Raw genomic sequence first — 54,917 nt, 5'->3', positions numbered from 1 at the left:
CAGTTCGCAGCGGGCCTACACCGCCGGGGGCACGCAGGTCGATAATCTGCGCCTCATCGACAAGGGCGGGGCGATCGTCACCACCAGCAACGCCACCGACCTCGCGGTCGACGGCCTGGGCATGTTGCCGGTGGTCTCCGCCTCGGAATACGAGGCCACGGGCGAGCCCGATCTTCTGCTCACCTCCACCGGGTCGTTCCGCTTGGACGAGAATGGCTTTCTGGCGACCGAATCCGGCTATTACCTGATGGGCTGGCCGGCCAATCTCGACGGCTCCATTCCCTCTTACCCGCGCGACACGATCGACGGGCTCGAGCCGGTGCAGTTCAGCCTCAGCCTGACCGGCGACCCGACAACGTCCGTCTCGGTGGCGCTCAACCTGCCCGCGACGGATACGGAGGCGGGCTCCTCGGGAGAGGTTCACAACCTGTCGGTGGAATATTTCGACAATCTCGGGGTGTCGCAGAGCATTTCCATGACCTTCACCCCGACGGTTCCGGCCGACGGCATGTCGAACGAATGGACCATCGTCCTGACCGACTCGGCGCAGGACGGGGCGGTGATCGGCGAATATGTCGTCACCTTCGACGACAGCCGCGCGGCGGGCGGCACCATCTCCGCGGTGACCGTGGTTTCGGGCGGCGCCTATGATCCGGTGACAGGTCTGCTGAGTGTCGATGTCGCGGGCGGCCCGATCGAATTCGACATCGGCGCGGTCGGGGAAAACGGCGGGTTGTCGCAACTCTCCGACAGCTTCGCGCCGATCTCGATCACCAAGGACGGGTCGTCGGTCGGCAATATGGTCTCGGTCGCGGTCGACGAGAACGGCTATGTCAGCGCGCTTTACGACACCGGCGAAAGCCGCGTTCTCTATCAGGTGCCGCTGGCGGATCTGCCGAATTACAACGGCATGGTCGCGGTGGATGGCTCGACCTTCAAACCCTCGCCCGAAAGCGGCTCCTACTTCCTGTGGAACGCGGGCGACGGCCCGACCGGCGCCGTGAAATCCTTTGCACGGCAGGAATCGGCGACGGATATCGCGCAGGAGCTGACCGACATGATCCGGACGCAGCGCGCCTATTCCTCGAACGCCAAGGTCATCCAGACCGTGGACGAGATGCTGCAGGAAACCACCAATATCAAGCGCTGATCCCGCCCGGGATCGGCCCCTGACGGGAGGCCGCTGAATGTCACTTTCCGGAGCTTTGTCCAACGCCCTGAGCGGCCTCACCGCCAACAGCCGCGCTGCCGCGCTGGTGGCCTCGAACATCGCCAATGCGACGACGGAAAGCTACGGGCGGCGTTCGCTCGATCTCTCCTCCCGGCCCGCGGGCACCTCCGGCGGCGTCAGCATCGACAGGGTCAGCCGCAATGTCGATCTTGCGGTGCTTTCCGACCGGCGGCTCTCTGACGCGCAGGCGGGGTTTGCCGGGGATATGCAGACCTTTGCCAGCCGGATCGAGGATCTGCTGGGGACAAGCGATGCGGCCGGATCGCTGACCGGTCGCTTCTCGGCCTTCGAGAACGCGCTGCTGTCGGCGGCCTCCGATCCCTCTTCGACGCAGCGGCTGCAATCCGTGGCGCTGGCGGCCGAGGATTTCACCGGCACGCTGAACCGGATCAGCGATGAGATCCAGCTTGCCCGGGGCGATGCGGACCGCGCCATCGCTGGGCAGGTCGCGACGCTGAACACTGCGCTGGGCCGGGTGAAGGCGCTGAACGCCGCGATTGCTGACCGAACGCTGCGCGACGGCGACCCCTCGCCGCTGCTGGACGAACGTCAGCGGGTGATCGACGGGATCTCGGCGATTGTCCCGCTGCGGACGGTGGCGCGCGACGATGGCGCGTTGGCGCTCTATGCGGCCTCGGGCACCGTGCTGCTCGATCCGACGATTCACAGCGAGCCGGTCGAGATCGGATTCACCGCGCAGGACCCTGTGACTGCCTGGATGACGCTGGACAACGCGCTGCTGTCGGGGCTCACCCTCGGGGGGGTGCCGGTCAACAGCAGCAACGAGGGCCCGCTTGGCGGCGGGACCCTTGGCGCGCAGTTCCAGATCCGCGACACGGTCGCCCCCGATATGCAGGCGGCGCTGGACGGGATCGCCCGCGATCTCATCGAACGTTTTGCCCCGGGTGGGCCCGACAGCACGCTGGCGGCGACCGACTCGGGGCTGTTCACCGATGGCGGTGCGGCGTTCGATGCGCTGGATGAAACCGGTCTCGCCGGCCGGATCTCGCTCAACCCGCTTGTCGATCCCGGCGGCACCGGCACCTGGCGGCTGCGCGACGGGCTGGGGGCCGCCAGCCAGGGCGATGTGGGCGATGCGCGGCTGTTGCAGGCCTATTCCGATGCGCTGGAAAGCCTGGAGGTGCCCGGCTCGACCAGCCTTGGCACCGGGGCCAGCAGCTTCGGTCAGCATGTGGCGGATTTCTATTCCGCGATCTCGGCCGCTCGCCTTCGCGCCGATGGCGAGCAGAGCTTCGGCGCCGCCCAGAATACCGCGCTGAGAGAGCTGGAACTTTCCAAGGGCGTCGATACCGACGCCGAATTGCAGGATCTGATGCGCATCGAACAGCAATACGCCGCAAACGCCCGGGTCATCAGCACGGTGGACGAGCTGATGCAGACCCTTCTGACTATCTGAGGAGGCCCTCATGGACACTGTTGGCGATCTAGCCCGAACGTTGGTGCTGCGAACGCATCAGACCCGGCTGAACCGCGATCTCGACCGGCTCGGCACCGAGATCGCCACCGGTTTCGTGAGCGATCCGGCGGCGCATCTGGGCGGCGATGTCACCGCGCTTGTGGCCATCGACCGCAGCCTGGCGCAGCTTGAAACCTATCGCGTGAACACGACCGAGGCAGCCTTTCTGACCGGTACGATGCAAACCACGCTCGAAGAGATCCAGGACCGGTCCGAACAATTGTCGCAAGTTCTGCTCTCGGTCGAGCTGACCCCGAATGAAGAGATGTTCCAGACCCTCTCGGGCGCTGCGGAAAACGCGCTGGGCCAGATGGTGAACGGGCTGAACCGGTCGGTCGCGGGGCGGTTCCTGTTTTCCGGCACCGCCACCGACAGCCCGTCGGTGATCGACAGCGATGCTCTGATAGCGGAATTGAGTGTCGCTCTCGCCGGCCAGACCACGGTTGCCGGGATCGAGGCGGAGTTGGACATCTGGTTCGACAGCGCTGGCGGCGGGTTCGAAACCGATGGCTATCTCGGGTCCGACACCGCGCTGGCGCCGTTGCAGCTCAGCCGGACCGACAGCACAAACGTCGATATTCGTGCCAACGACCCGGTCTTCCGGGACATGCTCAAGGCGGTCGCCAAGGCGGCGCTGGCGAGCGATCAAAGCCTTGCCCTGTCCGATGACGTCAAAACCGGGCTGATTTCCAACGCGGCGCTGGATCTGCAGACCGCGCAGGCCAGCATGGTCGAGCTGCGTGCCGGGCTCGGGGCGCTGGAACAGCGGATCGAAGAGACCGCCACGCGCAATTCCGCCGAGCGCACGGCGACCAGCCTGGCGCGGCTCGAGCTGGTGGGCACGGACGAGTTCGAAACCGCCACCCGATACGAGAACACCCGCGCCCAGCTCGAGACGCTTTATGCCATTACCGTCCGATCCTCGCGGCTGTCCCTGGTGGAGTTCCTCAGATGATCCGCGCCCTCATGGTCCTGGCGCTGCTTCTTGCGGTGTCACCGGTGCAGGCGCAATCGGTCCGGATCAAGGATCTGGTCGAGGTCGATGGCGTCCGCTCGAACGATCTGGTCGGCTACGGGCTGGTGGTGGGGTTAAACGGTACCGGAGACGGGTTGCGCAACGCGCCCTTTACTGAAGAGATCATGCAGAACATTCTCGAGCGGCTCGGGGTGAATGTCACCGGCGAACAGTTTCGGCCACGCAATGTCGCGGCGGTTTTTGTGACGGGCCGCCTGCCGCCGTTTTCCCGTGCGGGCAGTCAGATCGACGTGACCGTGTCGGCGATCGGCGATGCCAAGAGTCTTCTGGGCGGCACGCTGATCATGACCCCGCTGAACGCGGCGGACGGTCAGATCTATGCGGTGGCGCAGGGTACAATCATCGCAGGTGGGGTCGAGGCCCAGGGCGATGCGGCCCGCGTGGTTCAGGGGGTGCCGACCTCGGGGGTCATTCCCGCGGGCGCGCGGATCGAGCGTGAGGTGGAATTTGACTTCACCCAATTGTCGAGTCTGCGCCTGGCGCTGCGCGAGCCCGACTTCACCACTGCGGCGCGCATCGAGAATGCCATCAACCGGCGCATCGGAAACCGCGCCGCGCAGATGCTCGACGCGGGCACGGTGTCGGTCGATCTGCGCCGCACCGGGCTGGGAACCCCGGCACGGACCGTTGTGGCCATCGAGAATCTGCCGGTCGAGCCGGAACGGCGCGCGCGCGTGGTGGTCGATCAACGCTCGGGAACCATCGTGATGGGCGAGGATGTGCGTATTTCACGGGTGGCGGTGTCTCAGGGCAATCTGACGCTGCGGATTCAGGAAACGCCCATTGCGGTGCAGCCCAATCCCTTTGCCGAGGGGCAGACGGTGGTGGTGCCGCGCAGCACCGCCGGCATCATCGAGGAACCCGGTATCGGCCTGGCCGAAATTCCGGAGGGCACCACGCTGTCCGAGGTGATCGCCGGGCTGAACGCGCTGGGTGTGTCGCCGCGCGACATGATCGACATCCTCAAGAGCATCAAGGCGGCGGGGGCGCTGCACGCGGAATTTGTCGTGATGTAGCGCGGGTTCGCGCGGAAGCAGCCGGCGCAGACCCTTTCTTAACCGCTGGCGGGATACTGTCCTCTCGAATTTGGTGAAGGAGTCGCCCCAATGCTGGGACTCATCGGGATCGTTGTGATTTTCGCCATGGTGTTCGGCGGATACATCCTGGCCGGCGGGAAGATGGCGATCATTCTCAAGGCGCTGCCCTTCGAGATGATGATCATCGGTGGCGCGGCGCTGGGCACCTTTCTGATCGGCAATGACATAGGGGTGGTGAAACACACGGTCGCCGATATCGGCAAGGTGTTCAAAGGCGCGAAGTGGAAGCCCGGCGATTACAAGGATCTGCTTTGCCTGCTCTTCGAACTGATCCGCCTGGCGCGGCAGAGTCCCGTCGCGATTGAGGAACATGTTGAATCGCCAGGAGAATCGGTGATTTTCTCCAAATACCCCAAGATCCAGGGCGACAAGATCGCGGTGGAACTGATCTGCGACACGATGCGCTCGATGTCGATGAACTACGACGACCCGCATCAGGTCGAAGAGGTGCTCGACAAGCGCCTCGAGGCGCTGGAGCATCATCGGTTGCATTCCAGCCACGCGCTGCAAAGCCTCGCCGACGGGCTGCCCGCGCTGGGCATCGTGGCCGCTGTGCTGGGGGTGATCAAGACCATGGGCTCGATCGACCAGCCGCCGGAAGTGCTGGGCAAGCTGATCGGCGGCGCGCTGGTCGGCACTTTTCTGGGTGTCTTCATGGCCTATGGCTTTGCCGGGCCCTTCGCGGTCAAGGTGAAGGCTGTGGTCGAGGACGATCTGCATTTCTACCAGCTGATCCGCGAGGTTCTGGTGGCGAACCTGCACAATCATGCCACCAATATCTGCATCGAGGTCGGGCGTCAGAACACGCCCGCGCATTTCCGGCCAAGCTTTGTGGATCTCGAGGAAGCCTTGAAATCGGTCAAGCAGGCGGCGGCATGATCCGGATCTGTGCCAGCCTGCTGCTCTTCTGGATTTCGGCCTGGCCGGCGACTGCGCAGGAGATCCCGGTGCGCTCGGGCGAACACGGGGATTTCACCCGGCTGGTGCTGGATGTGCCCGCGGGCACGGCCTGGGAGCTGGACCAGACCGAAGCCGGGAAGGTGCAAATCCGGTTCGGGCGGGCGGGCTACCGGTTCGACCTGTCTCGAGCCTTCGACCGGATCGACCGGGCACGGGTCGCCGGGTTGAGCGCTTTGCCGGACGGGCAAGGCATGACCATCGACCTCGGCTGTGCCTGCGATGCCGAGGCCTTTCTGCTGCGGGATCGAATGCTGGTGGTCGATCTTCGCCCCGCCGATCCATCTGCACCATCCGCGCTTTCAGGGCTGCGGATCGGTGCCAATCCCGGCATCGGGCCGGCTCGGGCGGAGAATGTTCTGTTGCCGAAATTTTCCCTGCAAACGCCACCCGACGCGCAGCTCCGGAACGATGACAAGGTGGCGCCGTCTCTCGAACCCGGGGTGTTCGAGCGGATGCTGGCGGAACAATTGGCCACCGCCGCCACCGAGGGTCTGCTGGACCCGGCCTTGCAGGAGATCTCCCGTCCCCCACCGGCGGACGAGCAGTCGGGAGCAGAAGCAGGCCCGGCGCCGGACCGCAGTATTGTTCCTACCGCACAGGACAGCATCGCAGCTGCGATCACAGAGGCCGACCTTCATGACCCGCAGGCCCGCATCCGGATCGGAGGCAGCTCCTGCCTGTCCGACGATTTGTTCGACGTTGCCTCCTGGGGCGGCACGGAGCCATTGACCGAAACCGTTCCCGATCTGCGTGCCCGGCTTTATGGGGAGTTTGACAAGCTCGATCCGGAGGCGCTGACCGCGCTGGTCCGGGCCTATATTTCGGTCGGCTTCGGCGCGGAGGCGCGCGCGCTGCTCGATCTTTCTCCCGATCCGCCCGACCCGGTGTTGATGGCGCTTGCGGGGATTGTCGACGGGCACCCCGACCGCGCCGGGGTCTTTGCCGGTCAGACCGGTTGCGACGGTGCGGCGGCGCTCTGGGCACTGGCCGGGTCGGTGGAATTGCCGAAGGATGCGCCGGTCAACGACAAGGCGATCCGCCGAAGTTTCGAGGCGCTGCCGCTGCCGCTGCGTGCCTTGCTGGGTCCACGTCTGTCGACGCGGCTGGCCGAGGAAGGGGCTGCCGAGGCGGCGCGGAATCTGCTGTCGCGCTTGGCGCGGGCCACCGGCGGACACAGCGAGGATATGGCTTATAGCGGTGCACAGATCGACCGGCTGGAGGGCGCGGTGGATCAGGCGCAGGCGGTCCTGAAGGAGGTTGCCCACGGCCCCGGGCCGTATGCGCCCGACGCGGTTGCCGAAGTGATCGAAATTGCAACGGAACAGGGCCGTCCGGTCGATGAGACGATGACGGCGCTTTCCGGGACCTATGCGACCGAACTGCGCCAGACCGAGAAGGGCCCCGAGCTGTGGTTGGCACATCTGCGGGCGTTGGCCGCCAACGGGGAGTTCGATGCGGCCGCCCGGGCCTTCCGGGAAAAACGCGACTATCCGGACCGGATCCGCACCAAGGCCGCGTCCGAGATGCTGGCGTTGATGGCAGAGCAGGCGCCGGATACGGAATTTCTGAAACAGGCCGTAGCACAGGCGGATCGGTTCGACAGGTTTGTGATGCCGGAGGCGGCGCTGGCGGTGGCCGGCCGTCTCCTCGATCTCGGATTTTCGGGCGCGGCGGCGCGCTGGGTGGCACTCGAGGGGGTAGATCCTGCGGCGCGTGCGACCCGTCTGATGGCGGCGCGGATTCACCTTGCAGGTTCCGAACCAGAGGCGGCGGAAATTGCGCTGATCGGGCTGCAGGGTGACGATGTGCTGCGTTTGCGGGCCGAGGCGCGGCGGATGATGGGCGATTTCGACTATGCCCGAACCGCCTATGCGACACTGGGAGACAGTGGAGAGTCGCGCGCGGCCGCCTGGCTCGCCGGCGATTGGCCGGCGCTGGACGGGCAGGCGGATTCGCTCGCGGCCACTGCCGAACTGGTCCAGTCGGATCTGCCCGACCCCACCGGCGGCGCGCCCAGCCTCGCCCTGGCCGAAAGCCTTGTGGGATCGGGGGAAAAGACACGCGACACCCTGCGTGCGTTGCTTGAAGACACCCGGATGTCCGGCGATTGACCCGGGTCGCGCTTACGAAAATTAAACCGCTGCCCTGTAGCGATAACGACGATGATCTCAGAAGGATGGTGGATCAGAATGATCTTCCCCGATAGCGACAGGGCCATTGGCTTGGTCAGGCGCGCTGGTTGCCGCTGGATGGTATCGGGTGCCTGGTTGCTCTGGCTTGTGGCAGCGCTCGCCGGGCCGGCGGGGGCAATCCCCTCCACGGCCTGCGACACGGCTGCGGCCGAGGCGGCACGCCGGACGGGCGTACCGAAAGAGGTGCTGATGGCGATCACGCGCTCCGAAACCGGCCGCAGCGTCGATGGTGCCGTCCAACCCTGGCCGTGGACCGTCAACGCGGCGGGGACAGGCCATTGGTTCGCAACGCGCCGGGAGGCAGAGCGCTTTGCAGCGGAGCAGCTTGCCAGGGGAGAGCAGAGCTTTGATCTCGGCTGTTTCCAGATCAACCATCGCTGGCACGGCGGGGCCTTCGCCTCCGTCTCCGACATGCTGGATCCGGAGAAGAATGCGCTTTATGCCGCGCGGTTCCTGCAAAGGCTTTATGCCGAAACCGGTGGCTGGACGGATGCGGCAGGAGCCTTTCACAGCCGGACGCCGAAACATGCGGAACGCTACAAGCGCCGCTATCGCGAGATGCGTGCCGCGCTTCGTTCGAGACCGGCCATAACCCTGGCCAAGGTGCCGCCCACGCCTCGGAAAAACGCCTTCCCGCTGCTGAGACAAGACGGTGCCGCCGCGCCCGGGTCGCTGGCACCGCTGGCGGCGACCAGCCGCGCCTTCATTCCCGGTTTGGGGAGCTGAGCATGACGCAAAAGGCGCCCCGGCTCTTCAAACCCACGGTGCTTCTGGCGGTTGCGCTGATGGCGGTCATCGTGATGATGATCCTGCCGGTGCCGTCCTGGGTGCTGGATGTGGGACTTGCCGCCTCTTTCGGCCTCGCGATCCTGATCTTCACGGTCACGCTCTTCATCGAGCGCCCGCTCGATTTCTCGGCCTTTCCGACCATTCTGCTCGCCTCGCTCATGCTGCGCCTGTCGCTCAACGTCAGCTCGACCAAGCTGATCATCGGCGAAGGTCATACCGGCACCTCGGCGGCGGGCGACGTGATCGAGGGTTTCGCCAATTTCGTTATGGGCGGCAGCGTGTTCTTGGGTCTCGTTGTCTTTGGCGTGTTGATGATCGTCAATTTCGCGGTCATCACCAAAGGTGCCGCGCGCATGGCCGAGGTCGGTGCGCGTTTCGCCCTCGACGGGATGCCCGGCAAGCAGCTCGCCATCGACAGCGATATGTCCGCCGGCGCCATCGACCACGCCGAGGCGAAGCTGCGCCGCGAGCGCGAGCAGCAGGAAACCACCTTTTTCGGCTCGCTCGACGGCGCCTCGAAATTCGTCAAGGGAGATGCGGTGGCGGGGCTTCTGATCACGCTGCTGAATCTGGTCATGGGGATGGTGATGGGGATCTTCGGCCACGGGATGGCCCTGTCCCATGCGTTCGAGACCTATGCCATCCTGACCGTCGGTGATGGGCTGGTAACGCAGATCCCAGCGGTGATCATCTCGATTGCCTCGGGCCTGTTGCTGGCGCGGGGCGGGGCCACCGGCGCAACCGATGTCGCCATGGCCGGACAGCTTGCGCGCCATCCGGCGGCGCTGGGCACGGTGGGGGTGCTCATGGCGCTTTTCGCGCTGGTGCCCGGCCTGCCCTTTTTGCCCTTTATCCTTGGCGCCGGAGTGCTGGGCGGGTTGGCGGTCTATATGGTGCGGAAGCAGGCCGCCGAGTCGGTCGCGCCCGAGATGCCGGAGGTCGAGGAAACGCCGCGCGACCGGCCCATCGGCGATGTTCTGGATGTGGATGAAATTCATGTCGAGTTTGCACCGGATCTGGTGAACATGGTGCTTGACCCCGGCACCGGGCTGGATGTGCGCATCGCCAATATGCGCACCCATATCGCGTCGGGTTTCGGGCTCATCCTGCCCGAGATCCGGCTGACCGATTCCGCCGCGCTCGAGACGGGCAGCTATGTCATCCGCATCCACGGGGTCGAGATCGCACGTGGCGAGCTCAACCCCGATCTGGTGCTGGCGCTGATGCCCGAAGATCAGGGTCGCCTGCCCGACGGTCGCGATGTGACCGAACCTGTCTACGGCGCCCCCGCCCGCTGGATCCGCCCCGAAGATCAGGACCGGGCGGCGATCACCGGCGCCACCATCGTCACCCCAACCGAGGTTCTCGCCACCCATCTGCTCGAGGTGATCAAACGCAATTTCGGGCGGCTGCTGACCCTGAAATCGCTGCGCCGTCTGCTCGACGAGATGGTGTCGCTCAGCAATCCCGCGCGGGCCGAGGCGAACCGCCGTCTGCTCGATGAGCTGATCCCGGACAAGGTCCAGATCGACACGCTGCACCAGGTGCTGCGCCTGCTGCTCGAGGAACAGGTGAGCATTCGCAACCTGCCGCTGATCCTCGAGGCGATCGCGGAACTGCGCGGCCAGCAGACAAGCGCCGAGACAATCTGCGAACATGTGCGCCAGCGCCTGGGTTTCCAGCTTGTTGCCGGGATGCGCCGCAAGGACGGAACGATCCCGCTGATCCAGCTTGCGCCGGAATGGGAAGACATGTTTTCCACCTATCAGGTCGAGGGTGCGCGCGGCGGACTCGATGTGGCGCTGCCGCCCGAGATGTTCGATTCGCTCACCTCGGGCGTTGCCGCCGAGATCAATCAGGCCGGCACGCGCGGTATTTTCCCGGCGCTTGTCACAAGCGCGCGGCGCCGCCGCTTCCTGCGCACGATCCTGTCGGCGAAGGGCATCGGCAACCCGGTGCTATCCTTCGAGGAAATCGGTGTCGAGGCGCGGCCGTCGCTTGTCGGCGTGGTGGCGGCATGACTCTGCCCGAAGGCGTCGTCACGCTGTTTTCGGGCTGGCTTTGGGCCGGGCTGATCGTGTTTCTGCGCGTGGCGGCGATGATGGCCACCCTGCCCGGCCTGGGCGAGCAAAGCCTCTCGCTGCGCATCCGGCTGGTGCTGAGCTTGTTGCTCAGTGCGGCGATCCTGCCCGCGGCGCTGGCGCAGATCGCTCTGCCCGCCCCCGGTCTCGCCGCCCTTGCGCGCGCGGTGCTGACCGAAAGCGTGAACGGCCTTCTGCTCGGCCTCTGGCTGCGGCTCTTCATCCATGCGTTGCAGACCGCCGGCAGCATCGCCGCGCAATCGACCTCGCTTGCACAGCTTCTGGGCAACAGCGCCGCCGATCCGATGCCCGCCATCGGCCATATCCTGACCGTTTCGGCGCTGGCATTGCTGATGACCACCGGTTTTCACGTCAAGGCAGCCGCCTTCCTGATCCTCTCCTACGACATGTTGCCGGCGCTGCACCTCCCCGACCCGGGCGCCATCGCCGAGGCAGGCCGCGACCGGATCGCCCGCAGCTTTTCCCTCGCCTTTGCGCTTGCCGCCCCCTTCGTCATCCTCTCGGCGCTCTACAATCTGACCCTCGGCTTCATCAACAAGGCGATGCCGCAGCTCATGGTGGCCTTCGTCGGCGCGCCGGTCATCACCTTCGGCTCGATCGCGCTCTTGCTGCTCACCGCGCCGATCATGCTTTCGGTCTGGCTGAGCGCGGTCGACGGCTTCCTGTCGGCCCCGTTCCGGTAGGTCGCCATGGCAGAAGAGGACGGCGGCGACAAAACCCACGAACCCTCTCAGCGCAAGCTCGACGAGGCGCGCAAGAAGGGTGAGATTCCGCGCTCGCCCGACATGCTCACCGCGGCCGCCTATCTTGGCGTACTGATGACGGGGCTGGCGCTGGGCGGCGGATCGGTCATGCGCTTCGGCGACGCGCTGCTGCCGCTGATCGAACGGCCCGACCGGCTTGCGCCGCTGTTTTTCGACCGCATGGCGACCGCCCCTGTCGGCGGGCTTTTGGGGCAGGTGCTGACGCCGGTTCTGCCCTGGCTGGCAGTCCCCGCGCTCATGGTGCTGCTGACGCTTTTTGCCAGCCGGGGGCTGGTGGTCGCGCCCTCGCGGCTTGCGTTCAAACTCAGCCGGTTGTCGCCGGTGGAGAATGCGAAGAACAAGTTCGGCCGCCGGGGCCTCTTCGAATTTGCCAAGAGCTTTTCCAAGCTCGTGCTCTACTCCGTCCTTCTTGGCCTGTTCCTGGCGTCGCGGCTCGACGAGATCGCCGGAATCGGCCGGGCCTCCGCGCGCGAGGCGGTGGCGCTGATGGCCGAGCTGATGCTTCGGTTGCTCGGCATCGCAACGCTGGTGGCGGTGGCGCTGGGCGCGCTCGATTACCTGTGGCAGCGGGCGGACCATCTGCGGCGCAATCGGATGTCGCAGAAAGAGTTGCGCGACGAATACAAGGAGGCCGAAGGCGATCCGATGTTCAAGCAGCACCGCCGCGCCCGGGCACAGGAGATCGCGATGAACCGGATGATGGCGGATGTGCCGGAGGCCGATGTGGTGATCGTCAACCCGACTCATTACGCGGTGGCGCTGCGCTGGAGCCGCTTGCCCGGAGAGGCGCCGGTCTGTGTGGCCAAGGGGGTGGACGAAATCGCACATAAGATCCGCGAGATCGCCGAAGAGGCCGGGGTGCCGATCCATTCCGATCCGCCCACGGCGCGGGCGCTGCACGCGACCACGGCCATCGGCGACCAGATCGCTCCCGAGCAGTTCCGCCCGGTGGCGGCGGCGATCCGCTTTGCCGAAGACATGCGCCGCCACATGCGCCGGCGCGGCGGAGGGCGGCCATGACCGATGACATCGGTGCGCTTCTGCGTGTGACCGCGCTGCTGCGCGAGCGGGCGCTGGAAAGCTATCGTCGCGATCTGATGGAAGAGCTGCGGCTGCAGGACGAACAGCGCCGGATCGACGCCATGCGCCACGGCGCCTTCGCCGACCGGGAGTCGCTCGATGCGCGCCGGCTGATCGGCGCGGACACGCTTTGGCAGGGGTGGCTGGCGCGGCGGCGGGGCGAGATCAACCGCGACATTGCCCTGTCGCGCGCCCGTCAGGCCCATAGCATCGCCCATGCGCGGCGGGCTTTTGCCCGTGACGAGGCCGCCAGAGAGGTCGCACAGCGCGAGGCGCTGGCGCGGCGGCAGGCGCGATTGGCGGAGGAAGAGGCGCGGCTCGAGGACCTGTCGCGGCTGGCGGGTTACGACGCAGGGCAGGAAGAGCCGTGACGGCCGCCCCGCTGACAGCCCGCTTCAGTTATCCTGACGCGCGATCTCGGTGATCAGCACATCGACGACCACCGCGCCCATCACGTTCCGCGCGGCCTCGAAAAGCGCGCGGCGCAGCAGTTCGAGCCGCCGGGTTTCGGTGAAATTTCCTTCGAACCCGCCGACATTCGCGTGATCGAACAGCACCCGCAGGAAGGTGTCGCGCAGTTTCGGTTCCTGGTCATAGACCTGCTCGGTGCCGCCGCTCGTGACTTCGAGGCTGAGCGACAGCACGACCAGCGACTGCACCCGCGCGTCGCCGACGATGGGGATGACGAACTGATTGTTCATCTTGGCGTATTCGTTTCCGCCATCATCGCCATGGCCGCCATCCGCGGCCGGAACGGCATGGGCATCGCCGCCGCCATGGGCGTCATCCGCGGCGCCATGTGCGGGTGCCGCCTCTACCGGAGCGGGATCGTGCGCGGGGGCGAGGAAGATCCCCGCACCGGTGCCGGCGGCGGTGCCGATCAGGGCGAGAAGAATGGGCAGGAGTTTCTTCATGAGACCCTCGTCAGAACGGCAGGATCACGTCGAGCACCTGTTGCCCGATCCGTGGCTGCTGCACATCGGTGATCTGCCCGCGCCCGCCATAGGAGATGCGCGCCGAGGCAATCTTGTCGTAGGTGATTTCGTTCTTGCGGGTGATGTCCTCGGGCCGGACATAGCCCGAGACCAGCAGCTCGCGCAGTTCGAAATTCACCCGCACCTCCTGCGCGCCCTGAATGGCAAGCACCCCGTTGGGCAGCACATCGGTGATCGTTGCGGCGACCCGCAGCGTCAGTTGTTCCGTGCGGCGCACCTGCCCGTCGCCGCCCGAGGCGGCCTGGCTGTTGAGATCGACCGCATTTGCCATGCTCGCGCCCGGGGGCAGGTTTTCGTCCTGCCGCTGCGGGATGCCGAAAAGCTGCGGAATGGCGAGGTTCTCGGATCCCGAGCGCGAGCGCGAAGTGCTGTTGGAGATATTCGCCTGCTCGTCGATCTCGACCACCACGGTGAGGATGTCGCCCTTTTTCATCGCGCGGCGGTCTCCGAGCAGAGAGCTTTTCTCGCGGCTCCAGAGCGAGGCGTGATCGGTGGGGCGTTCGGGCAGAAGCACCGTCGGCATCCCGGAATAGGCCATGGCGACGCGTTCGGGGCTGTCCTGCTGCGGGGTGAAGCTGGGCGGCTTGCCGATATGGTCGAGCCGGCTGCAGGCGAGCAGCGGCAAGAGGCAGAGAAGGCAGAGGGATCGGGGTGTCATGCGGTCACTCATTGGAAACGGTCACGGTGCCGTCGCCGGTCACGGTGCCGAAGAGGGTGCTGCGGGAGGCCATGTTCATGACGCGGATCCGCTCGCCGGCGCTGCCACGCGCCAGGGCGCGGCCCTCGGTGACGATGCGCAGACCACCCCGGACAAAGACCAACTCGACGATCTGGTTGCGGTCGATCAGCGCCGGTTCGCCCACCGCACCCAACATCACCGGCCGGCCGGGATAAAGCGTTATCCGTGCCTCCTGCCCGATGACGTCGCCAAGCGCCGCATAGGCCCCGGGGATCGGCGCGGGATCGAGCCGCACCGCATCGGCGGTGACGATGTCCTGCGCGCGGATGGTCTTTGTGACCACCACCGTTTCGGCCAGTGCCGGAAGCGCGCCGTATAGCCCGAGGAGAAGTGCCAGCCATCGCATCAGCGCACCTGAACCGTGGCGCCCAGCATCTGGTCGGCGGCGGAGATGACCTTGGAGTTCAGCTCATAGCCGCGCTGGGCCTCGATCAGTTCGGTGATCTCGTAGACCGGATCGACGGAGCTGTCCTCGAGATAGCCTTGCCGGAAGGTGCCCAGCCCCTCCTGCCCCGCGGTGGTCTGCACCGGCGGGCCCGAGGCTTCGGTCTCGGTGAAGAGATTGCTGCCGATCGCCTCCAGCCCCTTGGGGTTGGTAAAGCCCACCAGGGTGAACTGCCCCAGAAGCTGCGCGGGCACCGTGCCGTCGAAATAGGCATAGACCTCGCCTTCGGCATTGATCGAGATGCTCTTGGCGTCCTCGGGGATGACGATCTCGGGCGAGACCGGCAGCCCGTCGGAGGTGACGATCAGCCCGTCGCCATTGCGTTTCAGCGCGCCGTCGCGGGTATAGGCGGCATCGCCCGAGGGCAACGTCACCTCGAGATAGCCCCGCCCCTCGATGGCGAGGTCGAGATCGCCGCCGGTTTGCGACGACGCCCCCTGCGCCAGCTTCATCGTCACCGCGGCGGGGCGCACCCCCATGCCCAACTGCACGCCGGTGGGCAGCATGGTGCCATCGGCGGCGTTGATCGTGCCGGCGCGGGCGATCTGCTGATAGTGCAGATCGGCGAATTCCGCCCGGCGGGCATTGTAGCCCGTGGTGCTCATGTTCGAGAGGTTGTGCGAGATCACCTCGACCCGCATCTGCTGGGCACTCATGCCGGTGGCGGCGATTTTCAGGGCGCGCATGGTCTGCTCTCCTTACTTGATGAAAGCCTTGATGGCGGTGCGGACGCGCTCGTCCTCGCGCTGCAGGAAGTTCTGCCCCATCTCATAGGCGCGCTGGACTTCGATCATTCGGGCGACCTGCAAGATCGGATCGACATTCGAGCTTTCCACGAAGCCCTGCAGAACCCTGGGTGTCTCGGCCGGTTCGATGCCTGCGTCGGCGCGGAACATCACGCCGCCCTCGCGCACCATCGCGCCCGGATCGAGCGGTTGCACGATCCCCACCTGCCCCAGCGGCCGGCCATTGCTGCTGAGCGTGCCGTCCTGGGCGATGGCCAGATCGGTGGCGTCGGGCGGGATGAAGACCGGGGCGCCGCCCGAATCCAGCACGGGATAGCCGTCCTGCGTGACCAGATCGCCCGCGGCGCTTTGCGCAAAGGCGCCGTCGCGGGTCAGCCGTTCGCCCTGCGGTGTCTGGATCAGGAAGAACCCGTCGCCCTCGATGGCGAGATCAAGCTGCCCGCCGGTCCGCGTCAGAACCCCCTGGGCAAAGGAGGTGTTGCGCACATGCGCGGCGGACATCGAGACGCTTCCCGCCGCATCCGTTGTGCGGATGTATTCGGAAAACACCAGCCCCTGCTGGCGATAGCCGGTGGTGGCCGCGTTGGCGATGTTGTTGGCGATCATCTGCATCTCGCGCAGGAGCCCTTGCTGACGCGAGAGCGTGGTGTAATCGGTGATGCCCATCTCAGCCTCCGGTGATCATGGGAAGGATGCGGCCCTGAAAGAAGCCGACCAGGGTTTCGGTCATGAAGCTCATCGACATCCAGAAGACGGCCACGATGGCGAGCAGCTTGGGCACGAAGGTGAGCGTCATCTCCTGTATCGAGGTCAGCGCCTGGAAAAGCCCCACACCCACCCCCGCCACCAGCGCGGCGGTGAGGATCGGCACCGAGGTGATCGTGGCGATCCAGAGCCCCTGGCGCAGCGTGTCGTAGAAGACGGCCTCGGTCAGCATCGGCTCAGACCGGCATCCGCAGGATTTCCTGATAGGCCTCGACGACCTTGTTGCGCACCGCGACCACGGTCTCCACCGCAAGCTCGGACTGCGCTAGTGCCTGCACCAGCGCGTGCGGATCGGCATCGCCGGTCATCGCGGTCTTGGCGGTGGTCTCGGCCTCTTTCAGCGTCGCGGCGAAATCCTCTGCCGCCTTGATGAATTTCTCCTGCACACCGCCGGTGCCGGGCTGCGGTTCGGTGGCGGGGCGCTGGGCCGCATATTTCTGGGCGGCAAAAAGCGATCGGACGTCCATTCTGGTCTCCTGTCACGCAAGGTTAGGGTCGATTATCGGCGCAGAAGCTCCATCAGGCTGGAGGACATCTGCCGCGTCTGCTCGAACATTTTCAGATTGGCCTCGTAGCTGCGCTGCGCCTCGCGGGCGTCGGCCAGCTCGATGATCAGCTCGACATTCGAGCCTTCGTAGAACCCCGAGCCATCCGCGAGCGGATGCGCCGGGTCGTAGATCTTTTCCAGATCGCTGCGGTCGAGATCGACACGACCGGTCCTGACCTGCTGCACCCCGGTTTCGGCGCGGCCCGTCAGCTCAAAGGGGATGGTTTTGCGGTGATAGCCGGGCGTGTCCACATTGGCGATGTTCTCGGACAGGATCTGTAGCCGCGTGGCCTGCGCGCGCAGCCCGCTCGACGAGACGGCAAGGGCATCGGAAAAGGCACTCATGGATGTGTTCCCTTCGGGTCAGCGGCCGAGACTGGCGCGTAGCAGGGTGAGATTCGACCGGTAGATGGAGAGCGCGCGATTATGCGCACGGGCGGCATCCACGGCGGTGACCATTTCGGCCTCGATCGAGACGGTGTTGCCGTTTGGATCGACGCTGCCGCGCCGTTCGAACGCCTCGGGCAGTGCACCGGCGCCGCGCCCGTTCAGATGCGTCTCTCGTGTGGCGCGCTGGCCCAGAAGCGGATCGCGTAGCGTGGCCGCGAAGTCGGGAATTTCCAGCGCGCGATAGCCGGGCGTATCCGCATTCGCGATATTCTGCGCGCTCAGCGCCTGCTGCATGCCGGCATGACGGGCCATCGCCATGGCGGTTCTGAAAACGTCCAGGTTCTGGAACATCGGGGCTTCTCCCTCGATTGGCTTCAATCAAGGCTTAACGGTGATTCCTTTAGAAATGGTTTGAACCGGATGAAGGGTACGGACGCATGGATGAGGGAGAGATTGCCGGGCTGCGCGCGCGCATCGCGCAGGTGCAGCCGGTGCGCGCGGTGGGGCGCGTGCGCTCGGTCGATGGCACGGTGATTTGGGTGCGCGGGCTGGCGCATGTCGCCTGTATCGGCGACCGTATGCGGCTCTATCGTGGCGAAGAACCGCTTGACGGCGAGGTGCTGCGTATCCGCGAGGATCTGGTCGCGATGCTGCCGGACGAAGGGGCCGACGGTGTGTCTCAGGGGGATCGTGTGGCGGTGATGGGGGCGCCGACGCTGGCGCCGTCCGATGGCTGGATCGGGCGGGTGATCGACCCGTATGGGCTGCCGCTGGACGAGATGCCGCTCAGCCCGGGGCCGCGTCGGCGCCCCTTTCGTGCCAGCCCGCCGCCCGCCGCGCAGCGGCGCGGGCTGGGCGCGCGGCTGCCCACCGGGCTGGCCGCTTTCGACACGCTTCTGCCCGTCGTGCGGGGCCAGCGCGTGGGGCTTTTCGCCGGCTCCGGCGTGGGCAAATCCCGGCTGCTGGCGGCGCTGGCGCGGGGCATGTCGGCGGATGTGGTGGTGCTGGCACTCGTGGGGGAACGCGGGCGCGAGGTGCATGATTTTGTGCACACTGTTCTGGGGCCCGAAGGGATGGCGCGCAGCGTTGTCGTGGCGGCCACCTCCGACCGCTCGCCGCTCGAGCGCCGCCGCTGTCCGCTGGCGGCGATGACGATTGCCGAGCATTTCCGCGACCAGGGCCATCATGTCCTGTATCTTGCCGATTCGATCACGCGCTTCGCCGAGGCGCATCGCGAGGTGGCGGTGGCGGCGGGCGAGATGCCGGCGCTGCGGGGGTTTCCGCCTTCGACCGCGCATCAGATCATGCGTCTTGCGGAGCGTGCGGGGCCGGGCCTGCCGGGGTCGGGCGACATCACCGCCGTGTTCAGTGTGCTGGTTGCCGGATCGGATATGGAGGAACCGGTGGCGGATATTCTGCGCGGCGTGTTGGATGGTCACGTTGTATTGAGCCGCGAGATTGCCGAACGCGGTCGGTTTCCGGCGATCGACGTGTTGCGCTCGGTTTCGCGCAGCCTGCCCGAAGCGGCAACCGATGAGGAAAACGCCGTTCTGCTTCAGGCGCGCCATCTGCTTGGGGCCTATGCGCGATCCGAAACCATGATCCGCGCGGGGCTTTACCGGGAGGGCGAAGATCCGGTGCTGGATCAGGCGATCCGGGCCTGGCCCGATCTCGATGGGTTTGTGGGAGAGGTGTCGCCACATGGGGTGGATGCGGCCTTTACCCGGTTGCGTCTGATCCTGCGCCGCTCGGGGGTGAAGCCGCCTGCGGCGCAAAAGGCGAAAACCTCGCGCATGCGTTAGCGCTGGCCTAGATGAGAGGCCACCGACGCCGGCTCATGTCGACGGATATCGGATTGTGCTGAGCAGCGTCAGGGCGATCTGCTGCGAGCCGATGCCGCTGCTCTGCGAAATCTGCTCCTGAAGCAGATACCCGTGAATCACCTTATTGAGAATTGTTTCGTCTTCCAGATCGCTGAAGCTCCTGATTCCGAAACGGGATTCGACCTTGTCCCGCAGCGTCTCGACCTGCTTGTCGATGTCGATCTGGCTGAATCCGTTTGGCAGGTTCAGCGCGGTTTCGAACACGCCGCGCATCATGGTGCTGCCCAGCACGTTGTACCATTTGGCGGTGTCGCTGATATCACTCGCCGACAGGTCGGGGATCGCGCGCTGGAATTGCAGCGCCTTGCCGATGGCGGGATCGACCTCGGCCACCGCATCTTCGAACTGCTGCCAACGGTATTGCGTCGCAATATTGCTGGCAAAGGCCTCTGTCTGGAGAACCGTCCTCGTCTCCGCCTCGTCGAAACCAAAGGCATCCGACAGCGCAACCAGCTTGTCATCCCGCAGCACATTGGCAAGCGCGGTGGGGTCGCTGGTGCCTTCCTCCAGCACCCGGCGCAAGAGCGTTGTACTGCCCTGCCGGTCCTGACTATCGAAGGCGGTGAGGACGACTTGCATGAGTTCAGGATCGGCGAGCAGGTCCTCGGCCGAGGTGATGCTTGGAATCGTTTCGCGAAAATAGGTGCGCGAAATTTCGAGATTTTCCTCCACCTGCGCCTTGAACAGGGCCGCATAGTCGGGATCGTTTACATAGGCCGGTTCTGCGAGCGTCGCGTCGAGATTGGCGCGCACCCGTTCCTCGTAAGCGGCAAGGATCGGATCGGCGAAACCTTCGCTTTGGGTTTTGTAGGTCGTGACCTTTTCGAAATCGAAGGCGTTCGCCAGCGCAACATATCGGCTGTCATTCAGCCTGTTGGCCAACGCGTCATCGGCTTCGGTGCCCTCTTCGATGATCCGCCGGATCAGGTATTTGCTGTCGATCTCGTCATCCATGCCAAAGGCGGATAACGCGACGCTGAGCAGGCGCCGGTCCGCAACAAGCTCTTCAGCCGAGCCCACGGATCCGATTTTTTCCTGGAAATAGGCCGATTCGCGGCTGATTTCGGCGCTTTTGTCGAAAGCGGTGCGCTGTGTTTCCAGCGTGGCCTGCAACATTTGCCAGCCGACAAGCCCGTTGCCGGCAATCATCGGTGTGAAGCTCATTGTCTTGCCGCGGCCAGAAGCCGGTCCTCCCGTGGGATGAGCGCGCGCAGGGCCTTGAGGCATTGATAGAACTGTCTGTCGAGCAGGGCCTCTGTGGCGGTGGTGAGAAGTTTGCGGCTGTCCGGATCGGTCAGGATCCGGCTCAGCTCTTCGATGTGGCGCAAGAGTTGCGGTTGCGCCTCGTCCGCATCGGTGTCGCCGGTCAGGACAAGCTGGGTGGTATAGCAGAGCCTACGCACCGGCGTGCGCGCCTCCTCGGGATGGATTGCATCGCGCAGACGCAGGATGTTCGCGTTGGGCGTCATGACAGAGAGACGACTGCGGCGGTCGCCATTCTCGATGACGGCGCCGTTGATGAGCACCCGCTCCCTTGGGCCGAGTTTCAGCACAAGACCGCTCATCTCTTTGCCCTCCGTCCGCTGAGGCCGCGCATGATGGCGGCGTTGACTTCGAGAATCGGTGCAAGCCGCGCCTTGCGCGCAAGGACCTTGCCGGTGTGGGTCTGTACGAATTCCGAAAGATAGAAGATTTGCGCCCGCAGCTCCGTGGGCAACTTGTTCTTGGGATCGGCCACATCCACAGCCAGGGCGGTCCAGAGATTGCGATTGTCATACAGCGCCTGGACGAGTTGCGGATAAGCCTTAGGGCCGGCTTCGGCGGCGGCCTTGATGCGATGGGTGACCCGCGCGAACAGGTCGTATTCGATGGCCCTGTCGGTGCGTGTGCTGGTGGTACTCTGGGCGTAGGCGCGCTGCGCCATGATCTGGGCGTTCACGGCAGAACCTTCTGACTCTGTTTCATCTGAAAATCGGCTCTAGAAGCATCGGAGGCCGGGAAACCCGGCCTCCGACGATCTGTCTTACCGGAAGAGCGACAGAAGCGACTGCGGCGCCTGGTTGGCGATCGACAGGGCCTGAACGCCGAGCTGCTGCTGCACCTGAAGGGCCTGCAGCCGTGCCGACGCCTCTTCCATATCGGCGTCGACCAGCGTGCCGATGCCCGATTTCAGCGAGTCGGTCAGGCTCGTGATAAAATCGGTCTGGGTTTCGATGCGGCCTTGCACCGAACCGAAGGCCGAAGCCGAGTCGATGGCGGTCTGGAGCAGCCCCTCGATATTGGTGAGGGCGGTGTCCACACCGGTCTGGGTCGTGACGTCGATATCGCTCAGCGCTTCGAGACGTCCGCCGATGGTGTTGCCGGCATCGTCATTCACCGAGGTCAGATTCACCTGGATCGTGTCGGTGCCATCTGTCACCGCCGAGCTGATGGTCAGCGTATCACCCGAGGCGGTGACGTTCAGCACATCGGTATCGAGGCTGTTTTCGGCCATATAGGTCTGGAAGGCCGCAGCCAGGCCACGGGCCACGTCGGTCGCGGTATCGCCTTCGCGCGCGACATAGATGATGTCGCTGGCCTCGATATCGGCCGCGGTGGCCGCGGCCGCGGTCGAGGTGCGGTAATCGGCCTGGGTGAAGGTCGAATCGTCGGCGTCGGTGCCGAAGATGTTCAGCGAATAGCCCGTCCCGGCGGTGAAGCCGTTGTTGGTCGTGCCGATGTCGATCGTGTCCGACTGGGTGGCGTTAAGCGTGACCGTGTCCACTGCCGCATCGATATCGGTCGCGGCGAGGCCGGTGCCGAAGGCAGCCGCGTCGGTGCCGAGGTCCTGCTTGGTGACCGAGATATCGCTGGCGGCCACGCCGGTGCCGGAACGGTCGAGCGAGGCCAGCACGTTGATGCTGCCCGAGCCGGCGGTCGAATCGGTATTCGACAGCAGGTTCAGACCGTTGAATTGTGCCGCGCCCACCACCGCGTCGATCTGGTCGCGCAGCGCGTCGATATCCGTCTGGATCTTGGCGCGGTCGACGTTTTCCTCCTGGGCGGCGACGATCTTGCCCTTGATGTCGGTCAGCAGGTCGGTGACCGTTTCCGAGGCCGAGCGTGCAACGGCGACGGTGGACTGGCCGAGGTTGAGGCTGTCGGAGATGCCCTTGAAGCCCTTCACATCGGCTTCCATCACCTTGGAAATGGCCCAGACGGCGGCATTGTCCTTGGCGTCGGCGACGCGCTTGCCGGTCGAGATTTCGCTTTGCGTGGTCGCGAGGCTGGAGTTGATGGATTTCAGGGTCTGCAGCGCCACCATGGCGCCATTGTTCGTCAGGATGCTAGACATGGATGTTTCGTCCTTACAGTCGTGCGGCGCTTTGCGCCGATTTTTGTGATGTGCCGGAACCGGCGTCCTGAACGTCTTTCTGACGAAAGCAGACCGGGCCTTGCGCCCGCTGCGCCATCCGCTTGGGATGCGGGGCGCACCATGGCCCCGGAATCCTAACGGACCGCTAAAGTCGCCCGGGTCGTTTCCCCGGATTTGAGGCAAATCCCGTCAAGCACGCCGTTCCAGCCGCGTCTCGCCGGCTGCGCCGATCGTCGCGCGCTGGCCCTGCGCGTCGTAGACTTGCATCGACTTCCGGATCTGCCGCAGCGCGCCAAGCCTGTCCGCCACGTTGCGGATGCCGGCCAGCGCCTGGTCGAACAACTGCTGATTGCGCCGCAGCTTGAGATGCAGCGGCCGGATCGCCTCGGGATCGTCCGGGGGCCTCTCCGTCAGTTGCGCGATGAGCGTCGCCTTTTCGTCGGTCAGCGGCCCGATCCGGTCGAGCGCGCCCTCGAGAAGCGCCGCGCGCTCGCGGTCGAGCAGCGAGTCGAGCGCAGCGATCAGAAGCTCATGGCTTTGGCCGGTGTCAGTCATCCAGGCGCTCCGTCAATGCGTTGTAAATCGATTCCGCCAGCCCGATCCCGCCGGATTCGGCGAGCGCCTGGGCCTGTTCGCGGCGCAGAAACGAGGCGAAATGCTGTTCGCCGATTCCGCCGCCGAAGGCGCCCTGGCTCTCGCCAAGCCCGGCGGCCTCGAGCATCTCTGCGAGAAAGGAGGCTTCAAGCGCGACAGCCGCCTGGCGCAGCCGGTCGGGGGGTGTCTGCGGCGGCGCTCCGGTGATTTCCATGATCTCTCTCCAATTCGATTCATCTGACCGCATTGGACCCGCTGGCGGTAAAGAAGCGGTAAGGAAGTCCGGGATAATCTGCTCGAAGACGGAAGAATTCCCGGAGCGGACATGCTGAGCCAACTGACAGGGTTAATGAACTTCGTGCAGCTTGCGAAAGGGCGGGGTTCCGACGCACCGGAAGCCGGCGAGCCCCTGGGGTTCGAGGCGATTTTCCTGTCGTTGCAGCAGGATCTGGGAGCGGAGGCGGCAACCGGAGAAGCCTCGGATTCGCCGCAGGAAACGGCTCGACCTTCAGCGGAGGTGCAGCCGGTAGAGGGGGAGCAGGATGCCACGGTGCAGAAGTGGGATCAGGCAGATCCGGAGCGGGTTGCGCCTGCTCGGGCGGATGCGCCGACCCGGGAAAGCGCACAGGTGAGGGAGACGTCCTCCCGGACTGCCATGGTATCTGAGCGGGTGGAATCTGCCCCGGAGTTTGGCGAAGAGCCGGGTGGCCCGATGTCTGACCGTGGTGATCTGGTGATCCCCAGCGTAGCCAAGCCCGCTGTCGGTCCCGAGACAGCGAGTCTCCCGAAAGCGCTTCAGACCCCTATGACCGGTGCGCATGTGTCCGGGCCTGAGGAGAACAATCCCGCAGAGTCGTCTGAAAGGCGCTTACCAGAGGGCGTTTCGCTGGGGACGACACCCGAGGCCCCTGTTTTTGGCGGAACTGCACTGCGGGAACCGCGCGATTCTCGGTTGGATGGGGAACATCCGCGGCAACTGCGCAGCAGGGGCGGGGCGGAGCCGGCTTGGACGGCGTCGCGCGGGCTGGCAGCGGCAGCGCTGGAGCCGACCGATACAGAGCCTGCGCCCGAGCGTGGTGCGGTTGGACCAGCGCGTGAGGCTGAGGCGGCGAGAGGCGGACTAGACCTGCGGGATCGGCCATCTGACCGGGAAGAACCTCTTGAAACTGGAGCGCAGGCCAGGCCGGCGGCAGTGCCGGGCGCGATCCCGGAGGCACACCAAATGGATCAAAACGCGGCCCGGATGGTTTCTGAGCGCCCGGTTTTCGACCCAGATCATGCGCCACCGAAGACTGGGATGCGGGATGCGAATCTGGCGGGGGAGACGCTGCCGCGTGAAGCTGCTATGGCCGCTGGCGACACTGAGACATGGGTGCAGGGGGTCGCGCCGGATCCGCAGACCATGCGTCCCGAGGCGGGATCCACGATAGACGCAGCCCGACAACCGCGATTCGAGACTCATGCCGCATTGCCTGCTGCTCGGCACACCGTGCCTGTTGGTGAAGTGCGCGCAGATGACGTTTCACCTGCCTCGCCGGTGGCGTCCGTTGCAGGTCCGCAGCCTGTTGCGAAGCCGACGCCCGAAGCGATCGAGGAGACGATATTGGATGGTCAGATTGCCTCTTGGGACGGATCGCAGGCGCTGACGACCGTGTACACAGGGGCGGCTGCCGAACCTGCGCCGTCGGGACGGGTAGCGCCGCAGGACATGGAAATGCCCAACCCTATTGCGGCACAGCCGCAAAGCCGAAGCTCGGGGGTGGCCCATACAAGCGTGATAGGGGCCGGTTTGGCGGAATCGCCCGAGCCTCCGCCGAAGGAGTTCGGCGGTCGCGCGCCTCTGGCGCGTGCGCTGCGCGAGGTTGCGCTGGAAACGGATACCCCACGCCCTGAGCGGGGGCAGGGCCTGAGAGCTGAACGAACGACCCGTAAGACCGAGGCCGATACATCTGCTGCCGTGGAGGATGGTCCGACACGCGCGGTGCGTTTTGCGCGCGCAACCGGACCGGAAGCAACGCGCGAGACGGTCGTCTCCGGCGGCATGAGGTTGTCCCGGCAGGCCGTAGTTCAAGGGGGCTTTGCCGGTGCGGCGCCCGCGTTGCGGGAGAGTCTTGCGCCGAATGGGCCGAAAGAAATGCCGAGACATGGTCCGGCGTTGCGCAGGGCAACCAGCCCAGAGGCACCTTCCACCGCTTCACATCCCATGCCGGAAGCCGCACCGGCTTTGACGGAAACCAGGCCGGGACAGGGAATGGCGGTCGTTCAGTGGCTGTCTCGCGAGACTGGGGAGTTGGGTTTGCCGCCGGTTCTGCCGAAGGCCGCACTGCAGCCTCGGACGGAGATCAAACCCTCCGATCTGACAGGCCGAATGAAGGCGCGTGGACCGGAGGCAGTCAGGACAGAAGCGATTCGCTCCACAGGGGTTGTGCGGGACAGACACCGGGCGGGCCCGGAGGGCGCGCGCCCGGTGCCTGTGACCGGACGGTCCGAACGGGCCGTTGCCCCGCCAGACAAGGTGTCCCCGAACCGGGCCGGGTCACCGCTGGTACAGACCTCTGCGCAGCACCCGCAGGGGCGGGGCGTTCCTTCCGGATGGGTTGAGAGCATCGTGGCAGAAACGGCGCCGCAGCCGAGGCGCCCGCGCGGCGCCGGGGGGGCGCCGGCCGGTGTCGTATCTTTCGGCACGGTGCGACCCATGGCTGAACCGCCCTCTGTGCCGGTTTTGGTGAAAGCGTCGTCGCCGGTTCAGCAGCAGACGGCCGGATCGGTGTTGTCTCCTGTGCTCGACGACAGCGAGCCCCTGACAAAAGAGGGGACGCTTGGGGGGCTGCCGGGTGATGCGCGCAGCACGCCGGCACCGATTGCGGCACAGCCTATCGCGCTGCCGGCGCGCAGCGAGACCGCCGCGTCGGTTCTGTCGCAATTGTCCGATGCCGTCGCCGGAACGCGCTTGCAGGCGGATGAGCTCATCGAGGTGAAGCTCAATCCCGAGGAACTGGGGCATGTGCGCTTTCGCATGGGGCAGGGCGAACACGGGTTGATGCTGACGATCACCGCCGAACGGCCCGAAACGCTCGACTTGCTGCGCCGCCATGTGGATCAGCTCGCGCGGTATCTCGCGGATATGGGCCATGGTTCGGCGAGTTTCAGCTTTGGCGAGCGGGGATCCGGAGGCCGGACCGGGCCGGACCCCGGGCAGCGACAAGAGATCGGTCCGGCGCTGCCGGCCGACCCGTCGCCTCCGCCGGTTCCGGCAGCCGCGTCGGGCGGCCTCGATATTCGTCTGTGAGGAGATCCCATGGAAACCGGAACCACCTCGTCCAGCACCGCGACTGCGGCAGGGCAAAGCGCAGCCGGCGGCAAGAGCGGGGGCGAGACCGGGCTGCTCAGCTCGGATTTCGAGACGTTTCTGCGGATGCTGACGACGCAGATGCAGAACCAGGACCCGCTCAACCCGGTGGATGCCACCGATTACGCCACCCAGCTTGCCACTTTCTCGTCGGTCGAGCAGCAGGTGCTGACCAACGATCTGCTCCGCGATCTGACCGAACAGCTTGCGGGCAGCGCGTTTCAGGCGCTGGCCTCCTGGATCGGGCTCGAGGCACTGGCCGAGGCGCCGGTCTATTTCAACGGGCGCCCCATCGTGCTGCGCCCGGAGGTCGCGGCGGGTGCCGACAGCGCGCGGCTCGTGGTGACCGACGCGGCGGGCGAGACGGTGCAGACCCTGACGCTCGACCCGTCCGAACCGCTGGTGGCCTGGGCGGGGGTCGATGCCGAGGGCGACCGGCTTGCAAGCGGCGTCTACAGCTTTACCGTCCAGAGCTATAGCGAGGGCGCGCTGATCGAAGAGACCGCCGCGCAGGTCTATAACCCCATCGTCGAGGCACGGCAGGATGGCGACCGGATCCTGCTCACCCTCTCGGACGGAACGGAGATCGAGGCGTCGCGGGTGAGCGCGCTACGGTCGGGCACCGCCTGAGGCGGCCGCTTAGCCCGCCAGCCCGTAATAGGAGCGATACCAGGCCACGAATTGCGCCACGCCTTCGGCAAGCGGCGTGCGGGGCAGGGGGCCGGTCAGCCGGGTCAGCAGCGCGGTATCGGCCCAGGTTGCGGGCACGTCGCCGGGCTGCATGTCCATGTAATTGCGCTGTGCCTTGCGGTCGAGCGCCTCTTCGATGGCGATGACGAAATCCTCCAGAAGCTCGGGCGCGCCATGGCCGATGTTCAGTACCCGCCAGGGCGCGACCGGAGACAGGCTGTCGCCCGCCACCGGAGCGCCGGCCACCGGCGGCACATCGGTCAGCCGCAGCAGCCCTTCGACCAGATCCGCGACATAGGTGAAGTCGCGTTTCATCCGGCCGTGATTGTAGATGTCGATGGGGCGATCCTCGAGGATCGCCTTGACGAATTTGAACAGCGCCATGTCGGGCCGCCCCCAGGGACCGTAGACCGTGAAAAAGCGGAACATGGTGATCGGCAGCCCGTATAGATGCGCATAGGAATGCGCCATCGCCTCATTGGCCTTCTTCGTCGCCGCGTAGAAGGACATCTGGTGATCGGTCTGCATCGTCTCGCGATAGGGCATCTCGGTGTTGGCACCGTAGACCGAGGAGGTGGAGGCCATCAGAAGATGCCGGGGCGGCACCGCGCGGGCCGCTTCGAGCAGCTCCAGCGTGCCCGCCAGGTTCGATTGCAGGTAGGAGCGCGGGGCTTCGAGCGAATAGCGCACCCCGGCCTGGGCGGCGAGATGGACCGCGATGGTGGGCCGCTCGCGGGTGAAGAGCCCGGTGAGCAGGCCCTCTTCCTCGATGCGGGCGGTGACGGGAACGAAGGCGGGGTTGCTGCCAAGGATCGCATGGCGGCGCTTTTTCAGCCCGACATCGTAATAGTCGGTCAGCGCATCGACCCCGATCACGCGGTAACCCAGATCGAGCAGCCGCTGCGAGAGGTGGAAGCCGATGAACCCGGCGGATCCGGTCACAAGCGCGGTGCGCGAAGCCTCTGTCACACTCATGCGTCTTCTTTCCTTTGCTGTGCCACCGGGCGCTCAGGCCCAGAGATGCCAGGCGAGCACCAGGGCGGCGCCCAGGGCCGCGCCGGCCCCGCTCCAGCCCAGCCGTGCCGGCCAGGGGCTGCGGGTCTGCGGTGTTTCGCCTTCGGACTGCCGGATCAGCGCGGCCTCGACCAGACCGGGCAGGCGCGGCCCGAAGCGGCCCAGCACCTTGGCGGTCAGCGCCAGATCGCGCAGTACCGCGCGTGGGCCGATGGAGGTCTTGATGTAATCCTCGACCACCGGCTTCGCCGTGTGCCAGATGTTCATATGCGGGTTGAGCGAGCGCGCCACGCCTTCGACCACCACCATGGTGCGCTGCAGCAGGATCAGCTCGGTGCGGGTCTGCATGCCAAAGCGCTCGGTCACCTCGAAGAGATAGGAGAGCAGCCGTGCCATGGAGATGCGCGTCGCATCCATGCCGAAAATCGGCTCTCCGACGGCGCGGAGCGCACGGGCGAACTCGTCGACATCGCGGTCGGCGGGCACATAGCCCGCCTCGAAATGCACCTCGGCGACGCGCTTGTAATCGCGGCGGATGAACCCGTAGAGGATCTCGGCATAGACCCGGCGGGTGTATTCGTCGATATGCCCCATGATGCCGAAATCATAGGCAACGATGTCGCCGTTGGGCGCCACCTTGAGATTGCCCTGATGCATGTCGGCGTGGAAAAATCCGTCGCGCAGCGCATGGTTGAGGAAGAGCTGCAACATCCGCTCGCTCAGTGCCACCCGGTCGTGGCCGGCAGCGTCGATGGCGGCATTGTCGCCCAGCGGCACGCCTTCGGCCCAGCTCATGGTCATCACGCGGCGACCCGAGAGCCCCCAGGCCACAATCGGGAGCTGAAAACCCGCGTCGCCGACGGTGTTGGCCTCGAACTCGCTGGCGGCGGCGGATTCGAGCCGCAGGTCCAGCTCGCCCATCACCACGCTTTCGAAATGCGCGACCACGTCGCGCGGGCGCAGGCGGCGCGAGGCGGGCGAGAGCGTCTCGATCACATCGGCGGAGAAATAGAAGGCGTCGATGTCGGTGCGGAAGGCGCGCTCGATCCCCGGACGCAGAACCTTGACCGCCACCGTCTCGCCGGTGTCGGCGCGGCGGGCCTTGTGCACCTGCGCGATGGAAGCGGCGGCCACCGGCTCGCTGAATTCGGAGAACAGCTCGCTGACGGGCACGCCCAACTCGTCCTCGACCTGCTTTTTGGCCTGCTCGACGGGGAAGGGCGGCAGCTTGTCCTGTAGCACACGAAGCTGGTTGGCGAGGTCTTCGCCCACCACATCGGGGCGGGTCGAAAGGATCTGGCCGAATTTGATATAGGCGGGCCCCAGCGCCGACAGGGCGCGGGTGGCAGGAGGCATCGACGGGTCGCCCTCGATCCCCAGCCATTTGAACGGCCAGACCAGCGTGCGAAAGGCGATGCGCAGAGGGCGCGGGGCGTCGAGCGCGTCGAGCACGACGCGCATGGCGCCGGTGCGTTCGAAGGTGGCGCCGGTACGGATCAGCCGCCAGATATTATGCGGACCCCTCACCTCAGATCTTCCAGCCCGAATGCAGACAGGCGATGCCCAGGCTCAGGTTGCGGTATTTCGCGTTCTCGAACCCCGCCGCGCGGACCATGCCGAGAAATGTTTCCTGATCCGGGAATTTGCGGATCGATTCCACGAGATACTGATAGCTGTCGCGGTCGTTGGCGATGGCCTGGCCCATGCGCGGAATGATGTTGAAGGAATAGAGATCGTAGACCTTCTGCATCAGATCGTTGGGGATCTGGCTGAACTCCAGCACCATCAGCCGCCCGCCGGGTTTCAGCACGCGGAAGGCCTCGTTCAGCGCCTCTTGCGGGCGGGTGACGTTCCGGATCCCGAAAGAGATCGTGTAGACGTCGAAGGTGTTGTCGGCAAAGGGCAGGGCCATCGCGTCGCCCACCACCCAGTCGAGCTGATCGGCCATCGCGGCGGCCTCGGCGCGTTTGCGTCCCTCGACCAGCATCGGTTCGGTCAGGTCGAGCACGGTGGCATGGCCATAGCCCGCGCGCTTGAGGAAGCGGAAGGAGATGTCGCCGGTGCCGCCCGCCACGTCGAGCAGTTTCTGCCCGGGGCGGGGCGCCAGCCAGTCCATCATCGCGTCTTTCCAGATGCGGTGGATCCCGAGGGACATGGCATCGTTCATCACGTCGTATTTCGACGCCACCGATCCAAAGACGCCCTGCACGCGGCCCGCCTTTTCGCTCTCGGGGATGTCGGTAAAGCCGAAATGCGTGGTTTTCTGGGTCTCGTCGCTCATGGGTCTTGCCGTTTTGCTGCTGCACCTCCTTATAGAGCGCGCAGGCGGCGCTGCAATGCGGCCTTGCGACCAAGGAGAGACGATGCCCGAATTGCCCGAGGTGGAAACCGTGCGCCGGGGGCTGGCCCCGGTGATGGAAGGCCAGAGGATCGCGCTTGCGCGGGTGAACCGGCCGGATCTGCGCTGGCCCTTCCCCGAGCGCATGGCCGAGCGGCTGACCGGCGCGCGGGTCGACAGGCTGCGGCGGCGATCGAAATACATCCTCTGCGATCTGGATACGGGCGAGACCCTGCTCATTCATCTCGGCATGTCGGGGCGCATGCTGGTCTCGGGGGATGCGCTGGGGCGGTTTGTGCACGACCACCCGGCGCCCGAGAAACACGACCATGTGGTCTTCGACATGGCGGACGGGGCGCGCATCACCTTCAACGACCCGCGCCGCTTCGGTGCCATGGATCTGATGGAAACGGCGACGACCGAAACGCACCCTTTGCTGGCCGCGCTCGGGCCGGAGCCGCTGGGCAACGCGTTCAGCGAATCCCATCTGATCGCGGCGCTGGCGGGGCGCAACATGCCGGTGAAATCGGCGCTGCTCGATCAGAAGATCGTCGCGGGGCTGGGCAATATCTATGTCTGCGAGGCGCTCTTCCGCGCGGGCATCCATCCCGGACGTCGCGTCAGACGGATCTCGGAGAAACGGCTGGCGGCGCTGGTTCCGGTGATCCGCCAGGTTCTGGAAGAGGCCATCGCGGCGGGCGGATCGAGCCTGCGCGACTTCCGCCAAGCCGATGGCGAGCTTGGATATTTCCAGCACAATTTCGATGTTTACGGGCGCGAGGGCGCCCCTTGCCGCAGCCCCGGATGCACAAATACCGTGCATCGAATCGTGCAGTCGGGGCGCTCGTCCTTCTACTGTCCGGGCTGTCAAAGATAGCTTGATTGCTAGTGACAAGCTGGTAAGGCTGCCCTTTGACGCTAACGGACGGGAGCCCGAAGTCATGGCCTATGAGACGATCATCGTCGAAGTAGAGGACCACGTCGCAACCATCACACTCAATCGCCCGGATGCCCTGAACGCGCTCAACAGCCATCTGTTGGGTGAGCTGGCAAAGGCTCTGCCTGAGCTGGACGCGAACGACAAGGTGCGCTGTATCATCATCACCGGATCGGCCAAGGCCTTTGCCGCTGGTGCGGACATCAAGGAAATGGCCGAGAAGAGTTTTGTCGAGATGTATCTCGGCGATTATTTCGCGCCGGCCATGGATGCCGCGGATCAGACGCGCAAACCGATCATCGCGGCGGTGTCTGGCTATGCGCTGGGCGGTGGCTGCGAGCTGGCGATGATGTGCGATTTCATCATCGCGGCCGAAAATGCCAAGTTCGGCCAGCCCGAGATCAATCTGGGGGTGATCGCCGGTATGGGCGGAACCCAGCGCCTCACCCGCTATGTGGGCAAATCCAAGTCGATGGACATGCATCTGACCGGACGCTTCATGGATGCCGAAGAGGCCGAGCGCGCCGGGCTGGTGAGCCGCGTGGTGCCGGCCAAGCAGCTCATGGACGAGGCGCGCCAGGCGGCCGAGAAGATCGCCGAGAAATCGCTGCTTGCGAGCATCGCCGCGAAGCAGGCGGTGAACCGCGCCTACGAGACGACGCTAACCGAGGGTCTGCTGTTCGAACGGAGCCTGTTCCACTCGCTGTTCGCGACCGAGGATCAAAAAGAAGGCATGGCGGCGTTCCAGGAAAAGCGCACCGCGCAGTTCCGCGACCGCTGACCCCGCGACCAGGATTGCAAAAGACGGCCCGCCGGTTGGCGGGCCGTCTGTCGTTTTCGAGGTGTCCGGCCTTCAGGCCTGCAAGGGTCCGCGCTTGCTGCGGATCGAGGCCTGGATCGCCCGCCATTGGCGGGCCTCCTCACTTTTGCCGGCTGCCTCGTTCTCCCGCACGCGCTTTGCCGCCTCGACCTCGGCGTATTTGCCGAGGCTTCGGTAGAGCGCATGGGCATAGTGAGAGACTTGCATTGCGTTCATGTCTGAATCCTCCCTTTCAGTCAGAACCGGTCTCCCGCGTGCTCTGCGAGAAAGCATAGTTTAGCGCAAACACCCGCATTTGCCTACCGCTTGCGGTAAAGGCTTTGCATTTTCCGGAAACCGGGATATAGAGCGCCGCCATATGCGTGTGATGCCCGCTCAGGCAAGAATCGGTCCGGCGACAGGAATCCGGGTCTGAGTGTCATTGCGCAACGTAATATCTTAGACCCGAGACAGACAGGACTGATCATCATGGCAAATTCGCCCCAGGCCAAGAAACGCGCGCGTCAGAACGAGACGCGCTTCGCGATCAACAAGGCCCGCCGTTCGCGCATCCGCACCTTCCTCCGCAAAGTCGAAGAGGCCATCGCCTCCGGCGACAAAGACGCCGCACAGGCCGCTCTGCGCGCCGCTCAGCCCGAGCTGATGCGCGGCGTGACGAAGGGTGTTTTCCACAAGAATACCGCCTCGCGGAAGATGTCGCGACTGGCCTCCCGCGTGAAGGCGCTTGGCTAAAAAGCCACACCCCGGAAAAATCGAAAATGGCGAAGGCACCACAATCCGTGGTGCCTTTTTCTTTGGTTAACCCCAAATTTGGACGGCAGAGATTCTTTTTCTGGAATATTGCGAGTCAAGTTTGAAGATCGGTTGCCGGGGTTCGCGCAGAGTTGCTAATTTCCTTGGGCGAGTCACATTGCTTGGGGGGACAGGCAAGCGGAGAAGCGCCACAGATTGTGTGGGGCGCATCCGCAGCTTCGGCGGTCTGCTGTTTTTTGCTGCCGAAACAGGGCGTTTGCCCTGCCAGTCCATATACGAAACGCGCGGTTTGCGCCACCATGTTCTTCCGTTTGGGATGCGGGGAGCTTCGGGAGGCGTTTGTCCGCAAGGGATGTCTGCCATCTCCACTCATGCCCGAGGGCATGAGGCGCTGCCGTATTGCCCAATCATGTGCCGCGGGGCGTGCCTGTCACCAGGGCGCGCCCGCAGAACGGACGACGATAAGCGCATGCTGATAGGCTTCGGAGCGGGGACGAATGACAAAGGAACAATGGGGCGCGTTGCAGGATCAATTGAGCAGCACGATCGGGGAAAACAACTACAAGACCTGGATCAAGCCAATTGAATTTCACGACATGGAGCCGGGTGGGGTGGCCGTCTTCACGGTGCCGACCAATTTCATCGGAACCTATGTGTCGCAGAACTATGGCGATCTTCTTCTGGCAAAGCTGTCTGCCGTGGATACGGCGGTGCGGCGCCTGCGGTTCGACGTTGCGAATGTCGACACCCGTCCGGTGCAGCCGCGCGCGGTGCCGTCGCCCGCGCCGTCGACCGACCTGCTGCCCGGCGCGCCGCTCGATGCACGGTTCACCTTCGACAGTTTCGTCGTCGGCAAACCCAACGAGCTGGCCCATGCGGCGGCCAAGCGTGTGGGCGAAGGTGGACAGGTGACCTTCAACCCGCTCTTTCTCTACGGTGGCGTCGGCCTCGGCAAAACCCACCTCATGCATGCCATCGCCTGGGAACTGCGCACCCATCGTCCCGATCTGAACGTGCTCTATCTCTCCGCCGAGCAGTTCATGTACCGCTTCGTCCAGGCTCTGCGCGAACGCCGCATGATGGATTTCAAGGAGCTGTTCCGCTCGGTCGATGTGCTGATGGTCGATGACGTGCAGTTCATCGCCGGCAAGGACAGCACGCAGGAAGAGTTCTTCCACACGTTCAACGCGCTGGTGGACCAGAACAAGCAGATCATCATCTCGGCCGACCGCGCCCCCGACGAGATCAAGGATCTGGAAAACCGCATCCGCAGCCGGCTCCAATCCGGCCTCGTGGTCGACCTGCACCCCACCGATTACGAGCTGCGCCTCGGCATCCTGCAATCCAAGGTGCAGAACTACCGCGAGCAATATCCCGCGCTGCAACTCGACGACGGCATTCTGGAATTCCTCGCGCACCGCATCTCGACCAATGTGCGCGTGCTCGAAGGCGCGCTGACCCGGCTTTTCGCCTTTGCCTCGCTGGTCGGCCAGCCGATCACCATGGAGTTGACGCAGGATTGTCTTGCCGATGTACTGCGCGCCTCGGATCGCAAGATTTCCATCGAGGAGATCCAGCGCAAGGTGGCGGAGCATTATCACATCCGCCTCAGCGACCTTATCGGGCCGAAGCGGGTGCGCAACTTTGCCCGTCCGCGCCAGGTCGCGATGTATCTCTGCAAGCAGCTCACCGCCCGCTCGCTGCCCGAGATTGGCCGCCGTTTCGGTGGGCGCGACCATACCACCGTCATGCACGGGGTGAAGCGCATCGAGGAGCTGCGCAGCCAGGACAGCCAGATCGCGGACGACATCGAATTGCTGCGCCGGGCGCTCGAAGCCTGAGTCTATCTCACAACAATTGCCTTTGGGGCCGCCACAGGGTGGCCCCACGGCCTTGACGCTGCCCCAAAACCGTCCGATCAATCGCTGAAACAGGGTTTGACGGGCCGTGGCAAGGCGCTAGTCTGCGCCTCCGGCTTGGCGGAGGGATAGGGTGATGAAAGTCAGTATCGAACGAGCGACACTGCTCAAAGCGGTCAGCCAGGCACAATCCGTGGTCGAGCGCAGGAACACCATACCGATCCTCGCCAATGTGCTGATCGAGGCCGAGGGCGACACCGCCACTTTCCGCGCCACCGATCTGGACATCGAGGTGCTCGACAAGGCCCCCGCCATGGTCGAGCGCGCGGGCGCCACCACCGTCTCGGCGGTCACGCTGCACGAGATCGTGCGCAAGCTGCCCGATGGCGCCATGGTCCAGCTTGCCGACGACGGCGCGGCGGGACGGCTGACCGTCACCGCGGGGCGCTCGAACTTCAACCTCGCCACGCTGCCGAAAGAAGATTTCCCGGTGATGGCGTCGTCGGAATATACCTCGAATTTCACCGCCAAGGCCGAGGTGCTGCGCAAGCTCTTCGACAAGTCGAAATTCGCCATCTCCACCGAGGAAACCCGCTATTACCTGAACGGCGTTTATATGCATGTGGCGGATGGCGAAGAGGGCCGGGTGCTGCGCTGCGTCGCCACCGACGGTCACCGCCTCGCCCGTATCGACGCCCCGCTTCCCGCGGGTGCCGAGGACATGCCCGGCGTGATCGTGCCGCGCAAGACCGTGGGCGAGCTGCGCAAGCTGCTCGATGAGGACGACATGGATGTCGCCGTCTCCGTCTCGGAAACCAAGGTGCGCTTTGCCACGCCCGATATTACCCTGACCTCCAAGGTGATCGACGGCACCTTCCCCGATTATTCCCGGGTCATCCCGACCGGCAACACCCGCCGCCTCGAGGTGGATGCCAGCGAGTTCGCCAAGGCGGTGGACCGGGTGGCCACGGTGTCCTCGGAACGCTCGCGCGCCGTGAAGCTGCAGCTCGACGAGGACCGGCTGGTCCTTTCGGTCAATGCGCCCGACAGCGGTGCCGCCGAGGAAGAGCTGGCGGTGGCCTATGGCGACGACCCGCTGGAGATTGGCTTCAACGCGAAATACCTGCTGGAGATCGCCAGCCAGGTGGATCGCGAAAACGCCGTCTTCATGTTCAACTCCTCGGGCGACCCGACCCTGATGCGTGAAGGCAGCGACACCAGCGCGGTCTATGTCGTGATGCCGATGCGGGTGTGACGCGGTCGCACCCGGCTCACAGAGCCCGCGAGGGCGGCCAGGTCTTTTTGAGTATTTGGAGAAAGATGAAACACAGGGGCGGCTCTTGCCTTTCATCTTTCTGAAAATACGCAAAGATTCCGGTGGCGGCTGGCGCAGCGCCGGAAGGCCGGGCGCATGAGCCTTTTTCTGTCCCGTCTCACCCTTTCGCATTTCCGCTCGCACAAGCGCGCGGCGGTGGAGGTGGATGCACGGCCCGTGGCGATCTACGGGCCGAACGGCGCGGGCAAGACCAATCTCATCGAGGCGGTGTCGCTGCTGTCTCCGGGGCGGGGGATGCGCCGCGCCTCGGCACAGGAGATGGCGCGCCGGCCCGAGGCGCTGGGCTGGAAGATCGGCGCGCTGCTGCACGGGCCAGAGGGTGTGCATGAGATCGCCATCCGCTCCGAAGGTGGGGCCGCGCGACAGGTGGAGATCGACGGCAAGCCCGCGCCGCAGACCGCGCTGGGGCGGATCGCGCGGGTGCTCTGGCTGATCCCCTCCATGGACCGGCTGTGGATCGAGGCGCCGGAGGGGCGGCGGCGGTTCCTCGACCGCATGACGCTGTCGTTTTTCCCCGACCATGCGGAGGCCTCGCTGACCTATGAAAAGGCCATGCGCGAGCGCAACCGGCTGCTGAAGGAGCAGATCCGCGATGCCCATTGGTACGCCGCGCTGGAAGGGCAGATGGCGCAGAGCGGGGCTGCGATCCAGGGCAACCGGCAGGCGGCGCTGACGCGGTTGGCCGAGGCGCAGGAGGGGGCGGAGACCTCTTTCCCTGCCGCCGAGTTGACGCTGGTGTCGACAGAGGCGGAGATTCCCGGGGAGGAGGCCGATCTCCGCGCCGCCCTGGCCGAGAGCCGGTTTCGCGACATGGCCGCCGGGCGCACGCTGATCGGGCCGCACCGGGCGGATCTCTACGGGGTTTTCGCGGCCAAGGGCGTGCCCGCCTCGGACTGTTCCACCGGCGAGCAGAAGGCGCTGCTGATCTCGCTGATCCTGGCCAATGCACGGGCGCTGGCGAAGGCGATCGGCGCACCGCCCATTCTGCTGCTCGACGAGGTGGCGGCGCATCTCGACGCGAACCGCCGGGCGGCGCTTTACGACGAGATCTGTGCGTTGGGGGCGCAGGCCTGGATGACCGGAACGGGACCGGAACTTTTCGCCGAGCTGGGCGACCGTGCGCAGCGGCTGGTGGTTTCGGACCGGGCCGGCCAATCCTTCGTTGAAAACCCGGTCGAATGACACCAAATCTTGTGTCATCCGCGTGACAAAGGCCCGGTTTCCCCGTATAAATCCGACAAAAATCGCAAAGGAAGGTCGCATGGCCGAGCCCGCAGGCGCTCCGCAGGAATACGGTGCGGATTCAATCAAGGTTCTCAAAGGCTTGGAGGCGGTGCGCAAACGCCCCGGCATGTATATCGGTGACACCGATGACGGCTCGGGTCTGCATCACATGGTCTATGAGGTGGTGGATAACGGCATCGACGAGGCGCTGGCGGGTCACGCCGATTTCGTGCGCGTGAAAATCCACGCCGACAACAGCGTTTCCGTGCGCGACAACGGCCGGGGCATTCCCGTGGACATGCACGCTGAAGAGGGCGTTTCGGCCGCCGAGGTCATCATGACCCAGCTTCACGCCGGTGGGAAATTCGACCAGAATTCCTACAAGGTCTCGGGCGGTCTGCATGGCGTCGGCGTGTCGGTGGTGAACGCGCTGTCCGTCTGGCTGGAGCTGCGCATCTGGCGCAACGGTCAGGAGCATTTCGCCAAGTTCGAACATGGCGAAACGACCGAGCATCTGCGCGTGGTCGGCGACGCGCCGGGCGAAAGCGGCACCGAGGTGCGCTTCCTGGCCTCGACCGACACGTTCTCCAACCTCGAATACAGTTTCGAAACGCTGGAAAAGCGGCTGCGCGAGCTGGCCTTCCTGAACTCCGGCGTGCGCATCATTCTGGAAGACGAGCGCCCCGCAGAGCCGCTCAAGACCGAGCTGCATTACGATGGCGGTGTGAAGGAATTCGTCAAATATCTCGACCGGTCGAAACAGCCGATGATGCCCGATCCGATCTATATGGTCGGTGAAAAGGACGGCATCGGGGTCGAGGTCGCGATGTGGTGGAACGACAGCTACCATGAGAATGTGCTGCCCTTCACCAACAACATCCCGCAGCGCGACGGCGGCACCCATATGGCGGGCTTTCGCGGCGCGCTGACCCGGACGCTGACGAAATACGCCGCCGAAAGCGGCATCGCCAAGAAGGAGAAGGTCAGCTTCACCGGCGACGATGCCCGCGAGGGGCTGACCTGCGTGCTGTCGGTGAAGGTGCCCGATCCGAAATTCTCCAGCCAGACCAAGGACAAGCTGGTCAGCTCCGAAGTGCGGCCCGCGGTCGAGAACCTGGTGAACGAAAAGCTGGGGGAATGGTTCGAGGAGCATCCGGGAGAGGCCAAGATCATCGTCGGCAAGATCGTCGAGGCGGCACTGGCGCGCGAGGCGGCGCGCAAGGCGCGCGAGCTGACGCGGCGCAAGAACCCGATGGATGTGAATTTCCTCGCCGGCAAGCTCAAGGACTGCTCGGAAAAGGATCCGTCCAAGACCGAGCTGTTCATCGTCGAGGGCGACTCCGCCGGCGGCTCGGCCCAGACCGGGCGCGACCGGGGCACGCAAGCGATCCTGCCGCTCAAGGGCAAGATCCTGAACGTCGAGCGCGCGCGCTTCGACCGGATGCTCGGCAGCCAGGAGATCGGCAATCTGGTGATGGCGCTTGGCACCGGCATCGGGCGCGACGAATTCGATATCAGCAAGCTGCGCTATCACAAGATCATCCTGATGACCGACGCCGATGTCGACGGCGCGCATATCCGGACGCTGCTGCTGACCTTCTTCTACCGGCAGATGCCGGAGCTGATCGAAGGCGGCTATCTCTATATCGCGCAGCCGCCGCTGTATAAGGTCTCGCGCGGGAAGTCCGAGGTCTATGTGAAGGACCAGGGCGCGCTGGACGATTACCTCATCCAGCAGGGCGTCGACGGCGCGCATCTGACGCTGGGCACGGGCGAGGTGATCGCCGGGCAGGATCTGGTCCGGGTGATCGACGAGGCGCGGCAGCTCAAGCGCGTGCTCGACGCCTTTCCGACGCATTATCCGCGCCACATCCTGGAACAGGCGGCAGTGGCCGGCGCCTTTGTGCCCGGTGCCGTGGATGCGGATCTGCAGGGCGTCGCCGACCGCGTGGCCCAGCGGCTCGACATGGTGGCGCTGGAATACGAGAAGGGCTGGCAGGGCCGGATCACTCAGGATCGCGGCATCCGTCTGGCGCGAATCCTGCGCGGAGTGGAAGAGGTCCGCACGCTCGACGGGCCGATGCTGCGCTCGGGCGAGGCGCGCAAGACCGGCAGTTTCACCCAGGCGTTGCAGGCGGTCTATGCCACTGCGGCAACGCTCGATCGCAAGGACCGGCGGCAGGCGATCTATGGGCCGTTGGGGCTGTTGCAGGCGATCCTGGAAGAGGGCGAAAAGGGTCTGACGCTACAGCGCTACAAGGGGCTGGGCGAGATGAACCCCGGTCAGCTTTGGGAAACGACGCTGGATCCGGACGCGCGCACGCTGCTCCAGGTGCGGATCGACGACATGACCGAGGCGGACGACATCTTTACCAAGCTGATGGGCGACGTGGTGGAGCCGCGCCGTGATTTCATCCAGAAAAACGCGCTGAGCGTCGAGAACCTCGACTTCTGAGAGAGCGGTGGGCAGGGTTGCCCACCCCACACGCGTCGCTCAGGGCGTGGGGCTTGCCACGGCCGCGCCCTGGCGTGCGATGCTGTCGGCGATAAGCGCGGGGGTGTCGACCCAGGCGATGAAGGGCGGCAGCATCGGGCCGTTGAAGCCGGCGGCGGCCAGCGCGGCGGGCACATCGTCTTCCATATGGCCGGATTCCTGGGCGAAATAGGGCAGGCAGATCGCCTGCCCCAGCCCCTGCGCCACATCCTTCAGAAACGGCGGCTGTTCGATGAAACCGGTGCGCGTGGTGGTGAGCCCGAGCCCCGCGTGCAGTGCGCGGGCAAAGCCGTAGGCGCTGTCGGCGCTGGTGCGCGACACCGCGCTGCCATGGGCGGCGACCACCAGCGCGGTCTCGTCCGGGCGCCAGCCATGCAGCGCCAGAAGCGCCCGCAGCTCGCGCAGCGCGCAGGTCACCAGATCGGGTTCGACCCCGAAGGGATCCAGCATCCGCAGCCCGAGAGCGCGGGCTTTCTTGGCAAGGACCTGCCCGGTAAACCAGCCGCGCGCCATGAAAAACGGGTAGATCAGCGGTGCGCTCAGCTCTTCGATCGCGGCCTCCAGCCGGCCCTTCGCGGCCAGCGTGGCGCCTTCGATGCGCCAGCCATCCATGCGCGCAGCCACCCGTGCGGCCAGCGCGCGCAGCGCGGCCTCCTGAGTCTCGGGATCCGAGGGGCTGCCATGCGCGACGATGAGCGCTGAACGGGGGGGCTCTGCGGTCTGAGCCATAGGGCGGGTGTCTCCTTGCGGGCGCGTGGGGGCGAGTCTGGAAGATGATGCACGTTGGCGTCAGGCCAATGCTAGTCGATTCGACGGCCAACGTCGCCCCGTCAGAGGGGCGGTTGCCACACCGTGAGGCAGCTTGAGGGGTTTGCGCCCGAGGGTTGGGCGCCTGCGGAACTTGCTGAACGCTGGGTGGTTATCCTATCAACCCCGTTCAAGAGGAGTGTGTCATGACTCATCGCAATGCCAAAACCGAGCATGACATCTCGCATCCGCGAGATGTGCGCGCCGGGCCAGGGGATGCAGGGGCGACGGACCGGCCCACCCATTTGCCCGAGCATTCCGAGGATCGCCGTGAAGGCCGCAGCGCGACGAGGCTGTTGCTCTGGCTGGTGATTTTCGGCGTGATCGTGGTGTTGTTGCTCGACCGCCTGTCGGTCATCTGATCGGGGGCGGTGCTCAGATCGCCCCCAGAATCCCGAGCGGCACCGCCACCGCCGCCGCGATCATCAGGTTGCCCAGCAGTGTGAACACCCCGTCCCGGGCAAGAAGCCCGGTGGCCAGCAGCAGCACCGCGCCGCCGAGCAGCGACGACGAGAACGGCACCAGCTCGAGAAACGGCATTGCGCTGCCGCAGAGAAAGCACAGCGCCTGCGACCATTTGCGAAACGGCCGCGCGGTCAAGAGCCGCAGCCGGCGCCGGGCATGGCGGTCGAGCCAGTCGCTCACCTGCCGCAACCGGCCGATCGCGCCTTGCGTATGGGCGGCATCGATGCGCAGCTTTCGCACCGCGCGCGGCAGCCAGAGATGCCGGTGCGAGAGCAGCATCTGCCCCGAGACAAAGGCGATGCTCAGCCCGCACAGGCTCGAAAACAAGGGGATCCCAGAGAGCGGCGAGACCACCAGAAGCGCCGGCAGCATCAGCGCGGGAAGGAACGAGCGTTCGCCGGTGTCGCGCAGAAGCGCCTGTAGCGTCAGCTCGTCGCGTTCGGCGGCGGCGGCGTCGATCCGGTCGACGATTTCGCCCACCGGGCGCAAGCTGGGGTCGGCAGTCGTCATGGCGCTGTCCTTCTGCGGTTCGGGCGGCTGTCGGGGGTCAACGCCGCGCGCAAGGCGGGGGTTCCCCGGCCGGCTCGGCTCGCTGCGTGAAAAAGAGGCAGGCAGAGCGCGATGCAGGGTGCTAGGGTCCGCCGGGTGGCCGGTGCGAATCCGGTGCAGCGCAGGGGGGCCGGTTGGCCAAAAGCCGCGGACAACACAGCGTCACCTGGCGGGCGAGACCCGGAGTCGTGACGCGCGCCGTGCTGAGCCACGGGCATATTCTTTCGGCGATCTTTCTGCCGCCCGCCGCGTTGGCACTGGCCGAGGGGCAATGGTTGCTGGCGGCGATGACCGGCGGTGCCGCCACCCTCTGCTTTGGCGCGGGTCTGGCCGGGCGGCGGCTGCCGCCGCCGCACGACCTGCGCGCGATCGAGGCGGTCTGCACATTGGTTGCGCTGTTCCTTTTTGCCGCTGTGCTGCCGGTTCCCGCCTTTATGGTGCTGGGGCTCGGCCCGCTGGACGCGCTGTTCGAATCCGTCTCGGGCATCACCTCGACGGGGCTTTCGGTGGCGGGCGATATCTATGACTGGCCGATGGCCGGGCATCTGCTGCGCGGATGGCTGCTGTGGTCGGGCGGCTTCGCCATCGCGGTGGCGGGCAGCGCGCTGATTCTGGGGCCCGGCAACGTGGCGCAGGCGATGGGCGAGGCCGGCATCGAGGAACGCGACATCCTCAGCTCGACCCGCGCCCAGGCGCGGGCCCTGCTCTGGGTCTATTCGGCGATCACCGTGGCGTCGATCCTGGCGCTGCGGCCCTTCATGCCGAACTGGTGGGAATCGGTGATGATCGCGCTGTCGGCGGTCTCGACCGGAGGGTTCTCGCCGCGCCCGGATTCGCTGGCCTCCTATTCCACCGCCGCGCAGGTGGTGACGATGGTCGCCTGTCTCGCCACCTCGGTGTCGCTGCTTTTCTATGTCTATGCCAAGCGCCACGGCGTCCGGGCGGCCTGGGAGAAAAGCAACACCGGCGCGGTTCTGGGCGCGGCGCTGGCCGGCAGTATCGTCGTGGTGGTGCTGTTGCTCATCGACGGGATCTATCAGCCGCTGGTGCTGCTTCAGACCGCGCTGAACTTCGTCTCCGGCATGACCACGGCGGGGTTCTCGGTGGCGCCGGTGATCGACTATCCGCCGCTTGTGGCGCTGGTGCTTGCCGGCATGTTCGTGGGCGGCGGCATCGGCTCGACCGCCGGCGGCATCAAGATCGACCGCGCGCTGTTGCTGGCGAAAAGCGTGCATCTGACGCTGACGCGGCTGCGGTCGCCGGCGCGCGCCGTGACCAATCTGACCGAGCGCGGCCGCGAGATCGCGCAGGAGCGGATCGTGGCCATCGCGGCGGTGCTGTTCTGCTATGTGGGCTTTGCCTTTGTCTTCTGGCTGATCTTCATCGCCTCGGGGGTCGATGCGCTGCACGCCAGTTTCGAAATCATCTCGGCGCAATCGACGGCGGGCCTGTCCGTGGGCATCTCCGAACCGTCGCTTGCACCGCATCTCAAGGCGGCGCTGATCGCGGCCATGCTGTTGGGGCGGCTGGAATTCATCGCGCTGATTGCAGCGCTGTCGCCCGCGACCTGGAGAAAAAGGAGATAAACCATGCGTGTGGTGATTGTGGGAGCCTCCCGCTTCGGCACCTCCACGGCCCAGGAGCTGCTCGCGAACGGGCACGAGGTTGTGCTGGTCGATGAAAAGCCCGAGCGGCTGAAGGCCGCGCGGGAGCATCTGGATTGCGGCATGGTGGAGGGCGACGGGTCGCTGCCCACGGTGCAGCGCGATGCGTTCGGCGATCACGCGGATGCGCTGGTGCTGCTGACCAATATGGACGATGTGAACATCCTGGCGGCGGTGGTTGGCCGGTCGGTGGGCTTTCCCCGCGTGGTGCCGCAGATCGTGCGACCGGAATTGCTGAGCGTCTGCGAAGAGCTGGGGCTGACCGATCTGATCACACCCCATGCGATGGTGGCGCGTTCGATCGTGCGAGTGGTCGAGGGCGGCGCCGATGCGGCGCTGGACCTGCGCCATTTCAAGGGAGTCCAGGTGCTGGGCTACCGGATCGGCAAGCGCTGCCACGGCTGGACCGCCTCGGATTTCGAGCTGCCCGAACAGGCCCGGATCATCGGGTTGGCGCGCGGCGAGGAGGGCGAGGATTTCGTCTTCGACATCGAGGAACTGCGCGAGGGCGACCGGCTGATCCTGGTGGCCTCGCCCAAGGCGCATGCCAAGCTCGACGCGCTGTTTGCCGAGCCGCCCGAGCCCGCGCGCAACGACAAGGACCCTGACTAGGGCTGATGCGGCGCGGGGTCAGAGCCCGAACAGCGAGGCGAGCAGGGGCAGGAGCGCCCAGAAGATCCCCGACATCGGCGGCTCTTCGAACTGCACCTCCTCGTCGCTCTGGCCGTCTTCGGCGGGGTCTTCCTCGTAATCGGAAAGATCGTCGGGAAGCGGCACCATCGGCAGGCCCGCAAGCGTCGGAGCCGCCGCCGCGCTTTGCGGCAGGGACGGCGGGAGCGGGACGGGGGCCGCGCCGTCCGGCGACCCGTCGTCGGAGGCATCCGCAAGGGCGGCGGGCTGATCCATTCCGGCCTCCGTTTCCGCCCGGGTTACAGCCTCTGCCTCGGCGGCTGCGGTTTCGTCCCCGGGCAGGCGCACCAGCGTCGGCTGGCTGAGTGCGGCGAAGGCGATGTCGTCTCCTGCCGCGGCAACCGGCGCGTCCGCCGGATCGCCGGGCGCGGCATCGTCATCGCCGCTGCCGAGCTGCGTCAGCGCATCGGAAAAGGCGGGGGTCGGGGTGAAGCCCGACAGCGTGACCTCGAGGATCTCGCCCCGGTCCAGCTCGGCCGTGACATAGCCCTCGGAAAAGACCTCTGCCGGGTCCAGTTCCTCGACCGTGGCGGTGGCGTTGTTGGAGCCGGGGGCCTCGCCATCGGCCACACCCAGCCGCCGCGCGGAGACGCTGCCGACGCTGTCGATAAGCTGCGCGGTGTCGATCAGCGTGTCGGTGGGGCCGTCCGCCGTGGAGGCGATGTAAAGCGTCACCGCGTCATTGCCATAGAACCCGTGCACGTCCACGCCGGGCAGCTCGGCCTCGGTCTCGCGGGGATCGGCCGCGTTGAAATCGAGCATGGTCGTGCCCGGCAGCGTGTCCGACATCATCGCATAGAACCGGCCCGCCGGCGACAGCGTGTCATAGCTGTGGCCGGTGCTGAGCGCGTTGTCGGAATTTTGCAGGAGCGGCCAGACATGCGCCTCATCGACCCCGGCGCGGGCGAATTCCTCGACCATGTTCAGCATCTCATGGGCCTGAAACAGCCCGTAATCCTCGTCGCGCTCGAACAAGGCGCTTTGCCCGGACTGGTTCCATTCGGTGACATAGGTCTCGAGATCGGCAAAGCGCGGATCCTCGCCCCAGGTCTCGGAAATGGCGTCGAGCATCAGGCCGCGCTGGCCGTCGAGCGCGGGTTCCTTGGAATAGACATGCGCTGCGATGGCATCGACCGCGTCGATCTCGGCAGGCTCGTCGAAATAGGACATGACGATGTGGTTGTTGACCTCGATCCAGTTTACCTCGCCATTGCCGCGGATCACCTCGCCGTCCAGCTCCAGATCGTAACGCGCGTTCAGATCCTCGACGATCTCTGCCGCCGAAAGCCCGTCATAGCCGCCGTCCAGCGCGGACTCGCCGAAATTCGTGCCCATCTGGACCACGATCTCGACGGTTTCGGCCTGTGCATGCGTGGGCGCGAGGCGTGACAACTCATCATCGACGATTTCGGACATCTGGCTTGCAATGCGACCGTATTCGGTGGCCGACATCCGCCCGCTGCCCCAGTATTCGTTTCCGATCTCAAAGGCTTCGACCTGCGCGTCGCCATAGCGGCCGGTCACCGTGTCATGCACGAAATCGCGCAGCGCCGTTTCATCCACCTCGGCAAAGCGGTCGCCGTTCCCGTCGTGATCGGCCGAAAGCTGGTCGCGCGTGGGGATCACCAGCGTGACCGCAAGGTCGCGGGCGCCGGCGAACTCCATGAAATCGGAAATCGGGATGAAGTCGCGCGTCTCGCCGGTGTCGCGGTGGCTGACCACGGCAGCATCGGGGTTGGCGAGATCGAAATAGGCTTCGGTCAGCGAGCCGCCGGGATAGCGCAGCGCGGTGACGCCGCTGTCGCTGACCAGAGCGGCAAAGCGCGCATCGTCCTCGAGCGAGTCGCGATGCGCGAGAATATTGGCGCCGAACAGATCGGCGCCGACGGTTTCGGACAGTCCTGACAGGTTCAGAGCCGGCATGTGAAAAGCCCCCCGCTTGCATGTGATCGCTGCCAGACTGCCGGGGAAGAATTAATTCGATACTAGAAACAATGAGGCGCAAGCGGTTCTTTGTCCGAAATATACAAACAATTTGAACGTCCTGCCGGACAAGGGAGCGGGATCGGGCGCTGGCCGAAGGAAAACCCCGCTCTCCGCGGTGGAGAGCGGGGCACCAGGGTCGCGTGCCGCATGAGGGAAGTCGGGACAGGGTAACGGCCCGCGATGGGACAGGACGGATCAAGCGTCCTTGCAAGCCTAACGCTGTCGCGGGCCTAGGGTTCCACAGTGGCGGGTGTTTCTTTGCGCGCAGCCCGCAGCCGCTCCAGCTCGCCGTTGAGCTGCGCGCCCAAGAGTGTCACCAAGGCACTGACATAGAACCACAAAAGCAGCGCTACCACCGCGCCGAGCGAACCGTAGACCTCGTTCAGCCGGTCGAAATTGCGCACATAGCTGGTCAGCAGGAACGAGCCGGCGGCCCAGGCCAGCAAGGCCAGCAGCGCGCCGGGGGTGAACCAGCGCATCCGCGCCCGGCGACGGTTCGGCCCGTAGCGGTAGATGAGCGCGATGGCAAAGAAGACGACCGCCAGCAGGATCAGCCATTTGACCCCGCTTACCGCGAGTTCGATGTGGATCGGCAGGCCGAGAAAGGCCAGCGCGGCGGGCAGGATCACCACGGCGGCAAAGGCCACCAGCGCCACGATCACCAGCAGGGCGGTCAGCAGCACGGCGACGGCAAGACGGCGAAAGGCATTTTCGCGATGCGGCGTTTCGGCGATGGCGTTCAGCCCCCGGATAAGCGCCGCGACCGAGGCGCGCGACGACCAGATCGCCACCAGAATCGAAATGACCGACGCCCATTGCAGGGTGGAGCGATTGGTTGAAATGAGCTGGTTCACCTGTGTGGCGAGCAGCGTATAGGCCTGCTCGGGGATCATCTCGTGCAGCAGCTCCATCTGCTCCGAAATCACCGCCGGATCGGCCCAGTAGCCCCAGATCGCGATCACCGCCGAAATGGCCGGGAACAGCGACAGAAAGGCGTAAAAGGCCACGCCCGCCGCAATCAGCCCGAGATTGCGCTGATCCATGCGCTGCCAGGTGCCCCAAAGCGCGCGCAGCCAGTCCATGGCGCTCAGCTCTGCGGCGGGAGACGGGGGCAGCCCGGGGCTGCGGTCGGGAGGTGTTTCGCTCATGCGCCAAGCAGAGCGTCTCGCGCCCCGGGCGTCAATCCGCCTCCGGAAGCGCAGGGGAATTCCTGACAATTCGAGACAAATTGGCCCGTCAACGCCGCTTTAAGCCGAATCCGGTGCCTTGGGCAGAGATCGGGGCCCGCGCCCCGTGCCGCTGTCAGAAAGGAGCCGGATTCATGCCCATCGTCACTGTTCTCGCCCGCTGTCTCGTTCTTGGCCTTGCGCTGCTGGCCCTGGCCCTGCCGGGCGCCGCCGCGCCGTATGGCTGGGGGTCCGGCGGTGCGGTGCGGGTGATCGGCAACGATTCCGGAGGGGCGCTGAAACCGCGGATCGAGGAGGTGCGCCGGATGCGCGCGCGCGGCGACCGGGTGGAAATTCGCGGCAGCTACTGCCGGTCGTCCTGCACGCTCTATCTCGGAGCGGGCGATGTCTGCGTGAGCCCGGCGACGCAGTTCGGATTTCACGGGCCGGGCTATCCCGGCAGGCCGATCCGCTACGACCGCTTTGATTACTGGTCGCAGCGCATGGCGGCGCATTACCCGCCGGAACTGTCGGCCTGGTTCCTGACGCGGGCGCGTTTCGTGACCGCGGGCTACATGACGCTGAGCGGGGCAGAGCTGATCCGGATGGGGGTGCCGCCCTGCTGAAACCGGTCGCAGACAGAGCGGCCCCGGGGGGCCGCTCTGCTCTCCATCCCGGTGTCAGGGCTTGATATAGGTGAAACCGTCCATCTGGAGCTTGCTCAGCTCGGCGACGCCGGACATCACGATGTCGTCCTCCCAGACATCGTAGAGATCGTTGGAATAGTCGATCTTGCGGCCGACGAGCGTGTTGTTGCAGACATGGAAGCGAACGTTCTGCGATTTCAGCGAGCCGACGGAGGTCTGAAGCGCGGTGTCGCTGTTGGCGTCCTGAAGCAACCCGATGCCGTTGCCATGCAGCAGCACCTTCACCTCGATGTTCTCGGCGCCCACGGCGTTGATATGGTTCTGGATGTTGCGCAGGGCCCCGCGATAGGCCTTGTCGCCCTCGCCCCCCGGATAGTTGATGTGATAGACGACCTTCTGTTTGCCATAGGCCCCCATCTGCGCGGCGGCCTCGGTTGCGGTCAGCACGGCTGCGGCGGGCGCGGTCAGGCAAAGGCCTGCAAAGATACGGCGTGTGATCATGGTGATGTCCTCCCTGGCTGGCGGGCGCTTGCCCGGTCCGCAAAGGCTGGCACGCGGCAGCGCGCCGCGGGTAGCCGGACAATTCCCGTGATTTCTGTGAGGAAAGCCCCCGGGAAAACCCTAGGTTTGGCCTGAATCCCCCGCCGGACGGGCCTGTTCGCCCGCCACGCTGACCAGTTGCGCGGCGCTGCGCACGTCGAATTTGCGCAGCAGGTTCGAGCGGTGAAATTCGACCGTCTTCGGGCTTACGCCCAGCTCGGCGGCGATTTCCTTGCTCGACAGCCCCCGGCTCACAAGTTGCAGGATCTGCCGTTCGCGGCGTGTCAGATCGACCTCGGCGGCGGAGGGGCCGGCGGGCGCGACCGGGGTCAGCCCGCCGACGCTCCGCAGCCACAGCAAGAGCGCCACGATCCCCGCCAGCGAGACGGCCATGGTGATCCAGACCAGCGGCGGAATTTCGACCGAGGGCGGTGCGCGCTCGGCGGCGGGGGCGGTTTCGGCGCCATAGGCGGCAAGCAGCCGTTCCGCCGCAAGATAGCTGACCGGCGCGCGCCAGATGTCTTCGAGCCCGGTCTCGCCGTCACCGCTTTGCAGCAGCGCCAGCGCCACCGCGTTGATCAGCGCGGGGTCGGTGCGGGCCAGCGCCAGAAAGGGCCATTCGGGGTAAAGCCGGGTGCTGACCGCATCGGCATGGGTATAGCTCGCTCCGGGATCGAGAACCTCCAGCGCCGCCCGGTCGATCTTGCCATCGGCCGCCATGCGTTCCAGCAGACCGCTGCGCACGATGCCGATATCCGCATCTCCGGCCAGCACCGCCTCGACGATCCGGTCCATGGGAAAGCCCAGAAAGATCGTCTCGGAGGGTGCGCTCAGAAGGTCGATACCCTGCTCGCGCGCCTCGAACCAGACGGTCTGGAAACCGCCGAAGCCACGCGGGCTGACCGCCGCCACCCGCGCCCCGCGCAGCGCGCCGAAGGAATCGAGCCCGCTTCCTTTGCGCGCCACCAGCGTGCTGCCGAAGCTGGTGGCGCGGCTGCCGTCCGACAGACGGCGCGCGCGGGTGGCCAGCACGCTCATCGGATAGCTGCGGGCGAGCGTCAGGTAGTGGCCGGGATTGGTGACGAGGAAATCCAGCGCGCCGGTCTCGATCAGCAGCGCCGCCGAGCTGAGCGTTACCGGCACCAGCCGCACCGTTTCGCCGTCCAGCCGGGCGGAGAGATAGCCGGCGAGCGGCTGCCAGTTGTCGCTGGCGTCGTCCCAGCCGCGATAGGCCAGAACGCCGATACGGATGACATGCTCTTCGGCGTCCTGCGCGCGGGCGTGCGCCGGGGCAAACAGCATCATCAGGCCGCAGACCAGCAGCGCCGCGCAGAGGCGGAGCCGCGCGCCGCCCGTCAGTTGCCGCCGGTTTGCGCCCCGTCGCCGGTGGCGGGCCCGTCCTCCCCGGACCCGTCCGGCGCCGAGACCGGCGTCGCGGTCGTCAGAACCCCGTTGACCCATTCGCCCGAGGCCTCCTCCCCGGTGGCATAGCGCAGGACTCCCTCTCCCTGGCGCTTGCCGTCCCTGAACATTCCTTCGTAGACATCCCCGTTGGCATAGGTTGCCACGCCCATCCCATCGAAGGTGCCGTTCACCCAGCTCCCGTTATAGCGGAACCCGTCCGGCATGGTGATTTCGCCCTGCCCGTGGCGCCGGTCCTCGCGGAAATCGCCGGTATAGACGGTGCCGTCGGCGTAGCTGGCGGTGCCCTTGCCGTGGCGCTGGTTGTCTTTCCAGTCACCCTCGTAGCGATAGCCATCAGGATAGATGATCGTGCCCTGCCCGTTATAACGGGCATTGCTGAACGCGCCGTCATAGACCACGCCGTTGGGATAGGCGGCGCGGCCGCGCCCCTCGATCACCCCGTCGACCCAGTCGCCCTCGTAGGTCGAGCCGTCGGGATAGGTGGTCTTGCCCCGACCATTCGCCAGATCGCCGCGGATCTCGCCCTCGTAGACCGAACCGTCGGGATAGACGACCTTGCCCTCGCCCTCGATCTGCCCGGCGACCCAGTTGCCCTCGAGCCGATAGCCGTCGGCGCCGGTGAAAACCCCGAAGCCCTGGCGCTGATCGTTGTTGAAGGCGCCCTCGTAGATGTCGCCGTTGGCATAGGTTTCCTTGCCGGTGCCCTCGCGGCGCCCGTCCACCAGCTCGCCCTCGTAGATGTCGCCATTGGGCAGGGTCAGCTTGCCGATGCCGTCCTGCTGCCCGTCGCGCCACATGCCCTCGTAAACGAGCCCGTCCGCCATCGTCAGCACGCCCTGGCCCGCGCGCTTGCCATTGGCCACGCGGCCCTCGTAGACCGAGCCGTCGGGATAGGTGATAGTGGCGTTGCCCTCTTCGACGCCGTTCACCCAGTCGCCCTCGTAGCGGTAGCCGTTCGGCGCTGTCATCACGCCGCGCCCGTGGTGGAGCGCGTTGCGGAAGGCGCCTTCGTAGCGCGAACCGTTGGCGTATTGGATCACGCCCTTGCCGGTAATCTTGCCGTCGAGCCAGGAGCCTTCGTAGATGCTGCCATCGGCCAGCACGATACGCCCGATCCCCTCGGGCTTGCCCTTGGCGAACTGGCCCTCGTAGATCGCGCCGCTGGGATAGCGCGCCACGCCCTTGCCGGTGATCTCGCCCGCGACCCAGTCGCCGGTATATTCGAACCCGTTGGGCAGCCGGTAGGTGCCGGTACCGTCGCGCAGCCCGTCGCGGAAGGTGCCCTCATAGACCCCGCCATCGTCGAATTGCTTGGTGACGATCTCGTCTTCCTGCGCCGGAGCGCTGCCGGCCCATGCCAGAAAGGCGGCTGCTGCGGCAATCGTTCTGCCTGCGCGTGTCATTGCTCGTTCCTTGCCGGATTGCCTCTCCTTGTGGCCGGAAAGTATCGAAGCCCCCCCGGGCTGACAATCTCTTTTGCCCCGGGGCGCTTTCCCTCCGGCGTGGTTCTGCTATGTCGGCACGAGGATGTGATTGAAAGGACAGGGCGTATGGCCGACCGTTTCCGCCTGACCATCGCGCAGCTCAACCCGACCATGGGCGACCTCGCGGGCAATGCCGCGCAGGCGCGCGACGCCTGGGAAAAGGGCAAGGCGGCGGGGGCCGATATGGTGGCGCTGCCCGAGCTGTTCATCGCGGGTTACAACCCGCAAGACCTGCCGATGAAGCATGTCTTCACACTCGATTGCATGGCGGCGGTGAAGCGGCTGGCGGAAGACTGCGCCGACGGGCCGACGCTGGGCATCGGCACGCCCTGGGTGGAGGGGACAGAGCTTTACAATGCCTATGTCATCTGCCGGGACGGCAAGATGATGACCCAGGTCTTCAAGCATCACCTGCCCAATTACAACGTCTTCGACGAGCTGCGCATCTTCGACAGCGGCCCCATCGGCGGACCTTACGCGGTGGGCAACACCCGCGTCGGCTCTCCCATCTGCGAGGATGCCTGGTACGAGGACGTGGCCGAGACCCTGGCCGAGACCGGCGCGGAATTCCTGCTGGTGCCCAATGGCTCGCCCTATTTCCGCAACAAATACGAGACGCGGCTGAACAAGATGGTCGCCCGCGTGGTCGAGACCGGGCTGCCGCTGATCTATCTGAACATGGTGGGCGGACAGGACGACCAGATCTTCGACGGCGGCAGTTTCGCGCTGAACCCGCATGGCGCGGTGGCGGTGCAGCTTCCGGTCTTCGAGGAGGCGCTGGCGCATGTGGATCTGGAGCGCACCGAAGACGGCTGGCGCGTCCTGGAGGGCGATTTCACCCGCCATCCCGACGCGATGGAGCAAGATTACCACGCCATGGTGCTGGCGCTGCGCGACTATTGCCGCAAGACCGGCTTCGGCAAGGTGCTGCTGGGGCTGTCGGGCGGTGTCGATTCCGCGCTGGTGGCGACCATCGCGGTGGATGCGCTGGGCGCGGAGAATGTGCGCTGCGTCATGCTGCCCTCGGAATACACCTCCGAGCATTCGCTGGAAGATGCCAGATCCTGCGCCGAGAACCTCGGCTGCCATTACGATTTTGTGCCCATCGCCGAGGGGCGCGAGGCGATCACCAACACGCTGGCGCCGCTTTTCGAGGGTCTGAAACCGGATCTGACCGAGGAAAACATCCAGTCGCGCCTGCGTGGGCTGCTGCTGATGGCGCTCAGCAACAAGTTCGGCGAGATGCTGCTCACCACCGGCAACAAATCCGAGGTCGCGGTGGGCTATGCCACGATCTATGGCGACATGGCGGGCGGCTACAACCCGATCAAGGATCTCTACAAGACCCGCGTCTTCGACATCTGCCGCTGGCGCAATGCCCATCACCGGCCCTGGATGAAAGGGCCGGAGGACGCCCCGATCCCCGAGCGCATCATCACCAAACCGCCCTCGGCCGAGCTGCGCGAGGATCAGAAGGACAGCGACTCGCTGCCCGATTACCCGGTGCTCGACGGTATTCTTCAGATCCTCGTGGACGATGACGGCTCCATCGCCGATTGCGTCGCGGCGGGCTATGACCGGGCCGATGCCAAGAAGGTGGAGCACCTGCTCTATATCTCGGAATACAAGCGCTTTCAGTCGGCGCCCGGCGCGCGGCTGTCGAAACGCGCCTTCTGGCTCGACCGGCGCTATCCGATCGTCAACCGTTGGCGGGACGAGAGCTGATCCGATGCAGGCGACCATCCTCTTCGTCGTTCCCCGTTTTCACACCAACCTCTATTTCGCCACCAAGGCGCTGGTCGAGGCCGGGGCCAGGGTCGCGGTCTGGGGGTCCAGCTCCGGCGGCGCCGAGGACCACAGCCATGTCACCCCGCAGGTGTTTCGCGATCCGTCCGACATTGCGGCGATGACCGAGGCGTGGCGCGCGCTGAATCCCGACATCGCCTTCCTGCGCAACAGCGCCAAGCTGCGCTTTGCGGCGGCCCGGATCGGGCGGCGGCAGGGTACGGCGCTCTGGTCTTACGATCTGCACCCCTATCACCGGCACGAGCCGTTTTCGCGCCGCTTCTACCTGTGGCGCAAGGGGCTGCCGATCCGCCGGGTGACCGCGAGCCTGGGGTTGGAGAGCACGCCGCCGGACCGTTGGGCGCGCTATCTGCCCTGGCCGGTGGTGGGGGACCCGCCGCCGCCGATGCCGGACCGCAGCAGCGCCGGGGGCCCGGTCACCGTGCTCTGCGTCGCCAAGCTCGCCCGCAAGCGCAAGATGCAGCATCTGGTGATCGACGGGATGCGCGCGGCGGGCCGGGCCGGCAAGGCGCGGCTGATCCTGATCGGCTCCGAGCGCGAGTCCGAGCTTGCCGAGGATATGGCGCATTACGCGGCGCTGAAGGCCGAGGCGGCGTCGGAGGACTGGATCGAGATGCGCGGTCTGATCCCCTATGCCGAGATGCCGGCGCTCTATGCGCAATCCGGCATCTGCATCCTGCCCAGTTTCGACGAGCCGCTGGGTTTTGCCCCGGCGGAATCCATGGCCTTCGGCTGCGTGCCGGTGATTTCGACCGAGGCCGGTTCGGCGGGTTATATCCGGGAGGGCGAGAACGGCCTTCTGGTCGATCCGCACGATCCTGCCACGGTCGAAACGGCCCTGACCCGTCTCATCGACGACGCGGCGCTGCGGCTGCGGCTGGGGCAAGGCGCGCGCGAGACGGCGCTGGGCGAACTCGGGCCCGCTCGGTTCGTGGAGCGGATGCAGGGGCTGATCGCCGAGGGGTAGGGCGTTCCGAATCCGGAAGCTCGGCTTAGGGTCCAAACGACCGCATCGCAGCGGATGCCTTCGCCGCGAGTGCCTTCGCCCGGCCCCGGCCCAAACTTGTCCTTCGCCTTCAATTACCCATTCTCGTGATGCAGACGCGCATCCCTGGGCCATTGGACGACCGAAGTAGCGGACCGCACTCCTGATCGCGGCGAGTGACGCGGCATAGGCGAACTTAGCATTCTGATCTTCGGGCGGATTTCGGACAGTTTGCGATTTTGGTCGAGAGTCGCCACAAATGGGTGCTATATGTGTCTAGAAGTGTTTGTCTCTAAGACCTATTTGGAGGTGGACCATCATAAGGTAAGAAGTTGTTCAATGAAATTTACTACAGTCGCAGTGGTGCTCGCATCTTTTGGCGCAACATGCGGAGCGGCCAAAGCGGATCCCGCAGAACGCTTGGCTGAGATATTAACGAGAGACAATCTTTCGCCCGACAACATCCTGATGTCCAAGACAACGGCATCGTTTGAAGGATGCATGCTTAAACTGACGCTGGACAAGCTAGATGCTTGCTCGCATGGCGCCAGCTTTGGAGAGATAGAAAGTATCATCGATATCCGAGTGTTAAAAACTCGGAAAGAAGATGTCAGGGAAGGTCTGAAAAACCTCGCGCTCTGAGGGGTTTGGTATAGACTTTGCGGGACGAAGAAGGAAGCCCCATCATGCCCAAGCAGCCCG

Annotated in this window: 54 protein-coding genes (1 of these 54 running past the window's edge); 28 read left to right on the top strand and 26 right to left on the bottom strand. The window is 65.6% G+C overall.

Translation table 11 applies throughout. From position 1 onward, the window contains the following. The 11 genes from M4578_RS16945 to M4578_RS16895 form a co-directional block, all read left to right on the top strand. Positions 1–1,150: the 3' portion of a flagellar hook protein FlgE gene (locus M4578_RS16945; protein WP_258094479.1), read on the top strand. 149 nt of this gene lie to the left of the window's left edge; 1,150 of the gene's 1,299 nt are visible here — the last part of the coding sequence; its start codon lies beyond the left edge, outside the window; the stop codon is at positions 1,148–1,150. A 37-nt stretch (positions 1,151–1,187) separates the two neighbouring features. Further along, positions 1,188–2,648: a flagellar hook-associated protein FlgK gene (gene flgK / locus M4578_RS16940; protein ID WP_258094478.1), complete on the top strand. Its 1,461-nt coding sequence runs from the start codon at positions 1,188–1,190 to the stop codon at positions 2,646–2,648. Between the two features lie 10 nt (positions 2,649–2,658). After that, entirely contained in the window at positions 2,659–3,663 is a 1,005-nt protein-coding gene (locus M4578_RS16935) for a flagellin (RefSeq protein WP_258094477.1), read from the top strand. Next, entirely contained in the window at positions 3,660–4,760 is a 1,101-nt protein-coding gene (locus M4578_RS16930; RefSeq protein ID WP_258094476.1) for a flagellar basal body P-ring protein FlgI, read from the top strand. Before M4578_RS16935 ends, M4578_RS16930 begins: the two co-directional genes overlap by 4 nt. A gap of 90 nt (positions 4,761–4,850) precedes the next feature. Further along, complete coding sequence (motA, locus tag M4578_RS16925) at positions 4,851–5,720, top strand: flagellar motor stator protein MotA (RefSeq protein ID WP_258094475.1); 870 nt, start codon at positions 4,851–4,853, stop codon at positions 5,718–5,720. Beyond that, complete coding sequence (locus tag M4578_RS16920) at positions 5,717–7,912, top strand: hypothetical protein (protein ID WP_258094474.1); 2,196 nt, start codon at positions 5,717–5,719, stop codon at positions 7,910–7,912. The genes motA and M4578_RS16920 overlap by 4 nt, the downstream gene beginning before the upstream one ends. Before the next feature lie 138 nt (positions 7,913–8,050). Beyond that, a complete protein-coding gene (locus M4578_RS16915; RefSeq protein ID WP_258094473.1) occupies positions 8,051–8,719 on the top strand; it encodes a transglycosylase SLT domain-containing protein in 669 nt (222 codons plus the stop codon). Positions 8,720–8,721: 2 nt separating this feature from the next. Continuing rightward, positions 8,722–10,803, top strand: coding sequence for a flagellar biosynthesis protein FlhA (gene flhA / locus M4578_RS16910; RefSeq protein WP_258094472.1), 2,082 nt, complete (start codon positions 8,722–8,724; stop codon positions 10,801–10,803). Then, the gene (locus M4578_RS16905) at positions 10,800–11,567 is read left to right on the top strand and encodes a flagellar biosynthetic protein FliR (RefSeq protein ID WP_258094471.1); all 768 of its coding nucleotides are present in this window, start codon (positions 10,800–10,802) and stop codon (positions 11,565–11,567) included. The genes flhA and M4578_RS16905 overlap by 4 nt, the downstream gene beginning before the upstream one ends. Before the next feature lie 6 nt (positions 11,568–11,573). Next, positions 11,574–12,668, top strand: a complete 1,095-nt coding sequence (locus M4578_RS16900) for an EscU/YscU/HrcU family type III secretion system export apparatus switch protein (RefSeq protein WP_258094470.1) — start codon at positions 11,574–11,576, stop codon at positions 12,666–12,668. After that, positions 12,665–13,099 (top strand): hypothetical protein, encoded by a 435-nt coding sequence (locus M4578_RS16895; RefSeq protein WP_258094469.1) that lies wholly within the window; start codon positions 12,665–12,667, stop codon positions 13,097–13,099. The genes M4578_RS16900 and M4578_RS16895 overlap by 4 nt, the downstream gene beginning before the upstream one ends. A gap of 24 nt (positions 13,100–13,123) precedes the next feature. Here the strand turns inward: M4578_RS16895 and M4578_RS16890 are convergent, their stop codons facing one another. From M4578_RS16890 to M4578_RS16850, 9 genes are read right to left on the bottom strand one after another with little or no spacing between them, the layout of a single operon-like run. Next, on the bottom strand, positions 13,124–13,642 hold the full coding sequence (locus M4578_RS16890) for a flagellar basal body-associated FliL family protein (protein ID WP_258094468.1): 519 nt from the start codon (positions 13,640–13,642) through the stop codon (positions 13,124–13,126). Between the two features lie 10 nt (positions 13,643–13,652). After that, the gene (gene flgH, locus M4578_RS16885) at positions 13,653–14,381 is read right to left on the bottom strand and encodes a flagellar basal body L-ring protein FlgH (RefSeq protein ID WP_258094467.1); all 729 of its coding nucleotides are present in this window, start codon (positions 14,379–14,381) and stop codon (positions 13,653–13,655) included. 4 nt (positions 14,382–14,385) lie between these two features. Further along, positions 14,386–14,808 carry a flagellar basal body P-ring formation chaperone FlgA gene (gene flgA, locus M4578_RS16880; protein ID WP_258094466.1) on the bottom strand — a complete coding sequence of 141 codons (423 nt, stop codon included), beginning with the start codon at positions 14,806–14,808 and terminating at the stop codon, positions 14,386–14,388. Next, the gene (gene flgG / locus M4578_RS16875) at positions 14,808–15,593 is read right to left on the bottom strand and encodes a flagellar basal-body rod protein FlgG (RefSeq protein ID WP_258094465.1); all 786 of its coding nucleotides are present in this window, start codon (positions 15,591–15,593) and stop codon (positions 14,808–14,810) included. Before flgG ends, flgA begins: the two co-directional genes overlap by 1 nt. A gap of 12 nt (positions 15,594–15,605) precedes the next feature. Further along, positions 15,606–16,319, bottom strand: a complete 714-nt coding sequence (locus M4578_RS16870; protein WP_258094464.1) for a flagellar hook-basal body complex protein — start codon at positions 16,317–16,319, stop codon at positions 15,606–15,608. Position 16,320: 1 nt separating this feature from the next. Then, the gene (locus M4578_RS16865; protein ID WP_258094463.1) at positions 16,321–16,590 is read right to left on the bottom strand and encodes a flagellar biosynthetic protein FliQ; all 270 of its coding nucleotides are present in this window, start codon (positions 16,588–16,590) and stop codon (positions 16,321–16,323) included. A 4-nt stretch (positions 16,591–16,594) separates the two neighbouring features. After that, positions 16,595–16,885: a flagellar hook-basal body complex protein FliE gene (gene fliE / locus M4578_RS16860; protein WP_258094462.1), complete on the bottom strand. Its 291-nt coding sequence runs from the start codon at positions 16,883–16,885 to the stop codon at positions 16,595–16,597. A gap of 32 nt (positions 16,886–16,917) precedes the next feature. Next, the gene (flgC, locus tag M4578_RS16855) at positions 16,918–17,310 is read right to left on the bottom strand and encodes a flagellar basal body rod protein FlgC (RefSeq protein WP_258094461.1); all 393 of its coding nucleotides are present in this window, start codon (positions 17,308–17,310) and stop codon (positions 16,918–16,920) included. A gap of 18 nt (positions 17,311–17,328) precedes the next feature. After that, positions 17,329–17,706: a FlgB family protein gene (locus M4578_RS16850; RefSeq protein ID WP_258094460.1), complete on the bottom strand. Its 378-nt coding sequence runs from the start codon at positions 17,704–17,706 to the stop codon at positions 17,329–17,331. A gap of 86 nt (positions 17,707–17,792) precedes the next feature. On the opposite strand from M4578_RS16850, the gene M4578_RS16845 reads away from it, so the two are divergent. After that, positions 17,793–19,157 (top strand): FliI/YscN family ATPase, encoded by a 1,365-nt coding sequence (locus tag M4578_RS16845; protein ID WP_258094459.1) that lies wholly within the window; start codon positions 17,793–17,795, stop codon positions 19,155–19,157. A 33-nt stretch (positions 19,158–19,190) separates the two neighbouring features. Here M4578_RS16845 and M4578_RS16840 read toward each other — a convergent pair whose 3' ends face one another. The 6 genes from M4578_RS16840 to M4578_RS16815 form a co-directional block, all read right to left on the bottom strand. After that, positions 19,191–20,465 carry a DUF1217 domain-containing protein gene (locus M4578_RS16840; protein WP_258094458.1) on the bottom strand — a complete coding sequence of 425 codons (1,275 nt, stop codon included), beginning with the start codon at positions 20,463–20,465 and terminating at the stop codon, positions 19,191–19,193. Beyond that, complete coding sequence (gene flbT / locus M4578_RS16835) at positions 20,399–20,803, bottom strand: flagellar biosynthesis repressor FlbT (RefSeq protein ID WP_258094457.1); 405 nt, start codon at positions 20,801–20,803, stop codon at positions 20,399–20,401. The genes M4578_RS16840 and flbT overlap by 67 nt, the downstream gene beginning before the upstream one ends. Further along, positions 20,800–21,177, bottom strand: coding sequence for a flagellar biosynthesis regulator FlaF (gene flaF / locus M4578_RS16830; protein ID WP_258094456.1), 378 nt, complete (start codon positions 21,175–21,177; stop codon positions 20,800–20,802). Before flaF ends, flbT begins: the two co-directional genes overlap by 4 nt. A gap of 84 nt (positions 21,178–21,261) precedes the next feature. Then, a complete protein-coding gene (locus M4578_RS16825; protein ID WP_258094455.1) occupies positions 21,262–22,572 on the bottom strand; it encodes a flagellin in 1,311 nt (436 codons plus the stop codon). Positions 22,573–22,782: 210 nt separating this feature from the next. Then, positions 22,783–23,148: a flagellar protein FlgN gene (locus M4578_RS16820; RefSeq protein ID WP_258094454.1), complete on the bottom strand. Its 366-nt coding sequence runs from the start codon at positions 23,146–23,148 to the stop codon at positions 22,783–22,785. Continuing rightward, positions 23,141–23,401 carry a rod-binding protein gene (locus M4578_RS16815; protein WP_258094453.1) on the bottom strand — a complete coding sequence of 87 codons (261 nt, stop codon included), beginning with the start codon at positions 23,399–23,401 and terminating at the stop codon, positions 23,141–23,143. Before M4578_RS16815 ends, M4578_RS16820 begins: the two co-directional genes overlap by 8 nt. Before the next feature lie 2,481 nt (positions 23,402–25,882). Between M4578_RS16815 and M4578_RS16810 the strand changes: the two genes are divergently transcribed. Then, on the top strand, positions 25,883–26,476 hold the full coding sequence (locus tag M4578_RS16810; protein ID WP_258094452.1) for a flagellar hook-length control protein FliK: 594 nt from the start codon (positions 25,883–25,885) through the stop codon (positions 26,474–26,476). Between the two features lie 9 nt (positions 26,477–26,485). Then, on the top strand, positions 26,486–27,166 hold the full coding sequence (locus M4578_RS16805; protein ID WP_258094451.1) for a flagellar hook capping FlgD N-terminal domain-containing protein: 681 nt from the start codon (positions 26,486–26,488) through the stop codon (positions 27,164–27,166). A gap of 9 nt (positions 27,167–27,175) precedes the next feature. On the opposite strand, the gene M4578_RS16800 is transcribed toward M4578_RS16805, so the two are convergent. Genes M4578_RS16800 through ubiE form a run of 3 tightly spaced genes read right to left on the bottom strand, consistent with a single transcriptional unit; the run spans position 27,176 to position 30,521 of the window. Beyond that, the gene (locus tag M4578_RS16800; protein WP_258094450.1) at positions 27,176–28,201 is read right to left on the bottom strand and encodes an NAD-dependent epimerase/dehydratase family protein; all 1,026 of its coding nucleotides are present in this window, start codon (positions 28,199–28,201) and stop codon (positions 27,176–27,178) included. A gap of 33 nt (positions 28,202–28,234) precedes the next feature. After that, positions 28,235–29,767: a 2-polyprenylphenol 6-hydroxylase gene (ubiB, locus tag M4578_RS16795; RefSeq protein WP_258094449.1), complete on the bottom strand. Its 1,533-nt coding sequence runs from the start codon at positions 29,765–29,767 to the stop codon at positions 28,235–28,237. 1 nt (position 29,768) lies between these two features. Further along, a complete protein-coding gene (ubiE, locus tag M4578_RS16790) occupies positions 29,769–30,521 on the bottom strand; it encodes a bifunctional demethylmenaquinone methyltransferase/2-methoxy-6-polyprenyl-1,4-benzoquinol methylase UbiE (RefSeq protein ID WP_258094448.1) in 753 nt (250 codons plus the stop codon). Positions 30,522–30,603: 82 nt separating this feature from the next. Between ubiE and mutM the strand changes: the two genes are divergently transcribed. Together mutM and M4578_RS16780 are read left to right on the top strand one after the other, a co-directional pair. Beyond that, positions 30,604–31,455, top strand: a complete 852-nt coding sequence (gene mutM / locus M4578_RS16785; RefSeq protein WP_258094447.1) for a bifunctional DNA-formamidopyrimidine glycosylase/DNA-(apurinic or apyrimidinic site) lyase — start codon at positions 30,604–30,606, stop codon at positions 31,453–31,455. Between the two features lie 64 nt (positions 31,456–31,519). Then, a complete protein-coding gene (locus M4578_RS16780; protein ID WP_258094446.1) occupies positions 31,520–32,296 on the top strand; it encodes an enoyl-CoA hydratase in 777 nt (258 codons plus the stop codon). 72 nt (positions 32,297–32,368) lie between these two features. On the opposite strand, the gene M4578_RS16775 is transcribed toward M4578_RS16780, so the two are convergent. Then, positions 32,369–32,551: a hypothetical protein gene (locus tag M4578_RS16775; protein ID WP_258094445.1), complete on the bottom strand. Its 183-nt coding sequence runs from the start codon at positions 32,549–32,551 to the stop codon at positions 32,369–32,371. Between the two features lie 252 nt (positions 32,552–32,803). Here M4578_RS16775 and rpsT point away from each other — a divergent pair, with 252 nt between their 5' ends. The 5 genes from rpsT to gyrB all read left to right on the top strand — a co-directional run bounded on the left by rpsT (position 32,804) and on the right by gyrB (position 39,962). Further along, a complete protein-coding gene (gene rpsT, locus M4578_RS16770; RefSeq protein ID WP_258094444.1) occupies positions 32,804–33,067 on the top strand; it encodes a 30S ribosomal protein S20 in 264 nt (87 codons plus the stop codon). A 518-nt stretch (positions 33,068–33,585) separates the two neighbouring features. After that, the gene (dnaA, locus tag M4578_RS16765) at positions 33,586–34,929 is read left to right on the top strand and encodes a chromosomal replication initiator protein DnaA (protein WP_258094443.1); all 1,344 of its coding nucleotides are present in this window, start codon (positions 33,586–33,588) and stop codon (positions 34,927–34,929) included. Between the two features lie 154 nt (positions 34,930–35,083). Continuing rightward, entirely contained in the window at positions 35,084–36,202 is a 1,119-nt protein-coding gene (dnaN, locus tag M4578_RS16760; RefSeq protein WP_258094442.1) for a DNA polymerase III subunit beta, read from the top strand. A 156-nt stretch (positions 36,203–36,358) separates the two neighbouring features. After that, positions 36,359–37,465, top strand: a complete 1,107-nt coding sequence (gene recF / locus M4578_RS16755) for a DNA replication/repair protein RecF (RefSeq protein WP_258094441.1) — start codon at positions 36,359–36,361, stop codon at positions 37,463–37,465. 79 nt (positions 37,466–37,544) lie between these two features. Then, positions 37,545–39,962, top strand: coding sequence for a DNA topoisomerase (ATP-hydrolyzing) subunit B (gene gyrB / locus M4578_RS16750; protein WP_258094440.1), 2,418 nt, complete (start codon positions 37,545–37,547; stop codon positions 39,960–39,962). Between the two features lie 39 nt (positions 39,963–40,001). Here the strand turns inward: gyrB and M4578_RS16745 are convergent, their stop codons facing one another. Further along, positions 40,002–40,730, bottom strand: coding sequence for a CbiX/SirB N-terminal domain-containing protein (locus M4578_RS16745; RefSeq protein WP_258094439.1), 729 nt, complete (start codon positions 40,728–40,730; stop codon positions 40,002–40,004). A gap of 224 nt (positions 40,731–40,954) precedes the next feature. Between M4578_RS16745 and M4578_RS16740 the strand changes: the two genes are divergently transcribed. Next, positions 40,955–41,170, top strand: a complete 216-nt coding sequence (locus M4578_RS16740) for a hypothetical protein (protein WP_258094438.1) — start codon at positions 40,955–40,957, stop codon at positions 41,168–41,170. Positions 41,171–41,183: 13 nt separating this feature from the next. On the opposite strand, the gene M4578_RS16735 is transcribed toward M4578_RS16740, so the two are convergent. Next, on the bottom strand, positions 41,184–41,783 hold the full coding sequence (locus M4578_RS16735; RefSeq protein ID WP_258094437.1) for an exopolysaccharide biosynthesis protein: 600 nt from the start codon (positions 41,781–41,783) through the stop codon (positions 41,184–41,186). A 227-nt stretch (positions 41,784–42,010) separates the two neighbouring features. On the opposite strand from M4578_RS16735, the gene M4578_RS16730 reads away from it, so the two are divergent. Next, the gene (locus tag M4578_RS16730; protein WP_258094436.1) at positions 42,011–43,408 is read left to right on the top strand and encodes a TrkH family potassium uptake protein; all 1,398 of its coding nucleotides are present in this window, start codon (positions 42,011–42,013) and stop codon (positions 43,406–43,408) included. Between the two features lie 3 nt (positions 43,409–43,411). Further along, complete coding sequence (locus M4578_RS16725) at positions 43,412–44,098, top strand: potassium channel family protein (RefSeq protein WP_258094435.1); 687 nt, start codon at positions 43,412–43,414, stop codon at positions 44,096–44,098. 18 nt (positions 44,099–44,116) lie between these two features. Here M4578_RS16725 and M4578_RS16720 read toward each other — a convergent pair whose 3' ends face one another. Both M4578_RS16720 and M4578_RS16715 read right to left on the bottom strand, forming a co-directional pair. After that, a complete protein-coding gene (locus tag M4578_RS16720; protein ID WP_258094434.1) occupies positions 44,117–46,099 on the bottom strand; it encodes a type I secretion protein in 1,983 nt (660 codons plus the stop codon). A 293-nt stretch (positions 46,100–46,392) separates the two neighbouring features. After that, positions 46,393–47,310, bottom strand: a complete 918-nt coding sequence (locus tag M4578_RS16715; protein WP_258094433.1) for a YihY/virulence factor BrkB family protein — start codon at positions 47,308–47,310, stop codon at positions 46,393–46,395. 173 nt (positions 47,311–47,483) lie between these two features. Here M4578_RS16715 and M4578_RS16710 point away from each other — a divergent pair, with 173 nt between their 5' ends. Further along, the gene (locus M4578_RS16710) at positions 47,484–47,954 is read left to right on the top strand and encodes a hypothetical protein (protein WP_258094432.1); all 471 of its coding nucleotides are present in this window, start codon (positions 47,484–47,486) and stop codon (positions 47,952–47,954) included. 54 nt (positions 47,955–48,008) lie between these two features. Here M4578_RS16710 and M4578_RS16705 read toward each other — a convergent pair whose 3' ends face one another. From M4578_RS16705 to M4578_RS16690, 3 genes are all read right to left on the bottom strand, one after another. After that, positions 48,009–48,476: a DsrE family protein gene (locus tag M4578_RS16705; RefSeq protein ID WP_258094431.1), complete on the bottom strand. Its 468-nt coding sequence runs from the start codon at positions 48,474–48,476 to the stop codon at positions 48,009–48,011. A gap of 120 nt (positions 48,477–48,596) precedes the next feature. Then, complete coding sequence (locus M4578_RS25710) at positions 48,597–49,820, bottom strand: PhnD/SsuA/transferrin family substrate-binding protein (protein ID WP_274705665.1); 1,224 nt, start codon at positions 49,818–49,820, stop codon at positions 48,597–48,599. A gap of 50 nt (positions 49,821–49,870) precedes the next feature. Further along, positions 49,871–51,343 (bottom strand): MORN repeat-containing protein, encoded by a 1,473-nt coding sequence (locus M4578_RS16690; protein ID WP_258094430.1) that lies wholly within the window; start codon positions 51,341–51,343, stop codon positions 49,871–49,873. 147 nt (positions 51,344–51,490) lie between these two features. Between M4578_RS16690 and M4578_RS16685 the strand changes: the two genes are divergently transcribed. From M4578_RS16685 to M4578_RS16675, 3 genes are all read left to right on the top strand, one after another. Beyond that, the gene (locus tag M4578_RS16685; protein ID WP_258094429.1) at positions 51,491–53,149 is read left to right on the top strand and encodes an NAD+ synthase; all 1,659 of its coding nucleotides are present in this window, start codon (positions 51,491–51,493) and stop codon (positions 53,147–53,149) included. Positions 53,150–53,153: 4 nt separating this feature from the next. Further along, complete coding sequence (locus M4578_RS16680) at positions 53,154–54,197, top strand: glycosyltransferase family 4 protein (RefSeq protein ID WP_258094428.1); 1,044 nt, start codon at positions 53,154–53,156, stop codon at positions 54,195–54,197. A 357-nt stretch (positions 54,198–54,554) separates the two neighbouring features. Next, positions 54,555–54,857: a hypothetical protein gene (locus M4578_RS16675; RefSeq protein ID WP_258094427.1), complete on the top strand. Its 303-nt coding sequence runs from the start codon at positions 54,555–54,557 to the stop codon at positions 54,855–54,857. Positions 54,858–54,917: the final 60 nt, after the last annotated feature.

It is taken from the genome of Salipiger pentaromativorans (assembly GCF_024721115.1).
GTDB lineage: Bacteria > Pseudomonadota > Alphaproteobacteria > Rhodobacterales > Rhodobacteraceae > Salipiger > Salipiger pentaromativorans.
Note: the sequence above shows the minus strand (reverse complement) of the source record. Positions and strands in the feature narration are given on the sequence as shown.

Excerpts from the sequence above, each read along its gene's own strand:
- flgK (WP_258094478.1), top strand. The coding sequence starts at position 1,188 with ATGTCACTTTCCGGAGCTTTGTCCAACGCCCTGAGCGGCCTCACCGCC.
- M4578_RS16935 (WP_258094477.1), top strand. The coding sequence starts at position 2,659 with ATGGACACTGTTGGCGATCTAGCCCGAACGTTGGTGCTGCGAACGCAT.
- M4578_RS16930 (WP_258094476.1), top strand. The coding sequence starts at position 3,660 with ATGATCCGCGCCCTCATGGTCCTGGCGCTGCTTCTTGCGGTGTCACCG.
- motA (WP_258094475.1), top strand. The coding sequence starts at position 4,851 with ATGCTGGGACTCATCGGGATCGTTGTGATTTTCGCCATGGTGTTCGGC.
- M4578_RS16920 (WP_258094474.1), top strand. The coding sequence starts at position 5,717 with ATGATCCGGATCTGTGCCAGCCTGCTGCTCTTCTGGATTTCGGCCTGG.
- M4578_RS16915 (WP_258094473.1), top strand. The coding sequence starts at position 8,051 with ATGGTATCGGGTGCCTGGTTGCTCTGGCTTGTGGCAGCGCTCGCCGGG.
- flhA (WP_258094472.1), top strand. The coding sequence starts at position 8,722 with ATGACGCAAAAGGCGCCCCGGCTCTTCAAACCCACGGTGCTTCTGGCG.
- M4578_RS16905 (WP_258094471.1), top strand. The coding sequence starts at position 10,800 with ATGACTCTGCCCGAAGGCGTCGTCACGCTGTTTTCGGGCTGGCTTTGG.
- M4578_RS16900 (WP_258094470.1), top strand. The coding sequence starts at position 11,574 with ATGGCAGAAGAGGACGGCGGCGACAAAACCCACGAACCCTCTCAGCGC.
- M4578_RS16895 (WP_258094469.1), top strand. The coding sequence starts at position 12,665 with ATGACCGATGACATCGGTGCGCTTCTGCGTGTGACCGCGCTGCTGCGC.
- M4578_RS16890 (WP_258094468.1), bottom strand. The coding sequence starts at position 13,642 with ATGAAGAAACTCCTGCCCATTCTTCTCGCCCTGATCGGCACCGCCGCC.
- flgH (WP_258094467.1), bottom strand. The coding sequence starts at position 14,381 with ATGACACCCCGATCCCTCTGCCTTCTCTGCCTCTTGCCGCTGCTCGCC.
- flgA (WP_258094466.1), bottom strand. The coding sequence starts at position 14,808 with ATGCGATGGCTGGCACTTCTCCTCGGGCTATACGGCGCGCTTCCGGCA.
- flgG (WP_258094465.1), bottom strand. The coding sequence starts at position 15,593 with ATGCGCGCCCTGAAAATCGCCGCCACCGGCATGAGTGCCCAGCAGATG.
- M4578_RS16870 (WP_258094464.1), bottom strand. The coding sequence starts at position 16,319 with ATGGGCATCACCGATTACACCACGCTCTCGCGTCAGCAAGGGCTCCTG.
- M4578_RS16865 (WP_258094463.1), bottom strand. The coding sequence starts at position 16,590 with ATGCTGACCGAGGCCGTCTTCTACGACACGCTGCGCCAGGGGCTCTGG.
- fliE (WP_258094462.1), bottom strand. The coding sequence starts at position 16,885 with ATGGACGTCCGATCGCTTTTTGCCGCCCAGAAATATGCGGCCCAGCGC.
- flgC (WP_258094461.1), bottom strand. The coding sequence starts at position 17,310 with ATGAGTGCCTTTTCCGATGCCCTTGCCGTCTCGTCGAGCGGGCTGCGC.
- M4578_RS16850 (WP_258094460.1), bottom strand. The coding sequence starts at position 17,706 with ATGTTCCAGAACCTGGACGTTTTCAGAACCGCCATGGCGATGGCCCGT.
- M4578_RS16845 (WP_258094459.1), top strand. The coding sequence starts at position 17,793 with ATGGATGAGGGAGAGATTGCCGGGCTGCGCGCGCGCATCGCGCAGGTG.
- M4578_RS16840 (WP_258094458.1), bottom strand. The coding sequence starts at position 20,465 with ATGCCTCAAGGCCCTGCGCGCGCTCATCCCACGGGAGGACCGGCTTCT.
- flbT (WP_258094457.1), bottom strand. The coding sequence starts at position 20,803 with ATGAGCGGTCTTGTGCTGAAACTCGGCCCAAGGGAGCGGGTGCTCATC.
- M4578_RS16825 (WP_258094455.1), bottom strand. The coding sequence starts at position 22,572 with ATGTCTAGCATCCTGACGAACAATGGCGCCATGGTGGCGCTGCAGACC.
- M4578_RS16820 (WP_258094454.1), bottom strand. The coding sequence starts at position 23,148 with ATGACTGACACCGGCCAAAGCCATGAGCTTCTGATCGCTGCGCTCGAC.
- M4578_RS16815 (WP_258094453.1), bottom strand. The coding sequence starts at position 23,401 with ATGGAAATCACCGGAGCGCCGCCGCAGACACCCCCCGACCGGCTGCGC.
- M4578_RS16810 (WP_258094452.1), top strand. The coding sequence starts at position 25,883 with ATGGCTGAACCGCCCTCTGTGCCGGTTTTGGTGAAAGCGTCGTCGCCG.
- M4578_RS16805 (WP_258094451.1), top strand. The coding sequence starts at position 26,486 with ATGGAAACCGGAACCACCTCGTCCAGCACCGCGACTGCGGCAGGGCAA.
- M4578_RS16800 (WP_258094450.1), bottom strand. The coding sequence starts at position 28,201 with ATGAGTGTGACAGAGGCTTCGCGCACCGCGCTTGTGACCGGATCCGCC.
- ubiE (WP_258094448.1), bottom strand. The coding sequence starts at position 30,521 with ATGAGCGACGAGACCCAGAAAACCACGCATTTCGGCTTTACCGACATC.
- mutM (WP_258094447.1), top strand. The coding sequence starts at position 30,604 with ATGCCCGAATTGCCCGAGGTGGAAACCGTGCGCCGGGGGCTGGCCCCG.
- M4578_RS16780 (WP_258094446.1), top strand. The coding sequence starts at position 31,520 with ATGGCCTATGAGACGATCATCGTCGAAGTAGAGGACCACGTCGCAACC.
- M4578_RS16775 (WP_258094445.1), bottom strand. The coding sequence starts at position 32,551 with ATGAACGCAATGCAAGTCTCTCACTATGCCCATGCGCTCTACCGAAGC.
- rpsT (WP_258094444.1), top strand. The coding sequence starts at position 32,804 with ATGGCAAATTCGCCCCAGGCCAAGAAACGCGCGCGTCAGAACGAGACG.
- dnaA (WP_258094443.1), top strand. The coding sequence starts at position 33,586 with ATGACAAAGGAACAATGGGGCGCGTTGCAGGATCAATTGAGCAGCACG.
- dnaN (WP_258094442.1), top strand. The coding sequence starts at position 35,084 with ATGAAAGTCAGTATCGAACGAGCGACACTGCTCAAAGCGGTCAGCCAG.
- recF (WP_258094441.1), top strand. The coding sequence starts at position 36,359 with ATGAGCCTTTTTCTGTCCCGTCTCACCCTTTCGCATTTCCGCTCGCAC.
- gyrB (WP_258094440.1), top strand. The coding sequence starts at position 37,545 with ATGGCCGAGCCCGCAGGCGCTCCGCAGGAATACGGTGCGGATTCAATC.
- M4578_RS16745 (WP_258094439.1), bottom strand. The coding sequence starts at position 40,730 with ATGGCTCAGACCGCAGAGCCCCCCCGTTCAGCGCTCATCGTCGCGCAT.
- M4578_RS16740 (WP_258094438.1), top strand. The coding sequence starts at position 40,955 with ATGACTCATCGCAATGCCAAAACCGAGCATGACATCTCGCATCCGCGA.
- M4578_RS16735 (WP_258094437.1), bottom strand. The coding sequence starts at position 41,783 with ATGACGACTGCCGACCCCAGCTTGCGCCCGGTGGGCGAAATCGTCGAC.
- M4578_RS16725 (WP_258094435.1), top strand. The coding sequence starts at position 43,412 with ATGCGTGTGGTGATTGTGGGAGCCTCCCGCTTCGGCACCTCCACGGCC.
- M4578_RS16720 (WP_258094434.1), bottom strand. The coding sequence starts at position 46,099 with ATGCCGGCTCTGAACCTGTCAGGACTGTCCGAAACCGTCGGCGCCGAT.
- M4578_RS16715 (WP_258094433.1), bottom strand. The coding sequence starts at position 47,310 with ATGAGCGAAACACCTCCCGACCGCAGCCCCGGGCTGCCCCCGTCTCCC.
- M4578_RS16710 (WP_258094432.1), top strand. The coding sequence starts at position 47,484 with ATGCCCATCGTCACTGTTCTCGCCCGCTGTCTCGTTCTTGGCCTTGCG.
- M4578_RS16705 (WP_258094431.1), bottom strand. The coding sequence starts at position 48,476 with ATGATCACACGCCGTATCTTTGCAGGCCTTTGCCTGACCGCGCCCGCC.
- M4578_RS25710 (WP_274705665.1), bottom strand. The coding sequence starts at position 49,820 with ATGATGCTGTTTGCCCCGGCGCACGCCCGCGCGCAGGACGCCGAAGAG.
- M4578_RS16690 (WP_258094430.1), bottom strand. The coding sequence starts at position 51,343 with ATGACACGCGCAGGCAGAACGATTGCCGCAGCAGCCGCCTTTCTGGCA.
- M4578_RS16685 (WP_258094429.1), top strand. The coding sequence starts at position 51,491 with ATGGCCGACCGTTTCCGCCTGACCATCGCGCAGCTCAACCCGACCATG.
- M4578_RS16680 (WP_258094428.1), top strand. The coding sequence starts at position 53,154 with ATGCAGGCGACCATCCTCTTCGTCGTTCCCCGTTTTCACACCAACCTC.
- M4578_RS16675 (WP_258094427.1), top strand. The coding sequence starts at position 54,555 with ATGAAATTTACTACAGTCGCAGTGGTGCTCGCATCTTTTGGCGCAACA.